This is a genomic window from Dactylosporangium sp. NPDC051484, assembly GCF_040689395.1.
Lineage (GTDB): Bacteria > Actinomycetota > Actinomycetes > Mycobacteriales > Micromonosporaceae > Dactylosporangium.
Map to the genome: position 1 here is coordinate 57672 of NZ_JBFAZX010000024.1, position 57038 is coordinate 114709.

52 protein-coding genes and 1 riboswitch (2 of these 53 cut by a window edge) are annotated in these 57038 nt (G+C 68.9%); of the genes, 20 read left to right on the plus strand and 32 right to left on the minus strand.

The window, feature by feature from the left end; translation table 11 throughout:
* The 4 genes in view from AB0367_RS29465 to AB0367_RS29480 are tightly spaced (at most 17 nt apart) and all read right to left on the minus strand, a layout consistent with a single transcriptional unit that may run on beyond the window.
* On the minus strand, positions 1-120 hold the beginning of the coding sequence (locus AB0367_RS29465; RefSeq protein WP_366229713.1) for an oligopeptide/dipeptide ABC transporter ATP-binding protein. Its footprint begins 918 nt before the window's first position; 120 of the gene's 1038 nt are visible here — the first part of the coding sequence; the start codon lies at positions 118-120; its stop codon lies beyond the left edge, outside the window.
* Positions 117-1232, minus strand: a complete 1116-nt coding sequence (locus AB0367_RS29470) for an ABC transporter ATP-binding protein (protein WP_366229714.1) — start codon at positions 1230-1232, stop codon at positions 117-119. The genes AB0367_RS29465 and AB0367_RS29470 overlap by 4 nt, the downstream gene beginning before the upstream one ends.
* Positions 1229-2143 (minus strand): ABC transporter permease, encoded by a 915-nt coding sequence (locus AB0367_RS29475; protein ID WP_366229715.1) that lies wholly within the window; start codon positions 2141-2143, stop codon positions 1229-1231. Before AB0367_RS29475 ends, AB0367_RS29470 begins: the two co-directional genes overlap by 4 nt.
* A 17-nt stretch (positions 2144-2160) precedes the next feature.
* Positions 2161-3165 carry an ABC transporter permease gene (locus AB0367_RS29480; RefSeq protein WP_366229716.1) on the minus strand — a complete coding sequence of 335 codons (1005 nt, stop codon included), beginning with the start codon at positions 3163-3165 and terminating at the stop codon, positions 2161-2163.
* 62 nt (positions 3166-3227) lie between these two features.
* On the opposite strand from AB0367_RS29480, the gene AB0367_RS29485 reads away from it, so the two are divergent.
* Positions 3228-3980: a helix-turn-helix domain-containing protein gene (locus tag AB0367_RS29485; protein WP_366229717.1), complete on the plus strand. Its 753-nt coding sequence runs from the start codon at positions 3228-3230 to the stop codon at positions 3978-3980.
* Between the two features lie 26 nt (positions 3981-4006).
* Here AB0367_RS29485 and AB0367_RS29490 read toward each other — a convergent pair whose 3' ends face one another.
* From AB0367_RS29490 to AB0367_RS29515, 6 genes are all read right to left on the minus strand, one after another.
* Positions 4007-5311 (minus strand): MFS transporter, encoded by a 1305-nt coding sequence (locus AB0367_RS29490; RefSeq protein ID WP_366229718.1) that lies wholly within the window; start codon positions 5309-5311, stop codon positions 4007-4009.
* Positions 5312-5449: 138 nt separating this feature from the next.
* On the minus strand, positions 5450-7051 hold the full coding sequence (locus AB0367_RS29495) for an ABC transporter substrate-binding protein (RefSeq protein ID WP_366229719.1): 1602 nt from the start codon (positions 7049-7051) through the stop codon (positions 5450-5452).
* Between the two features lie 147 nt (positions 7052-7198).
* The gene (locus AB0367_RS29500) at positions 7199-7972 is read right to left on the minus strand and encodes a GntR family transcriptional regulator (RefSeq protein WP_366229720.1); all 774 of its coding nucleotides are present in this window, start codon (positions 7970-7972) and stop codon (positions 7199-7201) included.
* 65 nt (positions 7973-8037) lie between these two features.
* Complete coding sequence (locus AB0367_RS29505) at positions 8038-8964, minus strand: SDR family NAD(P)-dependent oxidoreductase (RefSeq protein WP_366229721.1); 927 nt, start codon at positions 8962-8964, stop codon at positions 8038-8040.
* 92 nt (positions 8965-9056) lie between these two features.
* On the minus strand, positions 9057-9587 hold the full coding sequence (locus AB0367_RS29510) for a hypothetical protein (protein WP_366229722.1): 531 nt from the start codon (positions 9585-9587) through the stop codon (positions 9057-9059).
* A gap of 676 nt (positions 9588-10263) precedes the next feature.
* Positions 10264-10431, minus strand: a complete 168-nt coding sequence (locus tag AB0367_RS29515; protein ID WP_366229723.1) for a hypothetical protein — start codon at positions 10429-10431, stop codon at positions 10264-10266.
* Positions 10432-10712: 281 nt separating this feature from the next.
* Between AB0367_RS29515 and AB0367_RS29520 the strand changes: the two genes are divergently transcribed.
* On the plus strand, positions 10713-12560 hold the full coding sequence (locus AB0367_RS29520) for a DUF4118 domain-containing protein (protein WP_366229724.1): 1848 nt from the start codon (positions 10713-10715) through the stop codon (positions 12558-12560).
* Between the two features lie 175 nt (positions 12561-12735).
* Here AB0367_RS29520 and AB0367_RS29525 read toward each other — a convergent pair whose 3' ends face one another.
* Genes AB0367_RS29525 through AB0367_RS29560 form a run of 8 tightly spaced genes read right to left on the minus strand, consistent with a single transcriptional unit; the run spans position 12736 to position 20810 of the window.
* Positions 12736-13497 (minus strand): fumarylacetoacetate hydrolase family protein, encoded by a 762-nt coding sequence (locus AB0367_RS29525; protein ID WP_366229725.1) that lies wholly within the window; start codon positions 13495-13497, stop codon positions 12736-12738.
* On the minus strand, positions 13494-14552 hold the full coding sequence (gene dmpG / locus AB0367_RS29530) for a 4-hydroxy-2-oxovalerate aldolase (protein ID WP_366229726.1): 1059 nt from the start codon (positions 14550-14552) through the stop codon (positions 13494-13496). Before dmpG ends, AB0367_RS29525 begins: the two co-directional genes overlap by 4 nt.
* 26 nt (positions 14553-14578) lie before the next feature.
* A complete protein-coding gene (locus AB0367_RS29535) occupies positions 14579-15637 on the minus strand; it encodes an acetaldehyde dehydrogenase (acetylating) (protein WP_366229727.1) in 1059 nt (352 codons plus the stop codon).
* Between the two features lie 38 nt (positions 15638-15675).
* Entirely contained in the window at positions 15676-16665 is a 990-nt protein-coding gene (locus AB0367_RS29540) for an ABC transporter ATP-binding protein (protein WP_366229728.1), read from the minus strand.
* A complete protein-coding gene (locus tag AB0367_RS29545) occupies positions 16662-17672 on the minus strand; it encodes an ABC transporter ATP-binding protein (RefSeq protein ID WP_366229729.1) in 1011 nt (336 codons plus the stop codon). Before AB0367_RS29545 ends, AB0367_RS29540 begins: the two co-directional genes overlap by 4 nt.
* A gap of 23 nt (positions 17673-17695) precedes the next feature.
* Positions 17696-18499, minus strand: a complete 804-nt coding sequence (locus AB0367_RS29550; RefSeq protein WP_366229730.1) for an ABC transporter permease — start codon at positions 18497-18499, stop codon at positions 17696-17698.
* Positions 18496-19452, minus strand: a complete 957-nt coding sequence (locus AB0367_RS29555; protein WP_366229731.1) for an ABC transporter permease — start codon at positions 19450-19452, stop codon at positions 18496-18498. The genes AB0367_RS29550 and AB0367_RS29555 overlap by 4 nt, the downstream gene beginning before the upstream one ends.
* An 8-nt stretch (positions 19453-19460) precedes the next feature.
* Positions 19461-20810 carry an ABC transporter substrate-binding protein gene (locus AB0367_RS29560; protein ID WP_366229732.1) on the minus strand — a complete coding sequence of 450 codons (1350 nt, stop codon included), beginning with the start codon at positions 20808-20810 and terminating at the stop codon, positions 19461-19463.
* A 407-nt stretch (positions 20811-21217) separates the two neighbouring features.
* Between AB0367_RS29560 and AB0367_RS29565 the strand changes: the two genes are divergently transcribed.
* The 8 genes from AB0367_RS29565 to AB0367_RS29600 all read left to right on the plus strand — a co-directional run bounded on the left by AB0367_RS29565 (position 21218) and on the right by AB0367_RS29600 (position 29067).
* Positions 21218-21997, plus strand: a complete 780-nt coding sequence (locus AB0367_RS29565; protein WP_366229733.1) for an IclR family transcriptional regulator — start codon at positions 21218-21220, stop codon at positions 21995-21997.
* 117 nt (positions 21998-22114) lie between these two features.
* Positions 22115-23587 carry an MDR family MFS transporter gene (locus AB0367_RS29570; RefSeq protein ID WP_366229734.1) on the plus strand — a complete coding sequence of 491 codons (1473 nt, stop codon included), beginning with the start codon at positions 22115-22117 and terminating at the stop codon, positions 23585-23587.
* 157 nt (positions 23588-23744) lie between these two features.
* Positions 23745-24887 (plus strand): 3-hydroxy-9,10-secoandrosta-1,3,5(10)-triene-9,17-dione monooxygenase oxygenase subunit, encoded by a 1143-nt coding sequence (gene hsaA / locus AB0367_RS29575; protein WP_366229735.1) that lies wholly within the window; start codon positions 23745-23747, stop codon positions 24885-24887.
* Between the two features lie 37 nt (positions 24888-24924).
* Positions 24925-25782, plus strand: coding sequence for an alpha/beta fold hydrolase (locus AB0367_RS29580; protein ID WP_366229736.1), 858 nt, complete (start codon positions 24925-24927; stop codon positions 25780-25782).
* Between the two features lie 60 nt (positions 25783-25842).
* Complete coding sequence (locus AB0367_RS29585; protein ID WP_366229738.1) at positions 25843-26697, plus strand: VOC family protein; 855 nt, start codon at positions 25843-25845, stop codon at positions 26695-26697.
* On the plus strand, positions 26694-27572 hold the full coding sequence (locus AB0367_RS29590) for an aldolase/citrate lyase family protein (RefSeq protein ID WP_366229739.1): 879 nt from the start codon (positions 26694-26696) through the stop codon (positions 27570-27572). The genes AB0367_RS29585 and AB0367_RS29590 overlap by 4 nt, the downstream gene beginning before the upstream one ends.
* Positions 27569-28564: an amidohydrolase family protein gene (locus AB0367_RS29595; RefSeq protein ID WP_366229740.1), complete on the plus strand. Its 996-nt coding sequence runs from the start codon at positions 27569-27571 to the stop codon at positions 28562-28564. The genes AB0367_RS29590 and AB0367_RS29595 overlap by 4 nt, the downstream gene beginning before the upstream one ends.
* Positions 28561-29067 carry a flavin reductase family protein gene (locus tag AB0367_RS29600; RefSeq protein WP_366229741.1) on the plus strand — a complete coding sequence of 169 codons (507 nt, stop codon included), beginning with the start codon at positions 28561-28563 and terminating at the stop codon, positions 29065-29067. Before AB0367_RS29595 ends, AB0367_RS29600 begins: the two co-directional genes overlap by 4 nt.
* A gap of 156 nt (positions 29068-29223) precedes the next feature.
* On the opposite strand, the gene AB0367_RS29605 is transcribed toward AB0367_RS29600, so the two are convergent.
* The 14 genes from AB0367_RS29605 to AB0367_RS29670 all read right to left on the minus strand — a co-directional run bounded on the left by AB0367_RS29605 (position 29224) and on the right by AB0367_RS29670 (position 45923).
* Entirely contained in the window at positions 29224-30297 is a 1074-nt protein-coding gene (locus tag AB0367_RS29605; RefSeq protein WP_366229742.1) for an acyl-CoA dehydrogenase family protein, read from the minus strand.
* 2 nt (positions 30298-30299) lie between these two features.
* Entirely contained in the window at positions 30300-31250 is a 951-nt protein-coding gene (locus AB0367_RS29610; RefSeq protein WP_366229743.1) for an amidohydrolase family protein, read from the minus strand.
* Between the two features lie 10 nt (positions 31251-31260).
* Positions 31261-32289, minus strand: coding sequence for an aldo/keto reductase (locus AB0367_RS29615; protein WP_366229744.1), 1029 nt, complete (start codon positions 32287-32289; stop codon positions 31261-31263).
* Between the two features lie 11 nt (positions 32290-32300).
* Positions 32301-33464 (minus strand): acyl-CoA dehydrogenase family protein, encoded by a 1164-nt coding sequence (locus tag AB0367_RS29620; protein ID WP_366229745.1) that lies wholly within the window; start codon positions 33462-33464, stop codon positions 32301-32303.
* Positions 33461-34513: an LLM class flavin-dependent oxidoreductase gene (locus AB0367_RS29625; RefSeq protein WP_366229746.1), complete on the minus strand. Its 1053-nt coding sequence runs from the start codon at positions 34511-34513 to the stop codon at positions 33461-33463. Before AB0367_RS29625 ends, AB0367_RS29620 begins: the two co-directional genes overlap by 4 nt.
* A gap of 13 nt (positions 34514-34526) precedes the next feature.
* Positions 34527-35747 carry an acyl-CoA dehydrogenase family protein gene (locus AB0367_RS29630; protein ID WP_366229747.1) on the minus strand — a complete coding sequence of 407 codons (1221 nt, stop codon included), beginning with the start codon at positions 35745-35747 and terminating at the stop codon, positions 34527-34529.
* The gene (locus AB0367_RS29635) at positions 35744-37093 is read right to left on the minus strand and encodes an LLM class flavin-dependent oxidoreductase (protein WP_366229748.1); all 1350 of its coding nucleotides are present in this window, start codon (positions 37091-37093) and stop codon (positions 35744-35746) included. The genes AB0367_RS29630 and AB0367_RS29635 overlap by 4 nt, the downstream gene beginning before the upstream one ends.
* Complete coding sequence (locus tag AB0367_RS29640) at positions 37086-37982, minus strand: acyl-CoA dehydrogenase family protein (protein ID WP_366229749.1); 897 nt, start codon at positions 37980-37982, stop codon at positions 37086-37088. The genes AB0367_RS29635 and AB0367_RS29640 overlap by 8 nt, the downstream gene beginning before the upstream one ends.
* Complete coding sequence (locus AB0367_RS29645) at positions 37979-39616, minus strand: ABC transporter ATP-binding protein (protein WP_366229750.1); 1638 nt, start codon at positions 39614-39616, stop codon at positions 37979-37981. The genes AB0367_RS29640 and AB0367_RS29645 overlap by 4 nt, the downstream gene beginning before the upstream one ends.
* Before the next feature lie 12 nt (positions 39617-39628).
* Positions 39629-40495 carry an ABC transporter permease gene (locus AB0367_RS29650; RefSeq protein ID WP_366229751.1) on the minus strand — a complete coding sequence of 289 codons (867 nt, stop codon included), beginning with the start codon at positions 40493-40495 and terminating at the stop codon, positions 39629-39631.
* Positions 40492-41469, minus strand: a complete 978-nt coding sequence (locus tag AB0367_RS29655; RefSeq protein ID WP_366229752.1) for an ABC transporter permease — start codon at positions 41467-41469, stop codon at positions 40492-40494. Before AB0367_RS29655 ends, AB0367_RS29650 begins: the two co-directional genes overlap by 4 nt.
* Entirely contained in the window at positions 41462-43081 is a 1620-nt protein-coding gene (locus AB0367_RS29660) for an ABC transporter substrate-binding protein (protein ID WP_366229753.1), read from the minus strand. Before AB0367_RS29660 ends, AB0367_RS29655 begins: the two co-directional genes overlap by 8 nt.
* A gap of 360 nt (positions 43082-43441) precedes the next feature.
* On the minus strand, positions 43442-44782 hold the full coding sequence (locus AB0367_RS29665) for a 6-phospho-beta-glucosidase (protein ID WP_366229754.1): 1341 nt from the start codon (positions 44780-44782) through the stop codon (positions 43442-43444).
* A gap of 76 nt (positions 44783-44858) precedes the next feature.
* Positions 44859-45923: a PfkB family carbohydrate kinase gene (locus tag AB0367_RS29670; protein WP_366229755.1), complete on the minus strand. Its 1065-nt coding sequence runs from the start codon at positions 45921-45923 to the stop codon at positions 44859-44861.
* A 95-nt stretch (positions 45924-46018) separates the two neighbouring features.
* On the opposite strand from AB0367_RS29670, the gene AB0367_RS29675 reads away from it, so the two are divergent.
* The 10 genes from AB0367_RS29675 to AB0367_RS29720 form a co-directional block, all read left to right on the plus strand.
* A complete protein-coding gene (locus tag AB0367_RS29675) occupies positions 46019-46198 on the plus strand; it encodes a hypothetical protein (RefSeq protein ID WP_366229756.1) in 180 nt (59 codons plus the stop codon).
* 171 nt (positions 46199-46369) lie between these two features.
* Positions 46370-47077: an FKBP-type peptidyl-prolyl cis-trans isomerase gene (locus AB0367_RS29680; RefSeq protein WP_366229757.1), complete on the plus strand. Its 708-nt coding sequence runs from the start codon at positions 46370-46372 to the stop codon at positions 47075-47077.
* Positions 47078-47222: 145 nt separating this feature from the next.
* On the plus strand, positions 47223-47483 hold the full coding sequence (locus AB0367_RS29685) for a hypothetical protein (RefSeq protein ID WP_366229758.1): 261 nt from the start codon (positions 47223-47225) through the stop codon (positions 47481-47483).
* Positions 47484-48683: 1200 nt separating this feature from the next.
* On the plus strand, positions 48684-50810 hold the full coding sequence (locus tag AB0367_RS29690) for a glycosyltransferase (RefSeq protein WP_366229759.1): 2127 nt from the start codon (positions 48684-48686) through the stop codon (positions 50808-50810).
* Positions 50807-51838 (plus strand): chitinase, encoded by a 1032-nt coding sequence (locus tag AB0367_RS29695; RefSeq protein WP_366229760.1) that lies wholly within the window; start codon positions 50807-50809, stop codon positions 51836-51838. Before AB0367_RS29690 ends, AB0367_RS29695 begins: the two co-directional genes overlap by 4 nt.
* Positions 51839-52404: 566 nt before the next feature.
* Positions 52405-53850 carry an amino acid adenylation domain-containing protein gene (locus AB0367_RS29700; protein ID WP_366229761.1) on the plus strand — a complete coding sequence of 482 codons (1446 nt, stop codon included), beginning with the start codon at positions 52405-52407 and terminating at the stop codon, positions 53848-53850.
* Between the two features lie 13 nt (positions 53851-53863).
* On the plus strand, positions 53864-53992 hold the full coding sequence (locus tag AB0367_RS29705; protein ID WP_366229762.1) for a hypothetical protein: 129 nt from the start codon (positions 53864-53866) through the stop codon (positions 53990-53992).
* Positions 53993-54114: 122 nt separating this feature from the next.
* A riboswitch (guanidine-III (ykkC-III) riboswitch) is annotated at positions 54115-54181 on the plus strand.
* A gap of 18 nt (positions 54182-54199) precedes the next feature.
* On the plus strand, positions 54200-54514 hold the full coding sequence (locus AB0367_RS29710) for a multidrug efflux SMR transporter (protein ID WP_366229763.1): 315 nt from the start codon (positions 54200-54202) through the stop codon (positions 54512-54514).
* 321 nt (positions 54515-54835) lie between these two features.
* The gene (locus AB0367_RS29715; RefSeq protein WP_366229764.1) at positions 54836-55450 is read left to right on the plus strand and encodes a TetR/AcrR family transcriptional regulator; all 615 of its coding nucleotides are present in this window, start codon (positions 54836-54838) and stop codon (positions 55448-55450) included.
* Between the two features lie 649 nt (positions 55451-56099).
* Positions 56100-57038 carry the 5' portion of an alpha/beta hydrolase-fold protein gene (locus AB0367_RS29720; RefSeq protein ID WP_366229765.1) on the plus strand. Its footprint extends 369 nt past the window's final position, so only the first 939 of its 1308 coding nucleotides appear in the window; it begins with the start codon at positions 56100-56102; the stop codon falls past the right edge of the window.

Here is a 57038-nt window from a genome sequence, read left to right on the forward strand (position 1 = left end):
GATTCCGGAGACCGCGTGGACTTTCTTCCCGCGACCCGTGGCATATTCAACGACCAGGTCCTCGACCCGCAGCAGGACGTCCTGGTCCTGCAGATGTGCCTTGCCAGTACCAGCCATCATGCCTCCAACTTCGACATCGACGCCATGCTGGTGCCACTCGCCGTCACCCCGTTGGAGAAGTTCCGTTCCAGCGCTTCGGCTCCTTGAGCAGTGCCGACCGGATACCAGCACGCGTACTCGTGATCGGGCCGCTCGGCCGCGACCAGAGGGGGTTCCTCCACCAGGCAGCGTTCTTGTGCGTATGGGCACCGGGGACTGAACCGGCAGCCCGGGCCCGGGTTGGTGAGCACGGGTGGCCGGCCGGGGATGGTGAACAGACGCGAATGGCTCGGGGCGGTCAGGCTCGGCACGCTGAGCATCAACGCCTGCGTGTAGGGCATGCGCGTGTTGTGGAACAGCTCCCTGGTCGGTGCGTTCTCCACGATCTTTCCGCCGTACATCACGGCAATCTGATCGGTCCGGCCCGCGACTACCCCGAGGTCGTGCGTAACGAGGATCATCGTCATTCGACGCTGCTCCTGCTGGCTGTCCAGGAGGTCGAGGATCTGCGCCTGCACCGTGACATCCAGCGCCGTCGTCGGCTCGTCGGCGAGCAACAGCCGCGGATTGGCCGCCAACGCGATGGCGATCGTGACCCGTTGCCGCATCCCGCCGGAGAGCTGATGCGGGTAGTCGTGGATGCGCCGAGCCGGCTCGGGGATGCCGACGCTGCGGAGCAGTTCCACAGATCGTTCCCGGGCCGCGGAGCGACTCATCCCCAGGTGGAGTTTGAGCACTTCGGTGAGCTGCCGGCCGATCGTGACGACCGGGTTGAGCGACGTCATCGGATTCTGGAAGACCATCGCCAGGTCCTTGCCCCAGTAGTCCCGCATCTTCCGCTTGGGCAGGTTGCCGATGCTGACGCCGTCGAAGACGATCGAGCCACCCGGATTCAGCCGGTTGCGCGAGGGCAGCAGCCCGAGAATCGACCGTGACAACACCGTCTTGCCGGATCCGGACTCGCCTACCAGGCCGAGCGTTCTGCCCGCCTGCAGGCGAAGTGACACACCGTCCACGGCGCGGACCGCACCGGAAGCCGAGCTGAACCAGGTCTTCCAGTCGTCGATCACCAGGATCGGGTCGGCGTCCGTCTCCGCTGGGCGACGCCCACCAGCGTGCGTAGTCGTGGTCATATCGTGGTCTCCCGCACGTCACTCTCCTCGCGGAGCCGATCACCGATGAGATTGAACGACAGCACCGTGAGGAACATGAAGGCACTCGGGATGAATGAGACCCACGGCGCCTGCCTCAGCGAATCGCGGCCCTCGGCGATCATCATGCCCCAGCTCGCCGCGGGTGGTGGGACACCGACCCCGAGGAAGCTCAGCGAACCCTCGGCGATGATGAGGATCCCGACCACCAGGAACGCGTATGCGGCGACCGCCGGCAGGATGTTCGGCACGATTTCCCGCGCCAGAATCCGTCGATTGGACGCGCCGAGCGACCGGGCCGCCACGATGAACTCGCGCTTGGTGTGGACAAGTGTGTTCGCCCGCGTGAGACGCACGAATGCCGGGACTCCGAGGAGTCCGAGACCCACGATCAGGTTCTGCACGCTGGAGCCGAGCGTCGCCATCAGGGCCAGCAGGAGCACGAGAGCGGGAATGGCCATCATGGCGTCGGTGGCCGCCACGATCACCCGCTCCACGGTGCCGCGGAAGTAGCCCGCGAGCATGCCGAGCGTCCCGCCGACGACCAGACCGATCGTCACCGCGCCGAGCGTGATGATCAGCGAGATCCGGGCGCCGAACACCGCCCTGGCCAGCAGATCCCGACCGAGCCCATCCGTGCCCAGGAGGTGGCCCGGGCTGCCGGGGGCTACCGCGACCGCCTGGTAGTCCTGGGCCGCGGGATCCGCGATCGGCAGCAGCGGCGCGACAATCGCGCCGAGTACGACGAGTCCGAGCCAGGCCACGCTGCACCAGAAGAGCACGCCGAGACCGCGTCGGCGGGCCCGCCGGGAGCCACGGCCGGCGTTCTCCTTGGCCGTGCGCTCGGCGGAGCGTGGTGCGGGGACTTTGGAGACGTCGGGCTGGGTGGTCATGGTGGAGGCTCCCTCGTTCATGCGCCCTGATACCGAACTCGCGGGTCGATGAATCCATAGGCCAGATCAACGAGAGAGTTGATCAAGATGTAAGCCGCCGCGACGAAGATGACCGTTCCCTGCAACATGATGAAGTCCCGCTGAACGATCGACTGGACCATCAGTTGGCCGATACCCGGTGCCGCGAAAAGCACCTCCACGATGACCGATCCGCCGATCAGCCGGCCGGTGTTCATTCCGGCCAGGGTGAGCAGCGAGAACGACGACGGCCGCAGTGCGTGGCGGAACAGGATGTACGGGGTGGACAGGCCCTTCGACTGGGCCATGGTGATGAAGTCCTCCTGCAGCGTCGCGGTCATGTCGCTGCGCAGCAGACGTTGATATACGGCCATCACCGGAAGCGCCATCGTCAGGGCTGGCAACAACGCGTGGCTCAGGTTCTTGATCGGCGACTCGGTGAAGGGAACCCAGCCGGTGGGCGGGAACAGGCCGAGGCCGAGTGCCAGGTAGTAGATGAGCAGCACACCCAGCACGAACTCCGGGACCGACACCAGGCCGAACGCGGCACCGGTGGTGAGCCGGTCGAAGCGGCTCCGGGCCCGGTACGCGGCGAACGTGCCGAGCGGGATCGCCAGCGCGAGCGCGACGATCTGTGCCAGCAGCAGAAGCTCCAAGGTGATGGGCAGCCTGTTGACGATCTCTTCGACCACCGGGGCTCCGGTCCGGTAGGACCGTCCCAGGTCGAGCTGGAGCGCATCGCCGAGCCAGCTCGCGTATCGCACCAGGAAGGGATCGTCCAGCGCCAGGTCCGCGCGCACCGCGGCGATCGTCTCGGGTGTCGCCTGCTCGCCTAGGATCGCCACGGCGGGGTCGCCAGGAAGCAGCTCCTGCAACGAATACACCGCGAGCGAAACGATGAACAGCGTGATGAGGGCCGTGGCGAGTTTCGTCAATCGGGAACGCATTGAGCACTCCTGTGCGTTTGGGGTGTACGCGCCTGAGGCGTCTGCGTGATCCTCCATCTGTGTCTCACAGCAAGATGGAGCGTGTCACTGAGTGATACGATTGGTCGAGTGTAACGACGGTGTCTGACGAGGTCAAGGGCGTTTTCGCCCACGAGGAAGGGACACGGATGTCGAGTGTCAAGCGGATTCAGGCGGTACAAAACGCCTGCCAGGTCTTCGAAGCTGTCGCCGCCCTTGCGCCGGTCGGCGTCAGCGAACTCGCGCGTGAGACGGGGCTCGACAAGAGCGGCGTGCACCGTATCGCGGTGACGCTGCACGAAGCCGGTTGGCTGCAACCGACCGCTGATCGGCCGACCCGCTGGCTGCTGGGCAGCAAAATCCTCGAGATCGCGCGTTCGGCCGCGCTCACGCAGACGATCGAGCGAGCACGCGGGGCCATCCGGGCGCTCAGCGACAGCACCGGCGAAACCGTGCTCCTGGTCGCGGCGCAGGGCGGCAGACTTGTCGTCGTCGACGTCGCCGACAGCGCGGCCACGGTCGCGAGCATGGCCCGCGTCGGTGACGTCATGCCCCCGCACGGAGCGAGCACATCCGCCTGGTTCGGTGCGCTTCCCGTTGGGGCGACGGGCGCCGGCGTCGTCGCGCCCGCCGACGAACTCGATGCCGAGATGATCGCCGCGGCACGACGTCGCGGATACGCGGTCCGCAGCGCCCAAGACGTCACCAGCATCGGTGCCGCCGTGCTCGACGCTTCGGGAGCGCCGAGTGCCGTCCTGGTCATTCTCACGCCTGACTTCCGCATCTCCGCCCGCCGGACGAGCCAGTTCGGGAAGCTCGTGCGCGCCGCCGCCGAGAGCATCTCCGGCGGCTGACACGCCAGCAGGCCGGCGCTGGTGGGTCATCGGATCCGCTCCGTCCCGAACCCGGCGCCGGACGTCCGGCCCCGCAACAGCATCGCCACGCCGAACGCGGTCAGCGTCAGCGCGAACACCACCAGTGCACCGGCCAGCCCGAGGATGCCGGCGACGAATCCCAGCAGAAGCGCGCCAACGGGAACCAGACCGCCCCAGGCCACGACGTACAGGCTCATCACCCGTCCCCGGCTCCCCTCCGCTACTGCGGACTGAAGAATCACGTTCAGCCTCGTCATGATCGAGAAATTCAACGCGGCCGCGAGGACCGCCAAGGCGAGTAGAAGGACGAAATTGGTCGTGATCGCCATCGCGGCCACCGCGACCGAGGTGACGACCATCTGGACCGCTACCTGCCGCACGCGGGGAACGGTCTTTCCGGAACTCGCCGCCAGAGCGCCCACGACCGCGCCTAATCCGGTCGCGCCGACCAGCAGCGTGAACTCCGTGTCTCCCCCGCCGAGCACGTCGTAGGCGAACACGGGCAGCTGCGCGACGTAGGTGGTGCCGAATATGGACGTCATCGCGACCATGACCAGCACTTGGAGCGCCGGCGGTCGTTCCCGTACATGTGCCAGTCCCTGCCTGATGCTGCGCCACGTCCGTTCCCCACCCTTGAGCAACGGCTGCGGTGCCAGTCGAAGCCGCCGGATGATCGTGGCGGCGAGCAGACTCGTCGCGGCGTACACCGCGAACACCGGAGCGGCACCCCACACCACGAGCAGTGGGGTGGCCAGGACGGGGCCGACCACTCTGGCGACGTTCAGGCTCGCCGACTGCAAGCCGACCGCACTCGCCAGATCATCCGGTGGCACCGCACCCGCCACGATCGCCTGCGCCGACGGCGCACCGATCGCCAGGAGGGTTCCGAGGCCGAAGGCGAAGCCGTAGATCAAGGGCAGCCGCACCGCGCCACCGCTGAGTGCGAGGTAGCCGGCCAGAACCGCACACATCACGCTGATCGCGGCCTGGCTGTACGCCACGACCTTCGCCCGCCGATACCGGTCGGCCACCACGCCCGCCCAGGGCGCGATGAGGAACAGCGGGATCAGGTTGAAGAAGTACAGTAACCCCAGCTCCAGCGACCCGTTGTGAGCAATTCGCGCGGTGAGCCATTGCAACGAGACAGAGGCCATCCAGAAGCCGAGCTGCGTCACGCAGAAGCTCAACCAGAACCCGCGGAACGGCGGGTGCCGCAGGCTTCGCAGCCGCCCGTGGCTGGGTAACCGAGATCGGGTCGGAGGCGGCCGGTCGCCCGGCCGCCCGTCGCCGGACGCCTCAGCGCTTTCCATCGCGGTCAGCCGTCAGTCGGACCCGCCCGGCCGAACTGGCCCGGTATGCGCGCCGGCCGAGCGGCGACACCGCACACAGAGCAACCCTGTGCGGCGTCGCCAGGCCGGCGTGCTGTCGGCCGATACCGGCGAACTCGCCTACTTCTCGAGCCACAGGTACGCCGGCTGATAGTCGACGGGGTTGCCGTGGTCGGCTTTGAAGCCATGAGCCTTCGGCTTGGTAATCACAGAGAAGACGGCTCCCCAGTTCCACAACATCGGGAGGTCCTTCGCGAGCTCTGCTTCAAACCTGGCGTATCCGGCCTTACGCTCATCGAGATTCAGGGTCGACCGGGCATCCAACAATGCCTTGTCCGCGGCCGCGCTGCAGTAGCTGAACACGTTCTGAGTCTTTGGTCCGTTGCAGGTGAACGCCGGGTAATAGGCCACGTCAGGTTCAGACCCGCTCCTCGTCCAGCAGGCGATCTGATAGTCGCCGGCGTATACCTGGCTAACGAATTTCCCGACGTCTGGCGTGTCGAGCGTCACCGTCATCCCCGCCTGGGTGAAGAGGCTCTGCAGAGTTTCGGCGAGTCGTCGCGCCTGCGCCGCCGAATGACAGCTCAGGGTGAACGCCAGCTGGCCGCCATGCTCGGCCTTGTACTCGTTCACCAGCGCCCGGGCGCCGTCCACGTTGAACTCCGGCCACTTGGTCGTACCGGTATACCAGTACGATCCTTCGATGAAGGGACCCTTCATCGCGGGCATCTTCCCCTGGAACTGGGTCTGATTCAGCGCGTTGTAGTCGATCGCCATCGCGACGGCCTTACGCAAACGCACGTCGTCGAACGGCGGCCTGTTCATTTGAAAGCCTACGCCGACGCCACCCACTCCGCCCTTCGGCGAGTGGAGCCGCGCGATGTCGGTATTCTGAGCAGCCCAGTTGATTTCGAGCGGCTCGCCAAGCCATGCCGCTTCGAGTTGGCCTCCGGTGAAGGCGGCTCGCCGAGTTTCGGTGTCGCTCATGGGCAGCTCTTGGAACTCATCCAGATACGGCAGACCCTTCTGCCAGTAGTCTGCGTTGCGCTTGAGAACCAGTCGCTGGTCCGGCTGCCACTCCGAGAAACGGAAGGCGCCGACTCCGACAGCGCTCTTGCGGCCATAATCCGCACCGGCCGCCGCGACGGCGGCAGGAGAGGCGATCGCACCGACCGCGGTTGTCAGCGTGCTCGGGAACGATGCGATAGGCATCTTCAGCGTGAAGAGTACCGTCAACGGGTCGTTGGCGACCGCGGACTCGATGTCGCGGACATATGAAGCTGCCGCTGAGGCGTTGGCCGGATCCTGGTGGCGTTTGATGTTGAAGACCACGGCATCCGCGTCAAGTTTGGTGCCGTCGTGGAATTTGACATCGGGACGAAGCTTCAACGTCCAGGTCTTGGCGTCGGTCGACGACAGCGCTTCGGCCAGGTATGGCGCCGGGATACCTTTTTCGTCATATCGCATCAGGGTGTCGTAGATCGCGTTCATCGAAGGGTCCATGACCGTTCGCTTGAGCGGGTCGTACTTCGCCTGCGTGCCCACTGACGCATAGCGGAAGACGCCGCCGTACTGAGGCGGACCAGCATCGGCTTCCGCGCTGGACGAGACGCCACTCGGTGCGGTCGCGGAAACGCAACCCGCCGACGCCAGAGAAACAATAAGAACTGTGGCGAGCAACGAAGTTCGTTGTATCTTCACCCGCTCGCTGAATATGCGCATAGTCCGCCCCTTCTCGACGGTGAGCTAATGACGGCATGCGGGGCGAAATCGGCACATGCGGCAGCCCGCTGACGCGACACAAAGTGTCGCGTCAGACATATGAATGAGAGGGACGTATTCCAGCCGAACTGTGGCGGCTGTTCTACCTCAACATCCTGAGCCGTCCTTGGCGCCTCGATCGATCTCCATGTAAGTAGGCCGGATCCGTTCGAGGTGCGCACGCATATGAGACTCTGCCGCGCCCGCGTCGCCCGCGGCGATCGCGTTGTAAATTGCAAGGTGATCCGCCTCGACCTGGCGCCAGAAGGTAACTGGCACGTCCTCACGATCGAGACGGGCTGTCATCACTTGGAAGATCGGGATAGCGACGATCTCAAGCAGTTCGTTCCCGGTGGCTGAAAGTACCCGAGCGTGAAAGCCACGGTTCATTTCCAGCCGGTGCGCGACATCAAGGTTGTCGCTGAAAACGGCGGTCTCGTGAATCAGCTTGAGGGCTTCCTCGCTCCTGCGGACGGCCGAGAAGCCGGCCGCAGGCACCTCGAGGAGGATACGAGCCTCAAGCAGGCTCGCTATGCTGATTTCTTCAGCACCGGTAAGAAGACCGATCCCGGTCTCCAGGTGAGCGCTGATACTGTCAAAAGACGGATAAGCGACGAAGGTCCCTCCGCGGACCCCCCGCGTGGTTCGTACGAGTCCCTCGGAGGAGAGCTGGCGCAGCGCCTCCCTTATCGTGCTGCGGCTCACTCCGAAGAGCTCCGCGATTTCAGGCTCGATGGGAAGCTGGTTACCTGGTGCGAGGCGCCCGCTGATGATGTGTTCGCGAAGCTGGTGCGCCACCTGCTGGTAGGCGGGCAGGATCCGACGAGGCGTCAATCGCGAGATTGCCGCCGGTGTCTGTCGACTACCTTCGTCACGGTTCATGCCGCACGCGCCCGCAGGGTCCTACCGCAGCGTTTCACCAGTTCCTCCGAAGGACGCGTACCTACTCACTCAGCACTGACCTTCCAGTCTACGCCAAGCGTCTCGGCATAGAAATCCAGCTCGTCGTGTGCGCTGTCGAAGATCCGGAAGTCGTCGGCGGCCGTGATAGCGGGCATGTGCTCGGCGACATCTTCGACGGTCAACCGCCCCCGTTGGTTGAACCCCTGCGTCTCGGCGACGAAGATACGCGCGACGCGCCCGCCGCCGACTGCGAAGATCTGGTGGGTCGTCTTCGCCTTCTCGTGCAGCAGCCAGGCGACGACAGGCGACACCAGACCGGGCGGGAACTCTTCACGCAGCCACTTCTGGAAGTCGGTGTCCAGCATGGTCTCGGTCATTCTGGTGTACGCGACGGGAGCGATCGCGTTCACCAGGATGTTATGGTGGCGGCCGATATTCGCAAGGTTGTGCATCATGCCGGCGAGGCCCATTTTCGCCGCCCCGTAGGCGAGGCTGCTGACGGGCGTGTCGGGCTCCACGCTATAGCCGAACAATCCCGCGCTCGAGGAGGTCAGGACGACTCGGCCATACCGTTGTTCGCGCATTACCGGCCACAACGGCTCGAGCACGTGGAACGCGCCCTTCAGGTGGATCCCGAGTACGGTGTCGAGGGACCAGCCTGCGCCGGCGTTGTGAACGAGGCCATGGACACTACCAAATTGACTCAGCGCATCCGCGACGAGGGCGGCGCCGCCTTCCGGGGTGGAAATGTCATTGGTGTCGGCCACAGCTCGGCCGCCCGCATCGTTGATCTCGGCCGCGACGGCCATTGCGGGGTGTTTGGAGCGGCCGTTTCCGTCGAGCTCGACGCCAGGATCGTTCACCACGACCGTCGCCCCCCGAGCACCAAGCAGCAACGCATGCTCGCGGCCAAGCCCACGTCCTCCGCCGGTCACCACGATAACGCGGCCGTCATACCGCAATTCGTCCACTAGGTGTCCTCCAATGCGCCATGTGTATCGTCAGGGAGCCTGGTGTCGGCTGCTTGATTGAGACGGACAAAACTTGGATCTCGTGGCCGCGGCTACTCGACCTTGATGAGCTCGAAGCGCTCGTCGCCGTAGATGTCCTCACCCTTCATGAGGCCATCGGAGCTGAAGGGGATGATGACCGCCGAATGCCGGACGGTCACATAGGCCCCATGCACATCGATGTTCTGGTCCGGGTAGAGCTTGGCGAGGCGCTCGAGCAGAGCTCCGCGGACCACCACCTTGATCAGTCCATCGCCGAAAATGCCGTAGTCGTCGATGATGAACCGGTCGTAGGTCCGTTCGAGCTGGTTTGAGCCGGACTCGAAGATCTTGGTGTAGAAGTCGCGGGTCGCGGCGTTGCCCACGAAGTGCTCCTGAGGCTTGCTGCCCCAGAAGTGATACTCGGGCTCGGGCACGAGCGTCCGCATGATGCGCTCGAGGTCGCCCTCGAGTTCTGCACGGATGTGCTCTTCGAGAACGTCCAGCATGTTCAGGTGCTTGGGGTTCGTAATTTCCTTCCGCTTCCGCTCGAGTCCGAGTAGCGACTTCATCGGGTCGATCGGCAGCTGGCTCATCGTCGTCATCAGTGACTCCGTCTGGTGAGGACCATCCGAGTTCCGGCGAGACCCCTGGGTCCAGTCATTCAGACCACGGCAGCAGCCTGACAGCCGCAATGGCGTCGGCGCCGCGCCGATAAGGGATCTTGTCGGGTTTCAATCTGATGTCAGGCTAGCCCGCCGATCATGGGTCGGTCAAGACAACATCAGGTGTTTGACGGCTTGGTGTTCTGACGAAGCCAGGTGGCCATGTTCGCCTCGACCTGTCGCCCACTCCCTACCGGTTCAGTGGGTCTAACCAGGCAACACGTGCGGCTTCAACGCCCGGGTGACGCATCCGCCCATCCGGGGTGGAGGCCCGTGGAGGATGACCACTTCGACTCCATGTTAAAACAACAGATGTTTTGCTGATTTGGTCCGAGAGGTTCGGTCGCGGCGCGCGTGGAGGCCGCACCAGGCCCAGGATCGGCCGGCCGCACTCAAACAGCGGTGCCTACCGCCGACTCGCACACACCTGGTCGCCGCCCCCGCCAGGCATGGGGGTGCAGCCGGCCAGCCACGTCGGGGTCGCGCCAGATTTGCGCCGAGCCGCAGGTCGAGCGCTGCTGCCAGCCGCTCGTTGGTGACGTGGCGCATGTTGGCGTCGCCGCGATCGGCACGCCGGCCGCGAATCGACCGCATCGGCCGGCCGTACGGCCCGGACTCACCGCGTCCGGGTGAACCGTTGCGGCAGCTCCCCCTTCTCCCACAGCGCGTCCAGGCGGCGGAACAGCCCGGTCTCGCCCATCCGCAGCCGCTCGTCGCTGCTCAGATGCCGCAGCGGATCGGTGAAGGACAGCCCGTGTACCGGCGAACCGGTCGAGCCCGTCACCCGGCGACACGCCGCGCACCACGTTTGCGTGATGACCGACTGGGACCGCGGGCGGTCGAAGCGGTACAGGTACGTTCGCAGCGCGACCTTGCCGCACGCCGGGCACGGTTGCTGGCGCCTGGGCTACTCGTGGTCGGGCCGGGCGCCGAACGGGACCGGGGCGGGGACCGTCCACCGGCTGGTGACCTCGATCGCCGTGCTCGCGAACGGTGCGCCGCGGCGGCAAGCGTGCGCGTGCGGGTAGGAACATGTGGGAAGGAATTGGACTAAGCTGGTGGAAAATGCACGCCCGTTCGCTTTCCTGGCTGGTACGACCGACACGCCCGCCCTGGGGGTTGGGGATCGCGGTCGCCGCCTTGCTGATCGTGGTGGAGACCTTCCTGGTCTATCCGCTCCGGGCGATCATGACATCGTTCTCCCCCGGCATGATCTACATCGTCGGGGTGCTGGTGGTGTCGGTGGTGTGGGGACGGTGGCTCGGGGTGGCCACCGCCTTGGCGAGTGCCCTAGCGTTCGCGATCTTCCACGTCCCACCCTTCGGCGGGCTCACGGTTCCCGACCTGCAGGACGTCGCCGGGCTGGCGGTCTTCCTCATCATCGCGGTGGCCACGAGCGCATTGGCGGACCTGTCACGGCTGCGGACCGTGGAGGCCGAGGAGTCCGATCTCACCGCTGAGATGGCCCGCCTGCTACTGCACGCAGACGACCTTGCCGCGGTGTTGCCCGCGGTAGCGCGACGCATCGCGCGATCGCTCGAGCTGCCGGACGCGGCGATCCACCTCGCCGTCGTCCCTGATGATGACCGGCACTCGGCGTTCGCGCTGCAGGCCGGCGCTGTCCGGCTGGGGACCCTGCTCGTGCCCGTCGACGTGCCGGAGCGGACGGCGCAGCGGCTGCGGGAGCGGGTCGTGCCGTCATTGGCATCGCTGCTGCAGGCCGGATGCGAACGTGCGGCAACGCTCGGCTCGCTGGAAGCGGGCCGGGAACGTCTGGGCCGGCTCGCCGCTGAACAAGCCGCATTAGGACGGGTGGCGAAGCTCGTGGCATATGGTGGCCGTCCGCCCGAGGTCTTCGACGCCATCACAACAGAGCTACATGGCCTGCTGGGCGAGCCCACCGCGTGGCTGTTGCGCTATGAAACCGACGGCACGGTCAGCGTCGTCTCGACCAACCAGCCCGGCCTGCGGTCCGATGACATGCGCTGGCCGTTGCACGGTACGAGCATCCCGGCACTGGTGCGGGACACCGGTCGCCCCGTTCGGATCGACAGCTTGCAAGAGGAGGCCGCTCCCATCGCCGACCTCGCTCGCAGGCTCGGCGTCCGGTCCTCGATCGGCCTGCCGATCGTGGTTGAGGGGCGGCTGTGGGGTATGGCGGCCGTCACGTCCACCCGGCCCGATCCGATGCCACCTGACACCGAGGCGCGCGTCGCGGGCTTCGTGGGCCTTGCCGCCGCCGCCATCGCCGACGCCGACAGCCGGGCCGAGCTTGCCGCGTCCCGGGCCCGGCTGGTCGCCGCCGCGGACCAAGCCCGCCAGCGCATCGAGCGCAACCTGCACGACAGCGCATTGCAGCATTTCCTCGCCGTCGCGATGCAGCTCGGCGCCGCGCAGGCCAGCCTGCCGCCGGACCAGGAGCAGACCAAGGCGGAACTGTCGCGCATCCTGCGCAGCCTGAACACCGCCGTAGACAGCCTGCGGGAGATCGCCCGGGGCATCCACCCGACGTTGCTCGCCGCGGGCGGCCTGCCACCCGCGCTCAAGGCACTCGCCCGCAGATCACCGGTGCCGGTCGACCTCGACCTCGACCTCGACACCGGCCCGCGCATGCCCCCGGTGGTCGAGATAGCCGCGTATCACGTCGTGTCCGAAGCACTGACCAACGCGGCCAGACACGCCCGCGCCTCGGTGGTGAACGTCCAGGTGGCAACCCGGGACGGCACCCTGCACCTGTCGATCCGTGACGACGGCGTCGGAGGCGCCGATCCGCACCGCGGGACCGGCCTCACCGCCCTCCAGGACCGCGTCGAGGCACTCGGCGGAAACCTCGCCATCACCAGCCCCGCCGGCGGCGGCACCCTGCTTCTGGCCACCATCCCGACCGCAGCCGACCACCGCGCTCCTGAGTAAGCGGCGTAGAGCGGCCACGCCGCCCTACGCCGGCCGGGGCGGCCACTCCCCCCGGCCTACCTCGACTCGCCGATCACCCTCAGGCCAAACGGGGAGGGCGGACTGAGGGACCGCGGAGTGGGAACGCTCAGCAACCCCGAAGGCGCGCGGCGTTCCCACTCGCGAGGTCCGGCAATCAGCGGACGTCGAGGGTGACGTCACCGAGATCGGTAAAACTCGCGGTGACCCGGTCGCCCGGGGTGACCGGCAGGGACGCGTGCAGGGAGCCGGTCATCACCACGCTGCCGGCGGTGAGGGTCTTGCCGAAGCCGGCCAGCCGTCGAGCCAGCCAGGCGGCCGCGTCGGCCGGGTGACCCAGCGCGGCCGCACCCAGGCCACGGTCGACAACCTCACCGTTGACGGTCACCGCCACCTCCACCGCGGCGAGATCGAGCCCGGTCAGCGGCGACGCCGGACCCAGCACATAGGCTCCGGACGACGCGTTGTCGGCCACGGTGTCCACAAGGGACAACTTCCAGTTCGCGATCCGGCTGTCGATGATCTCGATCGACGGGAACACCTGTGCGGTCGCCGCGAGCACGTCGGCGGCGGTGGCGTCGGCCGGCAGGTCAGCGCCCAGCACCAGTGCGATCTCGGCCTCGATCCGCGGCTGCACGAACTCGTCGGCCGTCATCACGCCGGGCAGCAGCATGTGGTCGAGCAGCACCCCGAAGTCCGGCTCGTCCACGCCCATCTGCTGTTGCATGGCCGCCGAGGTGAGACCCACCTTGTAGCCGTTGACCACCCGGCCGTCGTGGCGGAGCAGGTCGACGTTGATGGCCTGGATCCGCCACGCGTCGTCGACGGTGAGTTCGGGATAGGTGAGCGTGAGCGGTTCGATCGGCACCCGGGTGCGGGTCGCCTCCCACAACCGAGCGGCCGCCTCGGCGAGGTTCACGACGCCACCGCACCGTTTCCGGCTCCGCCCGCCTCCTGCTCGGCGGCGATCTCGAGCGCGATGTCGAGCAGCAGGTCCTCCTGGCCACCGACCAGCCGGCGTTGACCGGCTCGCAGCAGGATCTCCGGCCCGGGGACCCCATAGCGTTCGGCGGCCCGGTTGGCGTGGCGCAGGAAGCTCGAGTAGACCCCGGCATAGCCCATCAGCAGGCTCATCCGGTCCACCACGGGCTCGGCCTCCATCACCGGCCGCACCACTTCCTCGGCCGCGTTGATGATCTTGTGCACGTCGATTCCGGTCCGGATCCCGATCCGCTCACAGACCGCGGCCAGCACCTCGGTCGGGGTGTTGCCCGCGCCGGCACCGAAAGCCCTGGTGCAGGCGTCGATCTGCTGCGCGCCGGCCCGGATCGCCAGCAGCGAGTTGGCCACCGCCAGCGATAGGTTCTGGTGTCCGTGGAACCCGACCTGGGCGTCGTCACCCAGCGCCGCCCGCAGCGCGCTGACCCGGTCGGACACGTCCTCCATCACCAGGGCACCGGCCGAGTCGACCACGTAGACACACTGGCAGCCGGCATCGGCCATGATGCGGGCCTGCTCGGCCAGCCGTTCCGGCGAGATCGAGTGGGCCATCATCAGGAACCCGACCGTCTCCAGGCCGAGATCCCGGGCGATGCCGAAGTGCTGCGGCGAGATGTTCGCCTCGGTGCAGTGGGTGGCGACCCGGATGACGCGCACGCCCATGTCGTGCACCGCCCGGATGTCGTCCACGGTGCCCACTCCGGGCAGGATGAGGCAGGCGATCTTGCTGAAGCTCGCGTTGTCGACCGCGATCCGGATCAGCTTCCTCTCGTCCACCTTGGAAAACCCGTAGTTGAACGAGGAGCCGCCCAGGCCGTCGCCGTGGGTGACCTCGAGCACCGGAACCCGTGCCTCGTCGAGCGCTACCACCATGTCGCGTACCGACTTCTCGTCGAACTGGTGCGCGACGGCGTGTGAACCGTCACGCATGCAGCTGTCCGTGACTCGGATGTCGAGCTCTGCGGAATAGGCCACGTCCGTTGTCCCTTTCTGGCGGTCGCTCAGGCGCGGGCGGCGAGCATCGAGCGGGCGATCTCCTCGCCCACCTTGGTCGCTGCCGCGGTCATGATGTCGAGGTTGCCCGCGTAGGGCGGGAAGTAGTCGCCGGCGCCCTCAACCTCGAGGAAGATGGCGACCCGGCCGTCGAAGAACTGGGGATCGGCGGTCAGCCGGTATCCGGGCACATAGGACTGCACCGCAGCCTCCATGTCGCGCACCGAGCGTGCGATCGCGTCGGTGTCGGCCTTCTCCGGAATGGACACGAAGACCGTGTCGCGCATGATGACCGACGGCTCGGCCGGGTTCAGCACGATGATCGCCTTACCGTCCGCGGCCCCGCCGAGCCGGGCCACCGCGCTGGCGGTGGTGCGGGTGAACTCGTCGATGTTGGCCCGGGTGCCCGGCCCGGCGGCGAGCGAGGCCACCGAGGCGACGATCTCGGCGTACCGCACCGGCACGACCCGGGAGACCGCGGCCACCATCGGAATGGTCGCCTGTCCGCCGCAGGTCACCATGTTCACGTTGTCGAGTCCGATGTGCTCGGTCAGGTTGACGGTCGGCACCACGTAGGGACCGATCGCGGCCGGGGTGAGGTCGATGGCCCGGATCCCGGCGGCCTGATAGCGCGGCGCGTTCACCTTGTGGGCGTAGGCCGAGGTGGCCTCGAACACCAGGTCCGGCTTCTCCTCCAGGCCGAGCAGCCAGTCAACGCCGCCGGCGGAGGTGGCCAGACCGTGGTCGGCCGCCCGGCGCAACCCGTCGCTTTCCGGATCGACACCCACCATCCACCGGGGCGTGATGACCTCCGAACGCAATAGCTTGAACATCAGGTCGGTCGCGATATTGCCCGATCCCACGATCGCGGCAGTCAGCGCTTGCACTCGCCCTCCTGCGTGTCTGGTGCCCACGGTGGCGCCGATGGGCTTCGATCCACGACAAATTCTGTCGACATTTCCGTCCGGGTCGGGCCGGTTGTGCCAGCCAGCGGGATGCTTTCTCCGACCTGAAGGTACGAGGGGCGAATCAACGGTTTCGTTGCCGTGATTGGACATCACCGTCACAACCGAACCCAATTCGTTCTGGCCGCACCCAACTCGCTCTAGCCGACGATCGGCTGGTAAAGGTGACAGGCCACACTGCGTCCGCTGCCGTCGTCGGTCAGCACCGGCGTCGTGGTCTGGCACACCGGCATCACCTGCGGGCAGCGACTCTGGAAGACGCATCCGGTCGGGCGGTTGGCCGGGTTCGCCGGCTCCCCGCTGAGTACCACGTGCTCCCGCTTGCGCTGCACCTCCGGGTCCGGATACGGGACCGCGGCGACAAGGGCCTGGGTATAGGGGTGTTTCGGCAGCGCGGTCACATTGCGGGCCGGCCCCTGCTCGACGATGGTTCCGCAGTACATCACCGCCACCTCGTCGGCCAGTTGCTGCACCGCGGCCAGGTTGTGGCTGATCAGCACGAACGAGATGCCGTGGGTTTCGCGCAGGTCGGCGAGCATCTGCAGGATCCGGTTCTGCGTCGAGACGTCCAGCGCGCTGACCGGCTCGTCACACAGCACCAGATCGGGGTGCAGGCAGATCGCCCTGGCGATCGCGACCCGCTGGCGCTGGCCGCCGGAGAGCTGCGACGGCATCAGGTCGGCCATCGACGTCGGCAGCCCGACCTGCTCGAGCATCTCGAGCACGGTGTCCCGACGACTCGCACGGACCCCGATCCGGTGCACCGCCAACGGTTCGGCGATGCACTCGGCCACCGTCATGGTCGGGTCGAGGGAGGAGTAGGGGTCCTGGAAGACCATCTGTACCCTGCGCCGTGCCTGCTTGAGTTCCTCCCCTCGCAGGCTCAACAGGTCCACGCCGTTGAGCTTCACCGAACCCGAGCGCGCCGGTGTCAGCCGTACGATCGCCTTCGCGGTGGTGGACTTTCCCGACCCTGACTCGCCGACCAGGCCGAGCGTCCGACCTTTGTGGACGGTGAGGTCGATGGAGTCGACCACGTGCGAGACCTGCCGGCGGGATGCAAGCAGACTCCTGCGGACGAAGGTGACTGAGAGGTCGCGAACCTCCAGCACCGGCTGTTGCGTGCTCACGCGCGGCTCCTTGTCTCGGCAAGGTCGAGCTCGTCGGTCCGGACGCACCGGGCCAGGTTGCCTTCGGCCAGGGAACGCAGCGGGATCTCCGCAGCGTCGCAGCGCTCCTCGTGGAACGCGCAGCGCGGCCCGAACCGGCAGCCGGTGGCATAGGTGCCCGGCCGGGGCATCGACCCGGGGATGTAGGCGAACCCGGGCGAGTCGGTCTCGTTGTGCTGCAGCATCCGGGGCGTCGCGGCCAGCAACCGTTCCGTATAGGGATGCCGGGGCCGGTGGAAGATCGGGACAATGTCGGCGGACTCGACGATCTGGCCCGCGTACATCACCACCACTCGGTCGCAGACTTCGGCCACCACACCCATGTCGTGGGTCACCAGCAGCACAGCGGCATGGTGCGCAGCGGCCTTCTCCCGGATCAGGCTGAGGATCTGCGCCTGCACCGTGACGTCGAGGGCGGTGGTCGGCTCGTCCGCGATGATGATCTCCGGATTACAGGCCAGGGCCATCGCGATGAGCACTCGCTGGCACATGCCGCCGGAGAAGTGGTGCGGATAGTCGTCGAGCCGGCTCGCCGCGGCCGGAATGCCGACCTCGTCGAGCAGGCGGACCGCCCGCCGGCGCGCCTCGGCCCGGCCGAGCTTCTCGTGCCGGCGCAGGATCTCGGTCATCTGGTCGCCGACGGTGAAGGCCGGGTTGAGACTCGCCGACGGCTCCTGCGGGATCATCGCGATGCTGCGGCCCCGCACGTCTTCGAGGTCGCGACGGCTGATCGCGGTCAGGTCCCGGTCATGGAACCAGATCGCACCCGTTCGGACCCGCACATCGGTGCGGGGCAACAACCCGAGCACCGACAGGCAGGTCACCGTCTTGCCCGATCCTGACTCGCCGACCAGGCCCATGATCTCACCGGCGCGGACCGCGAACGACACGTCGGTGACCACCGGCAGCCATTTCTGGCCGACCCGGGCGTCGACGTGCAACCGGTCGACCCGGAGCACCTCAGTCATGCCAGTCCGTCCTTCCACTGTGCTCATGCCCGCATCGCATCCCGCATCGCCTCGCCGATGAGGTTGAAACAGAACACACAAACGGCGATGGCCAGGCCGGGCCAGATCATCAGCAGCGGTTGGCGGTAGATCTGCTGCGAGGCGTCGCCCAGCATCGATCCCCAGCTCGCCGCCGGCGCCTGCACACCCAGGCCCAGGAAGCTCAGGCTGGCCTCGGCCAGCATCGCGAATCCGGCCGCCAGCGCCGCCTGCACGATGATCGGGGCGGCGATGTTGGGCACCACGTGCTTGCGGATGATCCAGGGCGTTGACGCCCCGATGACGTGCGCGGCGTCGATGTAGACCTCGCCGCGCCTGGCCACCACCGCGCCCCGGGCCACCCGGATGAACCGTGGCACGAAGATGAACGCGATGGCGCCCACGGTGTTGACCGTGCCGCGGCCCATCGCGCCCAATATGGCGATGGCCAGCAGGATCGGCGGGAACGCGAGATAGGCGTCGGTGATGAAGGAGATGAGGCTGTCGAACTTCCCGCCGAAGTAGCCGGCGAGCATGCCCAGCACGGCGCCGATCAGCAGCGCCACCAGCACGGCGCCGGCGGCCACGACGAGCGATACCCGGGTGGCGTAGATCATCCGGCTGAGCACGTCGCGGCCCAGCGTGTCGGTGCCGAGCAGGTGTTGCGCCGAGGGTCCCTCCAGGCTGCGCATCAGGTCGCCCCGCAGCGGGTCGGCCAGCGGCAGCACAGGGGCCAGGATTGCCGCCAGAGCGAGCAGGCCCAGCACGGTCAGCGATATCGCGACGGACGGTCGTCTCAGGATGGTCATCCGGGGGGATACCTCCGCGCTCTCGGGTTGAGCCAGATGTAGGAGAGGTCCACGAGCAGGTTGCAGACCACGACCACCAGCACCGCCGTCATCACGACGCCCTGGATCACGGGGATGTCGCGTTGCAACACCGCCTCGATGGCGAGCTGGCCGAGCCCCGGCAGGCCGAAGATCTGCTCGATGATGACCGCGCCACCCAGGATCGAGGCGATCTGCAGGCCGAGGATGGTGAGCGGCGTGATGGCGGCGTTCTTCATCGCGTGCTTGCCGATGACCACCCACCCCCGCAGGCCCTTCGCCCGGGCGGTACGGACGTACTGCTGGTCGAGCACGTCGACCAGAGCGGTACGCAACTGCCGGGCGATCTCGGCCGTCATGGCCAGTCCGATCGCGATCGAGGGCAACACCAGGCCGCGAGCCCAGGCGAGCGGGTCCTCTGCCGGCGGGGTGTAACCCGACGCCGGCAGCCAGCGCAGGTTCACCGCGAACAGCAGCACCAGCAACAGGGCGATCCAGTAGCTGGGCAGCGCCACCGAGACGGAGGTGAACGCGGTCACAACACGGTCCGCAATGGACCCACGCCGCACTGCCGCCAGGATGCCCAATGGCACCCCGGCGAGCAGTGCGACCAGCAGGCCACCGATTGCCAGCGAGATGTCCACCGGCAGCTTCTGCACGATCAGATCGGTGACGGTGTCCGCGCCACCGTAGATGGAGTGTCCGAAGTCGCCGGTGACCACGCCCCCCACCCAGTCGAAGTACTGGGTGATGACCGGTCGGTTGAGCCCCAGATCGGCCCGGATCTCGGCGATCCGTTCCGGCGTCGGCGCGTCCCCGGCGAGGGTGATCGCCGGGTCGCCCGGCACCAGGTAGGTGAGCGAGAACGTCGCCACCGAAACCAGGATGAGGGTCGGGACCAGCCGGACCAGCCGGCTCAGCAGCGTCTGCAGCATGGGCTATCTCACTGGGCCAGACCGAGGTTGATGAACCGGGTCGTGGTGTCCACGGGGAACTTCTCCAGACCCTTCACCTTCGGCTTGGCGATGTAGGAGCGTTGCGGGTAGAACAACGGGATCACGGCGGCCTCGTCCATGACGGACTTCACCATGGCGTGGATCGCGGCATCGCGCTGGTCACCGGGGCGCAGCGTCGCTTCGTACATTGTCTGGAATTCCGGCTTGAGCCATTTGTGGGAGCCGTTGAGGCCCCCGTCCGGGGCGAACAGCTGCTGCAGCGCCAGGGACGGGTCCGTCACGCCGGAGTAGGCGCCGAACGTGCAGTCGGTTTTGCCCTCGATGAAGTAGTTCTGGGTAACCGCCTGGTTGGTGGCCGTGGTGTAGTTCATCTTGATGCCGACCGCGGCCAACTGCTGCTGCACGGCGGCGGCGATGTCCGGGAAGGCGTTGGAGTTGGCCAGCTCGCAGGTGAACGAGACCTTGTCGGTCAGCCCGGCGCCCGCCAGCAGCTCCTTGGCCTTGTTCGGGTCGTGGGTCCAGTACGGGGACTTGATGTCCTTGTTGTTGGCGAAGTAGTTCGGCGGGAACGGCTGCTGGTAGTCCGAGGCGTAGCCGAACGAGAGACGGTCGATGATGGACTTACGGTCGATGGCGAGGTTGATCGCCTGACGCACCGCCGGGTTGCCGAGGTCGCCCTTGCTCCAGTTGACGAAGATGCCGTACCACGTGAACGTCGTCTGCGGGTCCACGGCCACGCCGGCCCGCTTCGCGCTGTCGATGGTGGCCGCGTTCATGTAGGTCGCGTCGAGCTGGCCGGACTGGAACGACGAGAGCCGGGTCGCCTCGGCCGGCTGGATCGTCATTTCCAGGGTCTTGATCTGGACGTTCTTGACGTTCCAGTAATCCTCGAAGCGTTCGTAGACGATGCGGTCGTTCTGCCGGGAGAGGGTCACCTTGAACGGGCCGGCGCCGCACGGCTGTGTCTCGAGTGAGGCGGCGGTCAGCGCACTCGGGCAGACCAGGGCGCCCGCGCGGTTGGCGAGCACCGACGGCAGATAGGCCGCCTGGCTCTTGAGGGTCAGCTTGACCGTCTTCGGGTCACTCACCGTGACGTCGCTGATGACCTTCAGCAGCGGGGCCGCGAGCATGCCCTGGCCGGAGATCGCGGTGTCGAGGTTGGCCTTGACGGAGGCGGCGTCCACCGCGCTGCCGTCGTGGAACTTGGCTCCGTCGCGCATCGTCAGGGTCAGGGTCAGACCGTCGGAGCTGAACTCCCACTTGTCCGCAAGGCCTGCGGTCACCTTGCCCTCGGGGTCTGTGTCGAGGATTCGGTCATAGACGGGAAAGATCGCCAAGTTGTTGTAATCCTGGGCAAGCTTGTGCGGATCCCACGTTGTCGGTGAAACGGAAAAGCCAAACCGCAACGTCGCGTTGCGGTCAAAGGGTGTCGTGGTTGTGTCACCGGTTGTTGAGCCTCCGCCCGAGCTGCACGCCGCGGCGAGCGCCGCGGCCACTCCGATCCCTAAGAGCGATCGAATCCGAGTTCGCATTGCAACCTCCGCGCAACAGGGCTTCCGAGACCGGTCGTAGAAGCGTCTTCTGAGACGGGCCTCCAGGGTGCCACGAGTTTCTCCGAGCTCAGCCGTGGTGCCCATGACGGATCCCGGCCAGCGGCACGGGTTCTGAGCTCGTCGACATCTTCGTGTTACGACAGCGTAACAACCTCGCAACATAAGCCAAGATGTGGTTTACGCTCGCGAAGATGCGGAGCCAACCGGATCAGAGCAACGAATCCGTGCTGCAGCGCGCCAACGCGCTCCTGGGTGCATTCGGCCCCCGGCATCGGCATCTCACTCTGTCCGCCATCGTGATGCGAACCGGTCTGCCGAAGTCCACGGTGCACCGCACCGCCAAACAGATGATGGAACTTGGCTGGCTCACCTACGAAAACGGACGCTACGCGCTGGGCACCCGCATCTTCGAACTCGCCGGGCACAGCTCCATGCGCTACGAGCTTCGTGAGACCGCTCTGCCCTACATGGAGGACCTCTACGAGAGCACCCACGTGAGCGTGCACCTGGCCGTGCACAAGGACCTTGACGTGCTCTACGTGGAGAAGATCCGGGGCCACGACCGCATCACGGACCTGTCCCAGGTGGGCGGACGGATGCCGCTCTACTGCACTGGCCTGGGCAAGGTGCTGCTCGCCTTCTCACCGGTGGAACTGCTTGACCGAGTGATCAGTCATGGCCTCGTCGGCCGCACCCAGGCCACCATCACCTCGCCGATCCGGCTCCGCCGCGAGCTGCAGACCATCGTCACCAACGGCTTCGGCTTCGACCGCGAGGAGGCCAGCGTCGGCGTCAACTGCGTCGCGGCCCCCATCTTCGGCTACGACCGCAAGGTGGTCGCCGCCATCTCGGTCACCGGCCGGGCCAGCCGCACCCGCATGGACGCCCTCGCCCCCGCCGTGACCACCGCCGCCCACGGCATCTCCCGCACGCTCGGCGCCGGCCGGATGGCGCTCGGCTTCGCCACCTGAGCGGTCCGGCTGCTGGGCGAAGTGTGCCGGTGGTCGGAACGGGGCCGGGCCGAGGGGCGCCCGGTTCGGCAGGCTGACCCCGTGACCAACACCGCTCCTCTGTCGCACCGTCAGATCATGGTGGTGCTACTCGGGTTGATGTCGGGCATGTTCGTCGCCGCGCTGGACCAGAACATCGTGACCACCGCGCTGCCGACGATTGTCTCCGACCTCGGTGGCCTGGCCCAACTGTCCTGGGTGGTCACCGCCTACCTGCTCGCGTCCACAGTGGCCACTCCGATCTACGGCAAGTTGGGTGATCTCTACGGGCGCAAGTTGTTGTTCCAGATCGCCATCGGCATCTTCCTGCTCGGCTCGGTGCTGTCAGGGCTGGCCGGCTCGATGAGCCAGATGGTGGCCTTCCGCGCCGTGCAAGGCATCGGCTCCGGTGGCGTCATCGTCGGGGCCCAGGCCATCATCGCCGACCTGGTGGCACCCTCGGTGCGGGGACGCTACCAGGGATACATCGGCGCGGTCTGGGCCTTCGCCTCGGTGGTAGGGCCGTTGGTGGGTGGCATTCTCACCGAGCACCTGTCCTGGCGCTGGGTGTTCTACCTCAACCTGCCCATCAGTATCGCCGCGCTGGTGGTGTCGTCGCTGGTCCTGAAGCTGCCCCGGCGAAGACCGTCGGCGCGCATCGACTGGCTGGGCGCGGCCCTGCTGTCGTCGGGCGCCGGCGCCATCGTGCTGCTGACCACGTGGGTCACCGGCGGCCGCTGGAACCCGGTGGGGCTGTCGGTGGCTCTGGTGGGTCTGGCTCTGGTGGTGCTGTTGTTCGTGATGGTGCAACGCCGGGCGGCCGACCCGGTGCTGCCGTTTCGGCTGTTCGAGTCGTCGGTGTTCCGGCTCGCCTGCGGCACCGCGTTCCTGGTTGGCTTCGCGACACTCGGAGCGGTCACGTTCCTGCCCTTGTTCCTCCAAATCGTCGACGGCGAGACGCCGACGGTCTCAGGGCTGAAGATGGTCCCGGTCATGACGTCCCTGGTGCTCGCCTCGGTCGTCACCGGACGGCTGCTGGTGCGGTGGGGACGGTACAAGGTGTTCCCGGTGGTGGGCACGGCGCTGATGACACTCGGCCTGCTCGTGCTGTCCACAATGGAGCCTGACACGCCCTATCCGGTGCAGGCGCTGGGTATGGCGGCGCTGGGCATGGGACTCGGCACGGTGAACCAGATTCTCATGCTGGCCGGACAGAACTCGGTCGGCGAGGCCGATCTGGGCGTCGCCACCTCCACCAACACGTTCGTCCGCCAGATCGGGGCCTCGGTCGGGGTGGCGTTCTTCGGCGCCATGTTCGCGGCCAGGCTGGAACGCACGTTGCCCGAGCCGTTCGGCGCGGACGCAGCGGACCTGACCCGCGACCAGATCGCGGCACTGCCGCCGGACCTGCGTGCTGACCTGGTTACGGGTTTCGCCGTGGCGCTGCAGGACGTCTACCTGTGGGCGACCGCGGTGATGGCGGTGGGTTTCGTGGCCACATTCTTCATCCGGGAGATTCCTTTACGCACCAAGGCGAGCGCGCAGGTGAATGGCACCGTCGCGCCCGACTGACCGACCAGTCAAATCACAATAGGCGGCCTCACGCGCCAGGTCCAGGTGTGGCGAGTGCGCAGGGGGCCGGGAATGTGCCGCTGATCGGGACCACTGCTGGACAAGATCGCAACTTCGCAGGAAGAGTGGGCGCACAGCCCTCGAGGAGGAGGTCGGGATGAACCCGGAAGACCTGCTGGACAAGACCCGCGCCATGGCCCCGGTACTTCGCGAGCGTGCCTTCGCCGCCGAGCAGGCACGGCGCGTTCCGGAGGAGACCATCGCCGAGCTGAAGTCCGCCGGCCTGTTCCGGGTGTTGCAGCCGGCCGCGTACGGCGGTCTCGAGCTCGACCCGCGGGTCTTCATGGAAGCCGCGATGATCATCGGATCGGCCTGCCCGTCGACGGGGTGGGTGTTCGCGGTCGTGGGGGTGCACAACTGGCAGGTCGGGCTCATGCCGCGCCAGGCCCAGGAAGAGGTCTGGGGCACCGACCAGGACGTGCTGATCAGCTCCTCCTACACCCCGCGCGGCCAGGTGGAGATCGTCGACGGTGGCTACCGGCTGTCGGGCCGGTGGTCGTTCTCGTCCGGATCCGACCACTGCACCTGGGTCATCGTCGGCGGCGCCGCGACCGAGCCTGACGGGACGGTGCGCCGGCTGTGCTTCCTGTTGCCCCGCACCGACTACACGGTCGAGGACGTCTGGCACGTCGCGGGCCTGCGCGGTACCGGCAGCAACGACGTGGTGGTGAACAACGCGTTCGTGCCCGAGCACCGCACCCACGCCTTCACCTCGGGCAGCGAGACCAGCACCTCGCCCATCTTCGCGCTGCCGTTCGGCGCGGTGTTCAGCTGGGGCATCACCGCGCCGCTGCTGGGCGCGGCCCAGGGCGCGCTGGACGAGCACATCGCCTGGACGGCCGAACGCACCCGCATCTCGAAGGGTTCACGGGTGGCCGAGGAGCCATTCTCCCAGGCCCGGGTCGCCGAGGCGGCAGCCGAGCTCGACGGCGCCCGGCTGCAGATGATGCGCGACCTCGGCGAGATGCTCGACCTCGCCCGGGACGGCAAGGAGATCCCGGTCGAACTGCGGGTGCGCTGCCGCCTGGACCAGGTGCGGGCGACCCAGCTCGCCGCCTCGGCCGTGGACCGGGTGTTCACCAACTCCGGCGGCCGGGCCCTGCACGAGCGCAATCCGATCCAGCGGGCCTGGCGCGACATCCACGCCGGCAGCCTGCACAACAGCAACGTCGCCGAGCCGATCCTGATGGCCTACGGCGCGATGAAGTTCGGCCTTTCCGTGGCCGACCAGGGCTTCTGATCAACCACCCACCGTCCCATCGCCAGCAGGAGGAACGTTGCCTGACGCGCTGTATGACAAGACCACCCGTACCACTACGTTCAACGGGCACCCGCTGCACTACCACGAGCTCGGCTCGGGAACGCCACTCATCCTGCTCCACGGCGCGGGCCCCGGCGTCTCGTCGTGGAGCAACTTCTCGGGCAACATCTCCGGATACGCCGAGCATTTCCGCACCATCCTGGTCGACATGCCGGGGTTCGGGAAGTCGGGCCACCCGGCCGAGTACGACCGCAGCTACCTGCAGTACGCGGCTGACGCCGTGGCGTCCCTGATGGACGAACTCGGCTTGGAGTCCGCACACCTGCTGGGCAACTCGCTCGGCGCCTCGGTGGCGGTGCGGTTCGTGCTGGCCCACCCGACTCGCACCAAGCGGCTGGCGCTGATGGGGCCCGGCTCGGCACTGTCGATCGGCCTGTTCGCGCCGCGGCCCAGCGAGGGCATCCGCCGGCTGATGGAGTTCAGCCTCGCCGCGGACAAGACTCCCGAGAAGATGGAGGCGTTCCTGCGCTCCATGGTCTACGACCAGAGCCTGGTGACGCCGGAGCTAATCGCCGACCGCTTCCAGACCGCCACCGACCCGGCGGCCGGAGCCGGGCTGAAGGCCATGCAGGTCGCGAACCAGAAGTTCCACACCGAGGGCGAGCTCTGGCGCGAGGCCCACCTGATCAAGCACGAGGTGCTCATCACCTGGGGCCGCGAGGACCGGGTGCAGCCTCTCGACGGCGCATTCGTGGGCTTCCGCCTGCTGGAGAACGCCCGCCTGCACGTGTTCCCGAAGTGCGGCCACTGGGCGATGATCGAGCAGCGCGAGGAGTTCGAGCGCCTCACCAAGGACTTCTTCGCGGCCGGCTGAGCCGCTCTCCACTTGAACCGGAACGGAGCTCTAGCTTTGGACATTCATAGTCTTGGATATATGCGCCTCGAGTCCACTGTGGTCGACGAGTGGCGGACATTCGCGCACGACGTGCTTGGTGCCGTCGTCACCGACACCCCGGGCGGCGGTCTGCACATCCGCCTCGACGAGCGGCCGATGCGCATCGCCATCGTCCCGGGCAGCCGCGACCGGCTGATCGGGTCGGGCTTCGAGGTCCGCGACGGTGCCACCCTGGCCGCGGCCGTGGCTGAGCTGCAGGCCGCCGGAGTCGCGCTCAAGGAAGGCTCCAGCGAGGAGGCCGACGACCGGAAGGTGGAGCGGTTCGTCGCGTTCGACGACCCCAACGGCAACCCGGTCGAGATCTTCTTCAGCCCGGTCGTCGACGGCGACGACGCCCAGCTGCCCTTCGGTGGCGGCTTCCTCACCGGAGCCCTCGGCATGGGCCACGTGGTGCTGCCAAGCGCCGACATCGAGGCCGCGTTCGACTTCTACACCCGGGTGATGGGCTTCCGCCACCGCGACTCGATGGCGGTGAAGTTCCCGAACGGGATGACCGTGCGGCTGCGGTTCCTGGGCTGCAACCCGCGCCACCACACCATCGCGCTCACCCAGACCCCGTCGGAGCAGGGCATGCGGCATTTCATGCTGGAGGCCGACAGCATCAAGACGTTCGGGCGCACCTTCGCCCGGGCCCGGGAGGCCGGCGTGCTCAAGACCGAGCTGGGCCAGCACTCCAACGACGAGGTGCTGTCGTTCTACCTGTTCTGCCCGGGCGGGTTCGAGCTGGAGTACGGCGTGCAAGGCCGCCACGTCGATGACTCGACCTGGCTGACCCGGGACCTGACCGCGTTGAGCTACTGGGGCTACTGGCCCGTCACGAAGCCGGCGGCATGATGATGGACGGTCACCTCAACGGCGCGATCCGGGCCCTGGAGGAGGGCCGGCCGGTGCTGGCCTCCTTCTCCCCCGCCGACCCGGGCAACGCGCAGGCGTTCGCCAACGGACCCTACGACGTGGTCGTGTTCGAGATGGAACACAACCCCTATTCCACCGCGGGGCTGCGTAACAGCCTGCAGTACCTGCTGGACCGCAAGGCCATCCTCGAGCGCGGCGACCCGTCACCCACGGTCACCCCGTTCGTCCGGGTGCCGGCCAACGGCTGCGAGATGAACCAGTTCCTGGCCAAGCAGGCCCTCGACGCGGGCGTCTACGGCATCATCTTCCCGCACGTGAGCACCGTCGAGGAGGCCCGCAACGCCGTCGCCTCCTGCCGCTACCCACGACCGCCGTCGGCACCGCGCTACGAGCCGGCCGGCGTGCGTGGCGACGGCCCGTTCGGCGCCGCCCGCTACTGGGGCATCGACGTGATGGACTACTACCGGCGGGCCGACACCTGGCCACTGGCCCCGGACGGCGACATCTTCGTGGTCATCATGTGTGAAGAGGTCAAGGCCATCCGTAACCTGCCGGCGATGCTGGCCGAGGTCCAGGGCATCGGCGCGGTGCTGATCGGCGAGGGGGACCTGAGCCAGGACCTCGGGCACCCGCGGGCCTACCAGCATCCCGAGGTGGAGGCCGCGATCGCCGACGTGCTGGCGATCTGCGCTGACGCCGGGGTGCCGGCCGGCATCCCGCACGTCACCCCGGCCAACGTGGAGAAGCGGCTCGAGCAGGGCTTCCAGTGGCTCATGCCCAACCCGGTGCGTACCAACCAAGCGGTCGATATCGCCAAGGCGTGGTTGGCGAAGAGGAAGGAGGACACACCATGATCGTCGACGTGCATGGCCACTTCACCCAGGTGCCGGTCCAGCTCGACGCCTACCGCGGCCGGCAGATCGGGCAGCTGGCCCGCCCGCCCCGGGGCAAGGGCGACCCGGGCATCTCCGACGACTTGCTGCGCGAACACCTGCAGCCGCACGTCCGGGAGAACCGGGAACGCGGCATCGACAAACTCATCTTCGGCCCGCGCGCGGGCCTGATGGGGCACGAGTTCGGTCCAGAGTGGATCAGCCGGCACTGGACCGAGATAAACAACGACCTCATCGCCCGCGCCTGCGCCATGTACCCCGACATGTTCATCCCGGCGTTCCAACTCCCCCAGAGCCCCGGCGTGGAACCGGCCGCCAGCATCCCCGAGCTGGAACGCTGCGTCGCCATGGGTTTCGTCAGCCTGCAGCTCAACCCGGACCCGTCCGGCGGCATCGCGCCGCTGAGCCCGTCGCTGTCGGACCGCTCCTGGTATCCGCTCTACGAGAAGATGTGCGAGTACGACCTGGTGGGGCTGATCCATGCGGCCAACACCCGCAACCCTCACCTGCACATGAACGGCGCCCACTACGTCAACACCGACGTGGCCGCCGTCGTCGAGTTGACGACGTCCCGGGTCTTCCAGGACTTCCCCCAGCTGAAACTTGTCATCCCGCACGGCGGAGGCGGCATCCCGTTCCACTGGAACCGGATGCGGGCCATCCACGTCGGGGCTCGGCTGGCGCCGTTCGAGGAGGCCGTCCGCAACATCTATTTCGACCTGTCCACCTACGACGCTGAGTCGATCGAGCTCACCATCAAGAAGATGGGCGCCGACAACGTCCTGTACGCGAGCGAGATGTGGGGCTCGGCCCAGTTCATCGACCCGGAGACCGGCCGGAAGTTCGACGACACCGTCGACATGGTCACCGCCATCGACTGGCTCAGCGACGAGGACCGGTACAAGATATTCGAAGGGAACGCCCGGCGGCTGTACACCAGGGCGAAGCTGTGAGTGCCCCGGTCGTGGACACTAGCGCGATCGCCGATCCTGCGGTCTTCCGTCGCATCCTCGGACACTTCTGTACCGGCGTCGTCATCATCACCGGATATGACGTCGGCCCCGTCGGCATGACCTGCCAGTCCTTCTCGTCCCTGTCCCTGGACCCGCCGCTGGTCATGTTCAGCCCGGCGCGGACATCCACCACGTGGCCACGGCTGCGGGAGACCGGCACGTTCGCGGTGAACATCCTCTCGGCCGGACAGCAGCGCCTCAGCCGGGCCTTCGCCGTCACGGGCGCGGACAAGTTCACCGGTGTCGACTGGCACCGCGGTCACACCGGCTCGCCCATCATCGAGGGCTCGATGGCCCACATCGAGTGCGAGCTGGCCGCCATCTACCCGGGCGGTGACCACGACATCGTGGTCGGTCGGCCGCTGGCGGCGGGCGAGGACCCCTCCCTCACCCCGCTGCTGTTCTTCCGCAGCAGCTACGGCGCGTTCGAGCCCGCCGCCTGAGGCGCACCGGATCTCGGCGGCCATCGCGACCGGGCGGTGCACCGCGCCCTTGACGTGGACATCACCTTTCGCGACACGGCCAACTCCTGCGGGGCCGGCAGCGGCGAGGAGCGGCTCAACGCCGCCCTCGCCGCCCGCCGGTAGCTCCGCCCCGTCTCACCGAGGGGCACCACCGGCCAGTTCGTGCAGGTGCGCCGCCCGCAGCGGGTCGGACAGCCCGCGTACCTGCAGGAACAGCGCGGCGCGGGCCCAGACCTGTACCACGTCGTCGGCCAGCAGCGCCGCGCCGCCGCGGGCGACGATGGCCGCGTTCGTCGCCCGGACGGCGAGGTTCACCGAGCGGGCCCGCCGGGAGAACGGATCCCCGGCGGACGGCGCGCCACGGAGGTGAGCGACCTCGTGCGCGAGGGCATGCAGGTCGGGATTGTCCGGCTGGCGGGTCAGGGCAAACTCGATCGCGGCACGGGCCAGCCCGAGCGCGCCGGGTGCCACGCCGGGGCCGTCCAGGCCGTCACCCGCCTTCCACTCATCGACGTCGACCAGCTGCGCCACGTCATGGTCGGGTACGAACAGGTCATCGATGTGGAGGGCGGCCGTGCGCGAGCCGGCGATCGCCGCCAGGTCGAGCGGCACCGCTTTGACGCGACCGGGCTGCGGCAGCCGCACCACGGCGAACACGATCGAGTGCTCCTCCTCGGCGACGGCCGCGAGCAGCACCACATCGACCAGGCCCGCACCGGAGAACCACGGCACGACACCGTCGAAGCGCCAGCCGTTCACCACACGCCGGGCCGTGGCGGTGCGGCGGCCGGGCCAGGTGCGCACATGCCCGAACGCCGCACCACCGAGCAGCTTTCCGCCGGCCAGCGCCGGCAGCAGTTCGTGCAGAGCCGGACCACCACCGTCGAGGATCCACCGGACCGGGGTCGAGTGCTGCGAGGCGATGAGGTACGTCGACGGGCAGGCACCCGCGAGCAACTCGTACGCCTCCGCGACCACCTCCGGCGGCGCCCCCAGTCCGCCGTAACGCGGTGGGACCGCCAGGCCGAACAGACCGGTCCCGGCCAGCGCCGCGAGATGCGAGGCGGGAACCGCGCCGCGATCGGTTGCCGTCGCCGCCGGGGCGATCGTCTGCTCGATGACGTCACGCAACCGGTCGAGCACCGGATGGGCGGGCAGCGGGCCGAACCGGCTCGGCACGCTACCCGCGGTGACCTGGTCGATGGTCATGGTCAGGCCGGCTGCGCCGCCGGCCGGCGGGTCAGGAGGTCCGCGGCGTTGCCACCGCGGATCAGCTCCTGGTCTGCCGGCGAGATGCCGGCCCCGGTCAGCGCGGCGGCGACCCGCTCCTCGGTCGCGTCGACCTGATGCGGGAAGTCGCTGCCGAGCAGCACCCGGCGGGCTCCCAGGACGGAGACTAGATACGCGATGTTCTGGGCGTCGAAGCCCATGGTGTCGAAGTAGACCTGCCAGCGGCCGTCCTCCGCGGCAAGGCCGCCGCGGGCCCGCCAGGTGCCGGCGATGCCGAGCGAGCCGATGCCCAGCGTGGTGAAGACCACCCGCAGGTTGGGGATCTCGTCGAGCAGGCCGCGGTGGATCAGCGACAGCAGCGCGACGCCGTTGGCCAGGCCGCGGCCGTACGAGGAGCCGAGCTGGCCGGCCTGCTCGATCAGCGTGGGGGTGAGGCTCGTGCCCGTGGGGTGCACGAACACCGGGATGCCCAGGTGTGCGGCCTCCTGCAGGGTCGGCACCGTCTGCGGCGCGCCGAGGAAGACGTCGGCCTTGCCCGAGTCGACGACGATGCCGGACAGGCCCAGCTCATCGGCGGCGCGGCGCACCTCGGCGGCACTGTCCTCACCGGCGAACGCGTCGATGGTGGCGAGACCGAGCAGGCGCCCGGGATGGCTGCGCACCCCATCGGCGAGGTACTCGTTGAGCGTCGCGATCTCGTCCAGGTGCGGCGGCGTGGTGTCGAAGTCGTCGAACCGCGACGCGGCCGGCAGGCTCAGCACCCTGGTGTCCACCTTGGCCTCGTCAGCGACCTCGATGAGGCGGTCGAAGTCCTTGAGTACGGCGATGCTGCGGGCGTGCTCCGCACGCCGCTCCTCCGGCCACCAGCCCGGTGCCGGAGCGACCTGCTGGATGGGCTCGTAGTAGTGGGCGTGGATATCAATGGCTGGCATGCTGAGCCTTTCAGGAACGGCGCTGGGCCGGATCGGTCAACGTCGCCGGCTGGTATCCGGCGTCGGCGGGGTTGATGGTGACGCCTGGCGGCACGATCTCGTCGATGCGGTCGAGCACGTCATCTGTGAGCGTGACCTCGACCGCGCCGAGCTGGCTGGTGAGGTGCTCGAGGGTGCGCGGTCCGATGATCGCGGAGCTGACCGCTGGATGCCGCAGGACGAACGCGAGCGACAGGTGGATCAGCGAGAGACCGGCCTCGTCCGCCAGGTCGGTGAGCGCCTCGACCGCCTCCCGCTTGCGCTGGTTCGCCGGCAGGGCCGGGTCGTGCCGGCCGGGCGACCGGTCCAGGCGGATCGACGGTGCGGGCTCGGCCTCGCCCTTGCGGTACCGGCCGGAGAGCCACCCGCCGGCGAGCGGGCTCCACGGCAGGACGCCGAGGCCGTACTTCCGGGCGAGCGGCAGCACCGCCCGCTCGGCACCGCGGGCCAGGATCGAGTACGGCGGCTGCTCGGTGACCGGCCGTTCCCGGCCGCGCCGCTCGGCTGTCCACTGTGCCTCGACAATCTCGTGCGGCTCGAAGGTCGAGGTACCGAAATAGCGGATCTTGCCCTGGTGGACCAGGTCCGAGAGGGCGGCGAGGGTCTCGTCCACGTCGGTTTCCGGCTCGGGACGGTGTACCTGATACAGGTCGATGTGGTCGGTGCCGAGCCGGCGCAGGCTGTCCTCGACCGCCCGGTAGATCCAGCGCCGCGAGTTCCCCTTGTGGTTGACCTCGTCGCCGATGGACCCGTGGAACTTCGTGGCGAGGACGACATTGTCGCGCCGCCCGCCGGCGAGCGCCTTACCGACGATCACCTCGGACTCGCCCTGGGAGTAGACGTCAGCGGTGTCGATGACGTTGATCCCGGCGTCCAGCGCGGCGTGAATGATCCTGATGCCGTCGGCGTGGTCGGCGTTGGCGTTGGCGCCGAAGTTCATCGCGCCGAGGGTGAGCGGGCTGACGTGGACTCCGGTCCGGCCCAATAGGCGATATGGCATGCGTGCCCTTTCTAGAAGAGTCCGGTGGTCGGCGGTTCGGTACCGTTGAGCAGGAAGGCACCGACGACGGCGGCCTTCCAGTAGCGCGGGTTGTGGTTGGCGACGGTGCGAGCGTTGCGCCAGTGCCGGTCGAGGTTGTGTTCCCGGGCGGTGGCCGAGCCGCCACCGACATCGAAGATCAGCTCTGCGCTGCGCAGCGCCGACTCGGTGGCCAGGAACTGGGCCTGCGCCACCTCGACGGCGGCAGCCGTGCGCGGCGCCGGGTCGTCGCCGGCCAGCCAGGCGCGGTCGATCGCCTCGGCGGCCCGCAGCACGGCCGCTTCCGCGGCGTATGCCCGCGCCGCGATCTCACCCACGGCGTGCTGGATGTACGGGTCGTCGACCGAACGCGTCGCCGAACTGTGCTTGATCGGCCTGGACCGCTGCTGGGCGAACCACACCGCATCGGCGAGGCTGTTGCGCGCGATGCCGGCCTGGATCCCGCCCAGCAACAGTTGCTGAAACGCCGTGGTGAGGCTGCGCAGACCCGGCGCCGGCTGCCGTTCGACGATGTCCTGCGGTGTCACCACCACGTCGGTGAACTCGGTGGTGCCACTGGCGGTGAGCCGCTGGCCCATGCCGTCCCAGTCGTCCAGCAGCGACACCCCGGGCCGGTCGGTCGGCACCACGAAGCTGACCCGCTGCTCGTCGTCGTCGACAGCGCTGACCGAGACCCAGTCGGAGAAGAGGGTACCGGTGCTGTAGTACTTGCTGCCGTTGGCGCGCAGCTCGTCGCCGTCGCGGGTGACGCGGGTGCGGATGACCCCGTTCGGTGCCCCGATCTCGCCGTTGGCCAGCCCGAACAGATCGCCCGCGAGCACCCGGGGGAACCACCGGACCCGCTCCTGCTCGACCGGCGAGGCGATGAGGCTCTCCACGAAGCCGAAGTGCGGGCGGACGGACTGGGCGATGTTCGAGTCGGCGGCGCCGAGCGCGATGATGAATTCGAACACCTGCCGGACGCTGGCGCCCGGACCGCCGTACTCCTTGGGCACTCGGAAGGAGCCCAGACCTGCGGTTGCCAGTTCGCGCACGAGCGCGTGCGGCAGTTCGCGGTCGCGTTCCCGGTCAGCGGCGCCGACGCGGGCCTTGCGCAGGTACTCCTCGGCCCGCTGGTTCAGTTCGTCAATGGTCATAAGAGTGGGATCACCCCTTCGCCGAAGCTGTAGGCCTCCTCCAGCAGCGGTGCTCCGGAGACGATGAAATGCCGGATGCCGACCTCGGTGTACTCCTGGATCCGCTCGGCGACCTCGGCGTGGCTGCCGACCAGTGCCGTGCTGCCGCCGCCTCCACCGATGAGGCCCAGGCCGGACCAGATCGTCGGGTACGGCCGCAGCCGGTCCGGATCGATGACGCCCGGGTTGAGCGACTGGACCCGTTGCTGGCCGATCGACTGGCGTTCGGCCAGTTCCCGCTGCCGCCGGGCGACCTGTTGCGGGGTCAGTTTGGCCAGGATGCGATCCGTCTCCGCCCAGGCGTCCTCACTGCGGTCGCGGGAGATGACCTGGATGCGGATGCCGAACTCGATGCTGCGCCCGTGCGCGGCGGCCAGCTTCGAGATCCGCTCGACGTGCTCGGCCGCCATCGGCGGTGTTTCGCCGTACATGAGCTGCACGTCGGCGTGGGCCGCGCCGACGTCGGCGGACTCCTCGGAGAGCCCGCCGAAGAAGATGGTCGGCCGGCGGGAGATCGGGGCGGGCCGGCCGCCGCCGCTCACCCGGTAGTGGTCACCGGCGAAGTCGTAGCGCCCGCCGGCCAGTTCGGCGTCGAGGATCTCCAGGAACTCCTTGGTCCGCCGGTACCGGTCGGCCTTGGCGATCTCGTCGCCGTATGCCGTCTGCTCCTCGACGTCGCTGCCGGTGACGATGTTGATGTCCAGCCGGTCGGGGAAGAGGTACTGGAACGTCTCGATCATCTGCGCGGTCAGCGTGGGCAGCGTGTAGCCGGCGCGGAACGCGACGATGAACCGGATCGTCTCGGTGTGCTGCGCGACCGCGGCCGCGGTGAGCCAGGTGTCCTTGGTGTCGTGCCCGGTGGCCAGCAGCATCGACTCGAAGCCGTTGGCCTCCGCCGCGCGGGCCACGTCGCGCAGGTACTTCGGGGTGGCCTCGCGGGCGCCCGGGTCGCCGCCGTAGCTGCGGTTGTCCCGGTACATCGGCAGGAACCAGTGGAAGCTGGGCTTCATTCGCCTCCTCCATTCATAGCGGCGCGTCGCCGGCGGACTCGAGCAGCCATTTCATGAACGGCGGCGGGGTCCCGTTGAGGTGGAAGTCGCCGACGTAGTGCCGTCGCCACCGGATCGGGTCGTGCAGAGAATGCGTGCGGGCGTTGCGCCAGTGCCGGTCGAAGCCGGGTTCGGCGTCGACGTATCCGGCGTCGAGGAACTCGACGAACCCGTCGGTGGCCACCGGGCCGAGGTCGTAGGCGAGGCACTTGGCCTCGTCGACCGCGATGCCGACGCCGAGCGCGGAGTCGGCGGTCGCCTGGCCCGCGGCGACGACCTCGTCGATCAGTGCCGCGGCCCGGGCGATCAGCGCCGCGGTGGCGGCGGTCTCCAGTTCGAGGTCGTCCCGCCAGGCCCGGAACCGGCCGGCGACCGTGGGTGCCAGGGTGGCGGTGTCCAGCCGGTCGGCCCGGGCCAGGACCTCCTCGGCGATGCCGAGCTGGATCGCGGCGTGGGTGAGCTGGCTGCGGGTGTACCGGAACGCGGTGTCCGGCTTGCGCCGGCCGGACTGGTTGAAGACGTACCGCGACGGCACCCGGACATCCGTCAACTTGGCGCTGCCGCTGACGGTCGCGCGCTGGCCGAACGCGTCCCAGTCCTCGAGGATGACCAGCCCGGGTGTCCCCTGCGGCACGATGGCGGTGGCCAGCCAGCCGTCCGGGTGGGCGGCGCTCACCGGCACCCACTGCGCGGTCAGGGCGCCGGTGCAGAAGGACTTGGAGCCGTTGATCCGGTAGTCGTCGCCGTCCTCGACGATCGTGGTCTTCGGCATGGTCCGTCCGCCCTTGCCGCGTTCGTGCCCCGCGTTGCCGAAGCGGGCACCATGGAGCGCCTCGGCGAGGAAGAACGCCTTGCGCTCGTCGTCGTCATCCTCGAGGTCGAGGCCGTACAGCGCGCCGAAGTGGTTCTGCGGTACCTGTGCCAGCGCCGCGTCGGCCGCGGCGAGGATCGCGAAGACCCGGGTGAGTGTGCCGGTGCGCAGGCCCGGTCCGCCGAACCGCTTCGGCACGGTCATCGCCAGCAGGCCCGATCGTGCCAGCAGGGCCAGTTCCGTGCGGGGCACAGTGCGATCCTGGTCGCGCAGCGGTCCCAGCTCGCGCCAGACCGCGGCCAGCTCGTGCGCTGCCGCGACCGCCTCGTCGTCGCTGTGCAGGAAGCGAATCGCCGGTCGCAGCGAACTGTCCACAGTGGTCATTGCCGTACTCCGCCGGCGAGTGCTGGTGCCGCCGCGTAGCGGCTCGCCGGCCGGGCCAGGCCGTAGTGCGACCGCAGGGTGGTCCCCTCGTACTCGGTGCGGAAGATGCCTCGGCGCTGCAGCTCGGGGATGACCTGGTCGACGAAGTCGGTCAGTCCGCCCGGGTAGATGTCGCACTGGATGTTGAACCCGTCCGCGCCACGCTGGACGAACCACTCCTCGATCGTGTCCGCGATCTGCTCGGGTGCGCCGACGACGACCCGGTGCGCGGCGATCCCGCGGGCGATGAGCTCCCGCACGGTCAGTTCACCGGAGCCGATCAGGGATCGGGCGGCGTCGTCGAACCCGGTGGAGCCGTACGTGTCTCCGGTCGGTGGCAGCAGGTGCGCCGGGAACGGCTTGTCCAGGTGCAGCTCGCCGGGGTCGACGCCGAACCGGCCGGCGAACCCGGCGAGCAGGCCCTCGTCGCCGATGCGCTCGTCGAACTCGCGCTGCCGGCGGCGGGCCTCGGCCTCGGTGCCGCCGATGACCGGGTTCAGCCCGGGCAGGATGCTGATGGCGTCGGGGTCGCGCCCGTATGCCCGGGCGCGTGACTTGACGTCGGCGTAGAACGCCTGCGCGGAGCCCAGCAGGTGCTGGGCGGTGAACACCGCGTCGGCGTAGCGGGCGGCGAGGTCCCGGCCCGCCGCCGAGCCACCGGCCTGCAGCAGCGGCGGCCGGCCCTGCGGCGAGCGGGGCAGCTGCAGCGGTCCGCGTACCGAGAAGTGCTCCCCCTCATGGTCGATGCGGTGGATCCGGCCGGTGTCGGCCCACACCCGGCTCGACGGGTCGGCGATCAGCGCCTCGTCCTCCCAGCTGTCCCAGAGCTTGGTGACGATGTCGATGGACTCGGCCGCCCGCGCGTAGCGGTCGTTGCGGGACGGCAGTTCGGCCAGGCCGTAGTTGCGTCCGCCGTCGACGTCGCGGGTGGTCACCACGTTCCAGCCGACCCGGCCGCCGCTGACGTGGTCGAGCGACGAGAAGATCCGGGCGATGTGGTACGGGTTGTCGAACGTGGTCGACACCGAGGGGACGAAGCCGACCCGTTCGGTGGCCAGCGCCATGGCGGTGACCAGGATGGTCGGGTCGATGCCGTGGATCGGCGGTCCGGAGCGGACGTTGCCCTTCAGCAGCACCCCGTCGGAGAGGAAGATCGCGTCGAGCAGGCCGCGTTCGGCCTCACGGGCGATGGCCCGGTAGTAGTCGATGTCGGTCAGGGCCCGCGGGCGACCGCCGGGTGAGCGCCATGCGGCCGGGTGCGCCCCGGACCCGATGATGTTCACGTTGATGTGCAGCTGCCTAGCCATCGTGGCGCGCTCCTGTGGCGTCGGTGTGAATCGCGTCGCTGAGTGTCCAGTGCGGCGGGTGGCGCAGCGCGTGGGTCCGCGCGTCACGCCAGTACCGGTCCAGGCCGTAGCGCTCGGACGTGCCGCTCCCCCCGACCACGCCGATCACGGCCGTGATGATCGGCCCGACGTGCCGGTGCGCGTACCAGCGGGCCAGCGTGACCGAGCGCCGGCGGAAGCCGTCAGCGGCGTTCCCGAAGAGCAGGGCCAGCGCCCGCGACCGGGCGTAGGCGTCGCCGAACGTGCCGATCGTGTGTGGGTCGTGGGCGGCACGTTCCGCGCCGGATTCGTGCCACGGGCTGGCGTGGTCGACCACGAAGCCGCGTGCCGCGGTGAGGAAGCCCTCGAGGATGCCGACCGCGATGGCCGCCTGCAATGTCTCGTCGAAGAGCCGCCAGGCCGTGGGTACCGGCGCGGCGGTGGGGATCGGCGCGGTGACGTCGCGCAGGCTGATCCGCCCGGGTGTCGCCGAGCGCAGTCCGAAGCCGGGTTCGCCGGGGACGACGGTGACACCCGGATACTCGACGTCCACCACGGCCTGCACCCGGCCGTCGTCGGCGAGCACCACCCGGTGCGCGTCGGCGCCACCGGCGGAGACCGTCGCGTCGCCGAGCAGGCGCCGGCCGCCGGGCACCGGCGTGGCGGCGACGGTACCGGCGTGGGCGTACCAGCCGACCGCTCCCCCGTCTCCCCCGTCGAGCCGTCCGGCCAGCAGTCGAGCGCTGTGATGGGCGGCGACCCGCGCGGCGAGTCCCGCGTCGGACCGGGCGAGCACCCGCACGTGTTGCGCTGCCTCTTCGCCACCGGCCGTGAGCTGCGCCGGGTCGAGGATCGTGGGCTCGGCGCTCATGCCGCCACGCTCCCTTCCACGAGCGTCCGCCCGGGAATCGCGGCGAGCAGCAGCTTGGTGTACTCGTGCTCGGGTCGCAGGAACACCTGGTCCGCGTCGCCGAACTCGACCACGCGGCCGGACTTCATCACGGCGACCCGGTCCGCGACGGCCCGGATCACCGCGAGGTCGTGCGAGATGAACAGCAGGCTGAGGCCGAGCTGCTCGCGCAGGTCGGCGAGCAGCCGCAGGATCTGTGCCTGAATCGACACGTCCAGTGCCGACACCGGTTCGTCGCAGACGAGCAGGTCCGGAGCCGGGGCGAGGGCGCGGGCGATCGCCACCCGCTGCCGCTGCCCGCCGGACAGCTCGGCCGGCCGGCGGGTCTCGAAGTCGCCGGCGAGACCGACCTGGTCGAGCAGTTCGTGTACCCGCTCGCGGCGCGATGCCCGGTCGCCGATGCCGAAGCCGTCCAGCGGTTCGGCGACGATCTCCCGCACCGTCAGCCGGGGGTTCAGCGATGCGTACGGGTTCTGGTAGATCAGCTGCGCCCGGCGGTGCAGGACCCGAAGGTCCGCCCGGCCGAACCGGCCGATGTCGGCGCCGTCGAAGCTGACCTGCCCGGCATCCGGCTGGGTCAGCCCGAGGACCAGCCGGGCCAGCGTGGATTTGCCGGAGCCGGATTCACCGACGAGCCCTACCGTCTCGCCCTTGGCGATGGTGAGCGACACGTCGTCGACTGCCTGGAATCGGTCGCGGTTGGGCAGCCGGAACTCCTTGCTGACCGCCTCGACGCGCACCAGCGGGACGGCCGGCCGGCCCTCGCCCGTGCCCGCCGCGACGCGCACGGCTGCCGGCCGCGCCGGCGCGGAGAGGCTCGGCACGCTACTGATCAGGGCCTGCGTGTACGGGTGTTCCGGGCGGCCGAGCACCGTGTCCGGTGTGCCGTACTCGACCAGTTGCCCGTCCTTGAGTACCGCGATGTGGTGTGCCCGGTCCGCCGCGACGGCGAGGTCGTGCGTGATAAGCACGACGGCGATCCCGCTGGAGCGGGCCAGCTCGGCCAGGTCGTCGAGGATGACCTTCTGCACGGTGACGTCCAGCGCGGTGGTCGGCTCGTCGGCCACGAGCAGCTTGGGTTGCCCGGCGAGGGCGGCGGCGATGAGCACCCGTTGCCGCATGCCACCGGACAGCTCGTGCGGGAACTGCCGGGCGCGGGTGGCCGGGTCCGGCAGCCCGACCCGCTCCAGCAGTTCCACGGCCCGGCGCTCCGCTTCCCGCCGTGGTGTGCCGGTGTGGATACGGATCGACTCGCTCACCTGGCGGCCGACCCGGTGCAGCGGGTTGAGGCTGACCATCGGGTCCTGCGGGATGAATCCGAGGGATCGCCCGCGGATGCCGTTGAACCGCCGCTGGGACAGCCGCGCCAGATCCAGCCCGTCGAACCGGATCCGCCCGGCGGGGATCGTCGCGGACTGCGGCAGGGCGCCCATGATGGCGTGCGCGATGGTGCTCTTGCCGGAGCCGGATTCGCCGACGAGGGCAAGCGTCTCGCCGGGTTTGACGGACAGGTTCAGGTCCGTCACGGCGCGCACCCGCCGACGAGCCAGCCGGTACTCGACGGTCAGGTTCTCGATCGTGAGCAGGTCGGTCATGGTTGCCTCCGTTCAGACGCTCACGTACTGCTGCCGGTTGATGGACCGGGCGATCCGGTTCGCCGACAGCACGGTGACGGCGATGACCGCGCCCGGCAGGCTGGCCATCCACCAGGCGGCGGACAGATAGTCCCGGCCGCCGGCGACGAGGCTGCCCCACTCGGGCGCCGGTGGCGGCGCGCCGAAGCCGAGGAAGCTCAGCGCCGAGATGCTCAGCAGGGCCAGCCCGAGTTCGAGCGTGGCGAGCACGAGCACCGGCCCGGCCGCGTTGGGCAGCACGTGGCGGGTGAGCAGCCGCAGCCGGCCGATGCCGGCGAACGTCGTGGCCTCGATGTAGGCCATGCCACGGATGCGCAGCACCTCGGCTCGCATCACCCGGGCGAACGCGGCGACGTTGCCGATGCCGACCGCGATCGCGATGTTGACGGTGCCGAAACCCAGGGCCGTGATGAAGGCCAGCGAGATCAGCAGCGCCGGCACGGCGAGCAGAACGTCGACGACACGCATCAGGATGTCGTCGACCCACCGGCCGAAGTAGCCGGCGAGCAGACCCATCAGCGATCCGATCAGCAGTCCTAGCAGTACCGCGACGGCGACCGCCTGGACCGATGCCGAGGTGCCGTGCACGACCCGGGAGAACACGTCACGGCCGAGGTTGTCGGTGCCGAACAGGTGCTGGGCGTTCGGCGCCGTCAGCCGCGGGCCGGTCGCCCGCAGTGGATCGGCGTCGGTGAACAGGGACGGCACGGCGGCGGCGAGCAGGACGGCGACCAGGACCGCCCAGGAAAGGATCAGCCCGGGCTGCCGCAGGATCGTCCACAGCCAGGCGAACCGGGCGGTGTCCGCTGGGCGCGTTCCGGCGGCGGTGGCCGTGCTCATGTCGCCGTCCTGGCGGGCAGCAGACGGAACCGGCGTGAGGCTCGCACCCGGATCCGTGGGTCGATGACGGGATAGAGGATGTCCACCAGAAAGTTGATCGTGACGAAGGTCGCCGCGGCGAAGACCACCGCCACCAGCACCACGGGCGTGTCCTGGTAGTTGACCGCTCGCACCGTGACGGCGCCGACTCCGGAACGGGAGAAGACGGTTTCCATGACGACGGAGCCGCCGATGAGGTGTCCGGTCGTCATGGCCAGCGCGGTGATGACCGGGATGATGGAGTTCTGCAGCGCGTGCCGGAGCAGCACCCGGGCCCGGGAGGCTCCGCGGGCGCGGGCGGCCTCGATGTAGGGGGCGTTGAGCGTGGACTCGAGGCTGCGTAACAGGATCTGCGCGGACATCGCGGCGCTGGGGATCGACAGCACCACCGCCGGCATGACGAGGCTTTCGATGCCCTCGTTGCCGATCGCCGGCAGCAGCTGCCATTTGAACGACACGAACTGGATCAGGACCAGGCCGATCCAGAAGGTCGGCACCGACACGCCGGCGGCGGGCAGCGCGACCAGTGCCTGCCGGAGCAGGGGCACTCGGGTGTACGAGGCCAGCAGGGCCCAGGCGATACCGAGGATCATGGCCAGTACCAGGGCGGCGCCGGCCAGTTTGAGTGTCTCCGGGATCGCCTCGACGTACATGGCGGCGGCCGAGTTTCCGGTCTGCACGGACGTACCGAAGTCGCCGTGCAGCGCACCGAGCAGCGCCTTGCCGTATTGCAGCGGCAGTGGCTGGTCCAGGCCCAGCTGGGTGCGGATCTGCGCCAGCTGGGCCGGGTCCAGTACCGACCCGTCGCTCCCGACGCCGGCTTTGTTCAGCGCGGCGTCGCCCGGAAGGGCGTAGAGCAACAGGAAGGTGGCGGTGAAGGCGGCCCAGAGCACGAGCAGCGCGTGCAGGATCCGCCGGGCCGCGTAGCTAGCCATTGACCTGCGCCTCGTAGAGGATGATGGCACTGTCGTCGAACCGCACGCCGGTGACCTTCTTGCTGGCCCCCCACAGGTTGACCATGTCGAAGACGGGGATCTGGTATCCGCGGGTCACCAGGAGCCGCTGAATGTCGTCGATGACCTTGCGCCGCTCGGCCGGGTCGGCGAGCCCGACCTGCTTCTGCAACAGCGGTTCGAGGTCGTTGTCCGGCGGCAGTTGCGCCTTGTTCAAGGTCTTGGTGGAGAACAGGATCCGCAGGGCGTCGGCGTCCACCAGCGCCCCGCTCCAGCGGTGCACATCGTAGTCGCCGGCGACGAGCGCCTTGTTGAAGTCGGTGGTCGGCAGCGGTCGCAGCTTGAATTCGATGCCGACCTCCCGGACCTGCTGCTGGATGACCTCAAGGAACGTCTGGTTGTCCGGGTTGGCGGCGAACGAGGCCGTGATCACCAGACGCTGGCCGTTCTTGGTCCGGATGCCGTCGCCGCCCACCGTCCAGCCCGCCTTCTCCAGCAGGTCCTTGGAGAGCGCGGGGTCGTACCGCAGCGCGTCGGACTGGTCGATGTGGAACGGCGATGCCGCGGTCAGCGAGCCGGTTGCCGGCACGGTGAACCCGTTGTGGGCGGTCTCGGTGAGCCCCTTGCGGTCGATGGCATGGGTCAGCGCAACCCGTACCGCTTCCTCGCTCAGGATCGGCCGGGAGGTGTTGACCTCCAGCGAGACGGCGGGAACCCGGTTGACCGCACGCAGCAGCTGGGTGTTGGCGCCCTTCTCGAGGACCGCACCGTCCTGCCACGAGACAGTTTGGGCTACATCGATCTGCTGGCTGCTCACGCCGCCGGTGCGGACACTCGCCTCGGGCACGATCCGGAAGACCAGCGTCTTGATGCCGGCCGGTCCGGTCCGCTTGTACACCTTGGCCGGCCAGGCGTAGTCCTCGCGCCGTTCGAGCGTTGCCCGCTGGTTACGGACGGCCTCCTTCACCACGAACGGGCCGGAGCCGATCACGCCCTGGCTGCACCGCTCTTCGGGCGTCTTGGCCAGGGTCGCCGGCGATACGAGGCCCAGCTGGAAGTTGGACGTGGCCTGGAGGAACGCGGCGTTGGGCTGGGCGAACCGGATGCTCACGGTCAGCGGGTCGGGGGTGGTGATCTCCTTGAGGCCCGCCACGAAGGCGGCACCGTTGGCCCCCTTGATCTTCGCCAAGGTCTCGAAGTTCGACTTGACGACGCTCGCGTCCAGCTTCGCGCCGTCGCTGAACGTCACGCCGTCACGCAACTTGAAGGTGTAGGTGGTCGCGTCCGGGCTGACCTCCCAGGACGTCGCGAGCCACGGCTCGATCTTCGTGAGGTCGTTGCCGTCGCGTGCGGTCAGCGAGTCGACGATCTGGCGGCCGATGGTGAGGCCGTATCCAAAGTTGTCCTGCTGCGGATCCCAGCACTCCGCCTCGGTGGCCAGGCCGATGGTGAGGGTGGTGTCGCCACCACCGCCCGGCGCGCTCGAAGTGCCGGAGGAGCAGGCGGATGCGCCGATCGCGACGGCACCGAGCGCGGCGGCCAGGGCCAGCCCTCTGGGTCTACGGGGGTTTGCGGTAGGGGTGGTCCACGTCATGGCGATTCCTTGTTCTTGGAGCGTTCAGTGCTGCTCGCAGCTCCCGGTCGGCGGGCGTGGCCATGCGGCATCGATGCCGCGCACCGGGGATGCGGGCAGGGAGAGAGAGCACGTCGTCATGACCGGCGGTGATGCCGCCGGGAACAGTCGTGTGTCAGGTGCGGTGGGGACTGGCGCCGACTACGAACAGAGACCACTCGCCACGCGCACCAGGTCGACGGTGCGTCGTGTGGTCAGCAGGACCGTGAGTGGCATATGCCGATACTCCTACAGGAGAAATAGGAATTGCAAGAGCCATCCAGCCTTTGAGATCTCCGTCGCACATCATGATCACAAATCGGGCCCGCCCCGTTCGGGGCCCTACCGCAGGTAGGCCAGTTCCGGGAAGTGCGACCGGTAGGTTTCGAGCAGCCGCCGGGCCACCGCCACCGAGTCGACGAGCGGGTGGATGGCCATGGCGCGCAGCGCCGAGGTCCACGAGCCGCCGGCCGCCGCATCGAGGACGGCGCGCTCGCTGGCCTTGACCGAGCAGACCAGGCCGGCCGCATGAGCTGGCAGCTGCCCGACCGGGGCGGGCCGCGCCCCCCGCGCATCCACCGTGCAGGGCACCTCGACGACCGCGTCGTCGTCCAGCATCCTGAGGGCGCCCCGGTTGCGCACGTTGAGGATGAGCGTCGCCGGCTCGTCGCTCGCGATGGCTCGCATCACGGCGAGGGCCACGTCCTCGTAGCCGCCGCCTGTCCCGGCATCGTGCGCCGCCGCGGCGAGGCCCGCCGCCGCACGATTCTCGGCCATGTAGGTGGCGTCCCGCTCGGTGCGGACACCATCCCATGTGGACAGTGCGTCGGCGGCCGGGTCAGCGAGCGACGCATAGCACCGTCGCTGCTGGTCGAGCAGGAACGCGCCGCGTGTCTGCGCCGCGTCCCGTGCCGCGGCGCGGGTCTCCCGGTTGCTGTAGTAGTAGTGCAGATACTCGTTCGGAACCGCGCCGAGTGCACGCAGCCAATCGGCGCCGAAGAGCCTGCCCTCCTCGAACGAGTGGAGTGCCACCTCGTCGGCGAGCAGGTCCGGCAGCACGTCCCGCGCGCCGACGTGGACGGCGAGCAGCCAGCCGAGGTGGTTCAGCCCCGCGTAGTCCAGCCGCACCTGGTGCGGGTCGGCGCCGAGCGCCGTGACGACCCGGCGGCCGAGCCCGGCGGGGGTGTCGCAGATGCCGACCACCCGGTCACCGAGATACCGCGTCATGGCCTCGGTGACCAGGCCCGCCGGGTTGGTGAAGTTTATGACCCAGGCGTCCGGCGCGGCCACGGCGATCCGCTCGGCGATCGCGGTGGCGACCGGGACGGTGCGCAGTCCGTACGAGATTCCGCCGGCCCCGACGGTCTCCTGGCCCAGGACATCTGCGGCCAGGGCGACCCGTTCGTCGATGACGCGGCCCTCGAGACCGCCCACCCGGATCGCGACGAAGACGAAGTCGGCACCGGTCACCGCCGCGGCGAGGTCGGTGGTCGCGGTGGCCCGCGGCGCGCCGGGCACGCCGCGGGCCTGCGCGGTCAGGACCCGGCCGATCGCGGCCAGCCGGGTGGCGTCCGTGTCGTGGAGAGTGACCTCGGTGATCCGGTCCTCGGCGACGTCGGCGAGGAGCGCTCGATGGATCAGCGGCACCCGGAATCCGCCGCCGCCAAGGATCGTCAGTCGCATTCCACCATCCCTTGATGGCCCTGCTCGCCGCGTCCTGGGCCTTCCTCAACCCTTCGCCGACACACAGCGATGTCCATCAGGCGGCTTCCGGCAGCCATGCGATCGTCGCCGTCGCCCGCTTCGGCGACCGGCACTCACCCTGGGGAATCATGTCGTCGAGGAAGCCATACTGCGCGGCCAGTTCGGCCTCGCTGGACGCGCTGTGGTGACGGGCCGCCCGTCGCCGCGTCGCGCGCCACCAATCGGCGATGTCGCCCCAGCCGGGCGCGGACAGCGAGCCGCCGAAGTGCTGGACCGACAGCGCCGCGACGAGGTTGGCGAACGCGAGCCGCTGCCGCAGCGGCAGGCCCCACAGCGTCGCGGCGATGAAACTCGCGGTGAAGACGTCCCCGGCGCCGGTGGGGTCCAGGGCGTCCACCTCGATCGCGGGTGCGCTGACCACCAGGCCGGTGTCCGAGTCGATGGCCAGCGCGCCGTTGGATCCGCAGGTCACCACGGCCACCGGCACCCGGTCGGCGAGCCCGCGCAGGGCAGCCTGCGGGGTCTCGGTGCGCGTGTAGTGCATGGCTTCGGCCGCATTGGGCAGGAATGCGTGACAGTCGTCGAGCACATCCAGCGCGGCGACCGACCATGCCGCACTGGCATCCCAGCCGACGTCGGCGAAGACCAGTGCACCCGCGTCCGCGGCCCGGCGCACCCATGGCGCGCGCTCGTCGCCGAGGCTGACGAAGGCGCTGCGCGCAGTAGGCAGGTCACCGACGAGCCCGTCGGCGTTCACCGGCAACGGATGGCCGTGGGTGACCATGCTGCGGTCCCGGTCGTAGACGAGCGAGACGGTCACCGGGGAGTGCCAGTCGTCGAGCCGCCGCGAGGGAGACAAGTCGAGGCCCTCCTGGCCGCTGAGGACCTGCCAGCAGAACTCACCATATACATCGGTGCTGAGCGCTGTGCCCAGGCCGGTGCGCAGGCCGAGCCGCCCGGCCGCGACCGCGAGGTTGGCGATCCCACCCGGGCTCGAGCCCATCCCGGGGGCCCACGCCTCGGTGCCCCGCGCCGGAAGCTCCCGCAGTCCGGTGAAGATGATGTCGAGGAAGACAACCCCGGAGACGAATAGGTCGAGCTGCCCGTCACTGCCCTGCACACAACAGATCATAATCCCACTAACATGATCGGTATAGTGGTTAGTCACCTATCGTCACCCCGCCGGTACGGCGCCCGCACCGCCGGTGATGCACAGTGCAGGCCGAGCGGCCCGCTCTCGAATGCCGGCCCGCGACCGCGCAGCGCCTCCGCTACGCCGCCGGGCAGCTACGACCGTGGCGGCGTCAGATCGACCGGGTCCCCCAGTTCGCGGAGTTCCGGTCGGCCACGACCCGCGAGATCCCCGTCGTCGCCCTGCAGCCGGTCGGCGATTGAACCGGCGCCGCCCGGCCGGCCCACCTCCGGGCCGGCCGGACGGCGTTCAGCCTGCATCCTCGCCAGTGGAGTGACCGTGCTCGCGCACCTCCGGGCCGGTCACCATCTTCGATGTTAGCCATGCCGGCAGCCCTGCATAATCGCGCGGCGGCGGTGTCGTACGGTGTTCCGGTGAACGATCGCGCCTCCCAGCAGCGTCCTGCTGCCCCCAATCGTCCCGGCACCGGCCCGGACCTTCCGTCCAAGGCCGAGAAGCGCACCGCCGCCAAGGCCGCCAAGGCGCGGGCCGCCGCCGCGGCCAAGCGTCGGCAGGTGCTGACCGTAGCGGCCGCGGCCGCGGCCGTCGTCGCCGTGATCACCGTCGTGGTGGTGCTGGCCGTCCGGCGCGACGACCCGGCGGCGACGGCTCAGAGCGGTGCCGGCGCCGTGCCGTCCGGGGCCGCCGCGAGCGTGGACGTCACCGCTGAGGCCACGCGGCCGGCGTTCCCGCCGGTGCCGGCGGACGCCGATCCGGCCCTGTCCACCAAGCCGGCCGCCAAGGCCGGCAGCGGGAGCGTGTCCCAGCTCGCGGTGACCACGCTGATCGAGGGCAAGGGCGCGGCCACGCAGGCGGGCCAGACGATCACGGTGAACTACGTGGGTGTCACGTTCGCCGACGGCAAGGAGTTCGACTCGTCCTGGAGACGTTCGCAGCCGTTCAGCTTCCCCCTCGGTGGCGGCAGGGTCATCCGGGGGTGGGACCAGGGCCTCCTCGGGGTCAAGGTAGGCAGCCGGGTGCAGCTGGACATCCCACCCGCCCTGGCCTATGGCGAGCACCCGGCCGGCGGGGCGCCGGGTGGCACGCTGCGGTTCATCGTGGACGTCCTGTCCGCCGCGTAGCCGGCCGCGGCCGGACAGGTCGCGGTCGCCATCATCCCGGGGGCCGCCGCGGGGCAGCGCGGCCGGCCATGTCGGCAGTACGATGCGGTTCCTGTCGCTCGGCGGGCCCTTCTGCCGCGACTGCGGACTGTCCACGTTCCGCCAGATGACCGCGCGAACGCTCGTGCAGGGTTGGTACGGCTACGCCTCGTTCGTGATCACGCCGATCACCGTGCTGATGAACATCGTTCGGCGGAGTAGGGTGGCGAACCTCGCGCCACCGCAGGCGCCACCGGCCGGGGCAAGCCGGCAGCCGATGGACCCGGGCCCGCCGCTGTTGGCGCGGCCGATGGCGATCATCGGGCTGCTCATCCCGGTCACGCTCGCCGTCATCCTCATCGCACTGGCCGCTACGTCGAACGGCTGACGCACAGCCGACGTCGTGGCCGCATCCTGACTGATTGTCCCTGTTCGAACCCGTTCTGCGGAGTCAGGGCCGCCCAGTGCGCGGGCGGGTTCCGGGGTTCCGATCGGCGTAGAGCGCCGACAGGGGTGGACTTGCCGATGCCCGGCGGGCCGTTCCGATGAATGAGTCGCGCCATCCCGCCACCTTCTATCAAAGGCGATACCGGCGAGGCCATCTGGGCAGCAGCCACGTCAGCGCGGCCAGCACCAAACGGGCAGAACCGAAGGTACCGGGACCTGAATGCGCCGCGTCCGACTACGGGTTGCCCGCAAGATCCGCGGGGCAAGGCCGCAGCAGAATCGCCGGGACGTCGGATGCCGGATGGGCCATCGCTCCGTTCTACTCAGGGGGTCCAGGGTCACGTGGTCGGCGTGACGGCGGGTGGGCGTCGGATGGGATCACCGCCTCCGGAGCCCGGCGGCCACCACACCGAAGACCGCCTCCGCCTGTACACCACCCTCGCCGCGGGCGCTGGGTGCCATCCAGCACGACGTTCGACGAGAGCCGATGAGTGACAAGCCGATAGTTGGGCACGATCGCACCGCCTGCAACCGATGGATCGCGCCGGCGGGGTCGACGAAACACAGCGAAACCATCGACGCCGACCACGTGCTGTCAGCTGATTGAGCTGTCCGTGCCTACCAACGCGGATCTCGCCGAGTCGTCCGTATCCGATACGCAGGTGCTGCTCCGGGCGCCGGATCCCGGCGGCCCGGCCGGCAGCGTGCAGGAGCCGGCCGCCGCGGTGTTCGTCGACGAGTCGGGACGCCGACGCAGGCTCCTGCGTTGGTGTGGCGCGGTTGTGGCCATCGCATGCGTCGGCTTCGCGACGCTGTTGGGGCTGAGCGTCGTGGGTGGGAAGCTGAACGCGCCCGATACATCCATTCCGAGTGGTACCTCCGGGGCGCCGACGGCCCTGGCGGCGCCTGGCCACCACGTTGCGACCCACCGGCCTCAGCCGTCCCCCAAACACACCGGCGCACAGCCGACTCCCGAGTCCGGCAGCCCCACCGCGACGCGTTCACCGAAACGCACACCGACCCCGAACCGGTCACCGGCGCACACCCCGTCCAGGGCGGCCTGATGCGAAGCGCACGCGGGGCCGCAGCTGACGGCCACCCGGCGGCGAGTGGCCCGCCTCCGGTTGCCCCGGGATCGCCGATGGCGTCGCGTTTCGTGCGCGGCACACTGGCCACCGTTCTCGGTGTCGCGTTCACGCTGACCCTGCTGGTCAACGGGTACTCAAGCTCGGTCATCGGCCGGGACGGCCGCATCCACCCGCCCGCGCCGACGGACGCGGTGCCTGACTCGGTGCTGGAGGGCGGCTGCGTGGTGGACGCCCGCGGCGCGGCGGTGCGGACCTATCACGCTCCGCCGAAGACGATCGTGCTGAGTTTCGACGATGGTCCGGATCCGACGTGGACGCCTCAGATCCTTGCCGTACTGCAGCGTCATCATGTGCCCGCCACCTTCTTCGTGGTCGGCGAGATGACCGCTCGATACCCGGAGATCGTCCGGCAGGAGCTCGCTCAGGGCGACGAAGTGGGCATCCACACGTTCACCCATCCGGATCTGGAGAACCAGCCCGCCTGGCGGATCGACCTGGAGCTGTCGCAGAGCCAGTTGGCGCTCGCCGGTGCCGCCGGGATCAACAGCTCGCTGGTTCGCATGCCGTACTCGTCCGAGGTCTCGGCGCTGGACAACCTGTCGTGGCCGGTGGTGCAGCGGCTGGGCAAGCAGGACTACCTCGTCGCTTTCGTCGACACCGATTCGGAGGACTGGGCCCGGCCCGGCGTGGCCCGGACCGTGGCCAACGCCGTCCCGCCGAACGGGCAGGGCTCGGTGGTCCTCATGCACGATGCGGGCGGTGACCGGTCGCAGACCGTCGCCGCGCTCGACCTGTTCATCACGACCATGCAGCGGCGTGGCTACCGGTTCGACACGCTCACCGGTGCGCTCGGGGCAGCCTCCGCCGATCATCGGGCCGACGCCAACGAGCTCCGGCTCGGCCGGCTGTTCATATGGTCGATCCAAGGGGCTGGCACGGGGGTCCTCGTGCTCGTCAACCTGTTGGCCCTCGTCGGGGTGCTGACGCTGGCGCGTACGCTGCTGATGCTGATCCTCGCCGGCCGTCAGCGCCGCGCCGCGCGAAAGGCACGACGTCGGCTGCCGGCGGTGACCGATCCGGTGACGGTACTCGTACCGGCGTACAACGAGCATCGGTGCATTGAAGCGACGCTGCGGTCGCTGCGCGGCAGCGACCACCCGATCGAGATCATCGTGATCGACGACGGCTCCACCGACGGCACCGCCGCGACGGCCGAGGCGCTCGGTCTGCCCGGCGTCCGGGTGGTACGTCAACAAAACGCCGGAAAGGCGGCGGCGCTCAACCGCGGGATCGCACTGGCGCGGCACGAACTGATCGCGATGGTCGACGCGGACACCGTCTTCGAGCCGGGTTCGATCCGGCGGCTCGTGCAGCCCTTCGCCGACCCCGCGGTGGGTGCGGTGGCCGGCAACGCGAAGGTGGGCAACCGCCGCAACGTGATCGCATTGTGGCAGCACATCGAGTACGTCATCGGGTTCAACCTGGACCGGCGCATGTACGAGGTGCTGCGGTGCATGCCGACCGTCCCCGGCGCGATCGGCGCGTTTCGCCGGTCGGCGCTCGTCGATGTGGGCGGGATGAGTTCGGACACCCTCGCCGAGGACACCGACGTCACCATGGCACTGCAACGGTCGGGGTGGCGGGTGGTGTACGCGGAGGATGCACGCGCGTTCACCGAGGCGCCCTCGTCTTTGGGACAGCTGTACCGGCAGCGGTACCGGTGGAGTTACGGCACCATGCAGTCCATCTGGAAGCATCGCCGCGCGGTTGTCGAGTCCGGCCCCTCCGGCCGGTTCGGGCGTTTCGGACTGCCGATGGCGGCGCTGTTCCAGATCCTGCTCCCACTGCTGGCACCATTGATCGACGTCTTCACCATCTACGGCATCGCGTTCATCAGCCCGCTGCGGACCGCGGTCGCCTGGCTGGCGCTGCTGGCCGTCCAGGCCTTGTGCGCCCTGTACGCCTTCTGGCTGGACCGCGAGCGGCCGTGGCCGCTGCTCCTCCTGCCGATCCAGCAGATCCTCTACCGCCAGTTGATGTACCTGGTGCTCATGCAGGCCGTGGTGTCGGCGCTCAGCGGGCGCCGGCTGCGATGGCACAAGCTCCAGCGCGTCGGAGGGCTGGGTCTGCCGGACCAACCGTCAGGAACCGGTGCGCTACGGGCAGGGCAGCTCCGGTGACCGTTCGACGCCGTCACACGACGCCGGTCGTGGCGGCGCTCGGCACGCTGCTCGCCGCAAGCGCGTGCGGAGTCGCCGACGGCGTCCGAACGGCAACTCCTGCCCCCAGTACCGCCGGCCCCGCCACCGCACGCGTCTCCCCGCCCGCCGACCCGGCCATGGCCTCCGCGCCGTACCTCTACCTGGGAGGCGACAACCCGCCCGACCCCACGGCCGTCATGAGGGCCACCGGCGTCCGGTGGTTCACGCTGGCGTTCGTGCTCAGCCGAGGCCGGTGCGATCCGCAGTGGGACGGGACGCGGCCGCTGGTCGGGGGCGCGGACCAGGGTGCCATCACCGCCATACGCGACGCCGGCGGCGACGTCATCGCGTCCTTCGGCGGCAAGGACGGCCCTTGGCTGGAAGAGTCGTGCGGCACGCCCGGCCAACTGGCCGCCGCCTACCAGCGCGTGATCGACGCCTACCGCCTCAAGGCCATCGACATCGACGTCGAAGGCACGGTGTACGACAGTCCGGTCCTGCAGCAGCGAATCATCGACGCGCTGAAAATCGTCAAAGCGGCCGACCCGGGTTTGACGGTCGACGTGACCTTTCCCATCGCCGCATCCGGACCGGACTCCACCATGGTCAATCGCGCGGCGGCCGCCGGGCTGCCGGTGGACGGCTGGACAGCCATGCCGTTCGACATGGACGCGGCCGGCCAGAACATGGGGAACCTGACCCAACAGCTGATCGACCGGCTGGCGACGGTCGTCGCAGCCGCTTACCGGTACTCCCAGGAGCAGGCATTCCGGCACGTCGGCATATCGTCGATGAACGGCATCACCGACGCGCACGAGACCGTGACCGAAGCCGACTTCCGGGCGATGCTCGCCTACGCCCGGCGCCGCCACCTGGCCCGGTTGACGTTCTGGTCGATCAACCGCGACCGGTCGTGCGCCGCAGGCGTGAGCGCCGGTGACACCTGCAGCGGGATACGCCAATCCGACTGGGCCTTCACCCGGATCATGGCCGGATACCGAGCATGAGCGTCCACCGCTGCTCGCGCCGGTGCGGGTTACATCGGTGACATGACTTCATAGAGATTGCGGGCGTCATCCGTGAAATAGAAGGCCGCGGGCGCACAACGGATGGTCGGTGCGGCCGTTGTCAGGTTCGTCGGGTTCGCTGCCATAGGGCACGCCGCCGGCATGCAGCCGGGCCAGGATCTGATCGAAGGTTGCCGGGTTTGCTGCGCATCGATCTTGCACTTGTGGTGCCCGACAAACCCGGCATTCGTGGAGTGTCTCGGCACCAGAACTGCAAGATCGACAACGGTGACCCCGGTCAACGTTGGTGGACATCGCACTAGCAGCAGCGCGGCAAGGCGTCCCTGCGGCCAGCACCCATCATCATTTTTGAATACAATGTCCTGCGCGACGAGGTGAGCAGGACGCGGACGCGCTGGCCGATGCGGGCGGGACGGGCACCGCCCTGCACTACGCCGGAATGGTCCATGGCGTCTTCCGCCGGCTTGCCGTATGTGACGCGGCAGGGACGGCCGCCGATCAGGTCGCGGCGTTCTTGGCGCACACCTGGCCGATATGGAGGCGATGTGAAATACGCGAAGTTGGTGCCGCAGCTGATCGAAGGTTGGGCGACTACCCGCCCCGACGCCCCAGCGCTGGTCGGTCCTCATGGTGTGACCACCTACGCCGAACTGTGGGAGCAGGCGACGGCCTGGGCGGGCGCGATCGGCGAGTTGGCCGGCCCCGACCCGGTGGTGGGTGTCATGCGGTCCCGCGATGCGTTGATCCCAGTAGTTCAACTGGCTGCTTGGATGGCGGGTGCCGCGTACCTGCCATTGGATCCCAGTCTCCCGCGAGGACGACTCGAGACGATCTTGCGCGAGGCTGGCTGTCGGGCCGTATTCACCACCGACGAGCTGCGGCACCTGTTGCCGGATCACATCGTAACGATCACCCGACCCGCTGCGGCGATTGCCCCGATGCCATGGGACCCCGAGCGGCTCGCGTACGTCATCTACACCTCCGGATCGACCGGCACGCCGAAAGGCGTCGAGATCGAACACCGAAATCTAGCCGCGTTGATGCATTGGTACCGGGACTTCTATACGCTCGGGCAGGACTCCCGTACGTCGATGTTCTCCAACGTCGCCTTCGACTGCCTCGTCGTCGACGTATGGGCTGCGCTCCACGCGGGTGGCGCCGTCGCAGTCCCAGAGCAGTCCGTGTTGAGCGACCCGCACGAGATGGCACGCTTCCTGGACGAGTTCGGGGTCCAGCACTCGAACATGCCGACAGCGATGTTCGAGCGCCTCCTGGCGGCCGGCGTCCAGTCGACGACGGTCCGGACGATCGAGACCGGTTCCGAGCAACTTCGCAGCTGGCCAGCCCCCGACTATCCGGCTGCCGTGTACAACGCCTACGGGCCGACTGAGGCCACCGTTCAGGTGACGATCACCGGCGACCTACGCACGTACCGCCAGCGCAACAGCCTGCCGCCGCTGGGGCGGCCGTTGCCCGGTGTGGAAATCGCGCTGGTCGACTCGTCCGGTACCACTATTACCGAACCAGGACGCAGTGGCGAGCTGGTCATCAGTGGAGACCTGGTCGGTCGCGGTTACCGCAACCGGCCTGAGCTGACCCTTGTGGTGTTCACAGCAGGACCGCCCCGCGCTTATCGTACGGGCGACTTGTGCCGATGGAATGCCGACGGTGAGCTGGAGTACCTGGGCCGTATCGACGACCAGGTGCAGCTCACGGGTTACCGGGTTGAGCCTGGCGAGATCGAGCAGCAGATGATGCGGGTGCCGGGGGTCCGGCTCGCCGTCGTCGCGCCGGTCGGCGAGGGCACGTCCGTGTCGCTGCATGCATGGGTTGAGGGCGAGATCGAACCAGAGAAGTTGACGGCAGCCCTGCGAGAGAACCTGCCGGAGTACATGGTCCCAGTCACGCTCAAAGTACTCGACCAGCTGCCGATGACGGTGAACGGAAAGATCGACCGGCGCGAACTCGTCGCCGCGCTCGGCACCGTATGACATCGGGTTCGTCGTGTTCGACGGCGACGCGTCCGCCGCGCAGGCCCGGGTGGCGGCGCTGGCCGACGCGCACGCCAGCGTCGTCTCCGCCGCCTGGTCCACGCTGCCCACCGTCGTGGCGCTCGTCGACGACCGCGGCTGATCGGCACGGCCGCGGTGCCATGCACGCCAGCGCACTGTCGGTCGCGGACGGCGGGGCAGCACCGAGCCGGTGAGCTAGGTAACAAGTCGGGCGTTTCGGCGCCTCTTCGCCGATACTGGGAGCTGAAGCCGCTGAAGCGGCATTCCCGGACGAGGGCGAGTCGTACCCGGCCTGCAAAGACGACCGTTCATGAAGGTAGTGGTCGTCATGCCTTGGCTCGTTCTGATCATTTCCGGACTCCTGGAGTCCGTGTGGGCGATTGCGCTGTCGAAGTCGGCAGGCTTCACTCGTGCCACCCCGTCGGTGGTCTTCGTGGTCGGCCTGATCGGCAGCATGATCGGACTCGGCTACGCGCTGCGCACCATCCCGATCGGCACCGGTTATGCGGTGTGGGTGGGCATCGGCGTGGCGGGCACCGCGCTCGCGGGGATGTCCTTCCTGGGCGAGCCGGCCAACGCCCTGCGCATCCTGTCGCTCCTGCTGGTGATCGCCGGGGTCGTCGGACTGAAGCTGTTCCACTGATCGCGGCGGGCCTCGGATGCTGGAAGCCGCATCCGAGGCCCGCAGATCTGGACGAGTGAGAGCGACCGTCAAGCTCGGCATCGCGAGCCGAGTTCGGGCGGCGCTGGCCTCGTCCTGCGATCCGCATCGACCAGCCATCATGTTCGCCGTGATCACGGAGTGAACATGCACCAGAAGCAGCACGTTCACTCCGTGATCACGGCGAACCCCGCGCATCGTGGACGCCAGGCGCATGATCACGAAACGTTGCCCGCGGGCCCAGCCGGCTTCGTGCCCGAGTACCGTAGTTCGTACACATACTGTTTGACTTCAGGAAGTTGCATGGCTCCCTCCGCTGCCGGGTCGGCTCGCCGGGCGGACGCGCGACAGAACGCCGAGAAGATCGTGCGGGCGGCGATCACCTGCCTCGGGCGCAGTCCGGAGGCGAGCATGAACGACATCGCGAAGGAGGCCGGGGTCGGCAGGGTGACCCTGTACGGGCACTTCCCATCCCGAGAGGCTCTGGTCGAAGCGGCGTTGGTGCGCCTGCTGACCGAGGGCGACAAGGTGTTGGAGGCCGTCGATCTCACCGGCGATCCCCGCGACGGACTGTGGGCGCTCATGGAATCCAGCTGGCTGCTGATCGCCCAGGCAGCCTCCGTCCAGCAGGCGGCGCAGACGGTTCCGCCCCCTGGCCAGGTGCGGCAACCGCATGCCAAACCGGAGCAGCGGGTTCATGATCTGATCCGCCGCGGACAGGCCGAAGGCGTTTTCCGGACCGACATCCCGGCGGACCTGCTGGCCCGCGTCTTGCACCACATCCTGCTCGGCGCGGCGACCGACGTCGCGGCCGGGCGGCTCGATACGACAGATGCGCCACATCTCGTTGCCGAGATGGCTTTGGCTGTATGCGCGGTGCCAGCGCCGACGCAGCACCGCGCCGCGCGCCCTCGCTGATGCCGGATCAGCTGGGCGCAGGTCGTCGGGAGCTTCAAGATGCCGTGCTAGGCACATGGCGAACGTTCAGCGCGGTCGATCGGCGAAATGATCACCGTATGTATCGGCATACTGAACGACGTGTCTGGGCCGGCAGGATCCCACCGTGAACCGCGCGCCGATGGCCGGCGTCGGCACATCGCCGCAAAAGGGCGGAGACTCGCCGTTCGCACGCCGAGGGGAACCGATCCGCACCACTCATTCGTCTATCAACGGGATACGCCGGTGGGGGTTGAGGAGAAGGCATGCGAACACGTACCGTAGCGGCGATGTTAGGCGTCGTCGTCACGCTGGGCGTGGGGGTGGACCTGGCCGGCGACGTGGGCGGATGGCACGGCCCGGCAATGGTGTTCACCGATCACACGACGGCCGTCTGCGCCGGTCCGTCGGTCACAACCGCCTCGCCCCGGCCGTCCTGCCGCCGGTCGGCCTGCACGCACGCATCACCCGCGGCAGGCCGGCCGGGCGAGCCGCACCACGCGGGCCCGGCACCCGACCGGCGGCTGAGATGGCACTGCCCGAGGCGGCACCCGTCGTACAAGCGCCAACCCTCGCCGGACGCGACCAGGGTGCCGCCGCTCGCCGCCCGATCCACGCAGGGATACGCCCGATGACGTCGCCGCTGGATTGGTCACTGCTGCACGGCGGGCTGCCGATCGCCGTTGGGGTAACCGCCGCGGCCGGGATGGGGCTGCTGCTGTACCGCGCGGCGCGCGGGCGGATCCGCCGGGGACTGATCGCCTGCGGGTCGGCCGTGGCGCTCAGCGCCGCCGGCGGATGGTACGTCGACCGCGTGTGGCGGCCGTTCCCCGACCGCCTCCCGGCCGAGGTCCTCGGCTGGGTCGCGTTCGGGCTCGCCGGTGCCGGGCTGGCAGTGGTGTGCTGGCCGGGCACGGGATGGCGGCGGCGCTGCGTGGCGGTGCTGGCCGCGGCGGCGACCGTGCTGGGCAGCGGGCTGGCGATCAACGGCCTGTACGGCGAGTACAGCACGGTGCGCGCCGCGCTCGGCCTGCGACCGGCCAACAAGATCCGGCTGGAGGACGTGGAGCCGCACGCCCGCCGCAGCGTCGAGCCGGTGCCGGACCGGCCGCTGGCCGCGGTTTGGCACCGGCCGGCCTACCTGCCCGCCGCCGGGCGGCTGCTGAGCGCGCCCGTCCCCGGCGAGAAGTCGGGCTTCGCCGCGCGGCCGGCCTGGGTGTACCTCCCGCCGGCCTACCTCGCGACCGAGCGCGCCGTGCTGCCGGTGCTGGTGCTGCTCGCCGGTCAGCCGGGCAGCTCGCGCGACTGGCTCGACGGTGGCCGGGTCGACGAGGTGATGGACCGTTTCGCCCGCGAACACGACGGCCTGGCACCGCTGGTGGTGATGCCCGACGCCCTGGGCTCCACGATGGCGAATCCGCTCTGCCTCGACTCCCGCCTCGGCAACGTCGAGACGTACCTCAGCGACGACGTGCCCGCCTGGATCCGGTCGCACTTCGACGTCGACCCGGACGTCCGGCACTGGGCCATCGGCGGTTTCTCCTACGGCGGCACCTGCGCGCTCCAGCTG

What these genes read in the sequence shown, in the direction of transcription:
- AB0367_RS29545 (WP_366229729.1), bottom strand. Translation starts at nt 17,672, where the DNA reads ATGACTGAGGTGCTCCGGGTCGACCGGTTGCACGTCGACGCCCGGGTC.
- AB0367_RS29475 (WP_366229715.1), bottom strand. Translation starts at nt 2,143, where the DNA reads ATGACCACCCAGCCCGACGTCTCCAAAGTCCCCGCACCACGCTCCGCC.
- AB0367_RS29650 (WP_366229751.1), bottom strand. Translation starts at nt 40,495, where the DNA reads ATGAGCACGGCCACCGCCGCCGGAACGCGCCCAGCGGACACCGCCCGG.
- AB0367_RS29470 (WP_366229714.1), bottom strand. Translation starts at nt 1,232, where the DNA reads ATGACCACGACTACGCACGCTGGTGGGCGTCGCCCAGCGGAGACGGAC.
- AB0367_RS29570 (WP_366229734.1), top strand. Translation starts at nt 22,115, where the DNA reads ATGGTGGTGCTACTCGGGTTGATGTCGGGCATGTTCGTCGCCGCGCTG.
- AB0367_RS29615 (WP_366229744.1), bottom strand. Translation starts at nt 32,289, where the DNA reads ATGCCATATCGCCTATTGGGCCGGACCGGAGTCCACGTCAGCCCGCTC.
- AB0367_RS29635 (WP_366229748.1), bottom strand. Translation starts at nt 37,093, where the DNA reads ATGGCTAGGCAGCTGCACATCAACGTGAACATCATCGGGTCCGGGGCG.
- AB0367_RS29655 (WP_366229752.1), bottom strand. Translation starts at nt 41,469, where the DNA reads ATGGCTAGCTACGCGGCCCGGCGGATCCTGCACGCGCTGCTCGTGCTC.
- AB0367_RS29585 (WP_366229738.1), top strand. Translation starts at nt 25,843, where the DNA reads ATGCGCCTCGAGTCCACTGTGGTCGACGAGTGGCGGACATTCGCGCAC.
- AB0367_RS29520 (WP_366229724.1), top strand. Translation starts at nt 10,713, where the DNA reads ATGCACGCCCGTTCGCTTTCCTGGCTGGTACGACCGACACGCCCGCCC.
- AB0367_RS29595 (WP_366229740.1), top strand. Translation starts at nt 27,569, where the DNA reads ATGATCGTCGACGTGCATGGCCACTTCACCCAGGTGCCGGTCCAGCTC.
- AB0367_RS29690 (WP_366229759.1), top strand. Translation starts at nt 48,684, where the DNA reads ATGGCGTCGCGTTTCGTGCGCGGCACACTGGCCACCGTTCTCGGTGTC.
- AB0367_RS29500 (WP_366229720.1), bottom strand. Translation starts at nt 7,972, where the DNA reads ATGAACCGTGACGAAGGTAGTCGACAGACACCGGCGGCAATCTCGCGA.
- AB0367_RS29590 (WP_366229739.1), top strand. Translation starts at nt 26,694, where the DNA reads ATGATGATGGACGGTCACCTCAACGGCGCGATCCGGGCCCTGGAGGAG.
- AB0367_RS29550 (WP_366229730.1), bottom strand. Translation starts at nt 18,499, where the DNA reads ATGACCATCCTGAGACGACCGTCCGTCGCGATATCGCTGACCGTGCTG.
- AB0367_RS29630 (WP_366229747.1), bottom strand. Translation starts at nt 35,747, where the DNA reads ATGACCACTGTGGACAGTTCGCTGCGACCGGCGATTCGCTTCCTGCAC.
- AB0367_RS29665 (WP_366229754.1), bottom strand. Translation starts at nt 44,782, where the DNA reads ATGCGACTGACGATCCTTGGCGGCGGCGGATTCCGGGTGCCGCTGATC.
- AB0367_RS29710 (WP_366229763.1), top strand. Translation starts at nt 54,200, where the DNA reads ATGCCTTGGCTCGTTCTGATCATTTCCGGACTCCTGGAGTCCGTGTGG.
- AB0367_RS29610 (WP_366229743.1), bottom strand. Translation starts at nt 31,250, where the DNA reads ATGCCAGCCATTGATATCCACGCCCACTACTACGAGCCCATCCAGCAG.
- AB0367_RS29645 (WP_366229750.1), bottom strand. Translation starts at nt 39,616, where the DNA reads ATGACCGACCTGCTCACGATCGAGAACCTGACCGTCGAGTACCGGCTG.
- AB0367_RS29495 (WP_366229719.1), bottom strand. Translation starts at nt 7,051, where the DNA reads ATGCGCATATTCAGCGAGCGGGTGAAGATACAACGAACTTCGTTGCTC.
- hsaA (WP_366229735.1), top strand. Translation starts at nt 23,745, where the DNA reads ATGAACCCGGAAGACCTGCTGGACAAGACCCGCGCCATGGCCCCGGTA.
- AB0367_RS29605 (WP_366229742.1), bottom strand. Translation starts at nt 30,297, where the DNA reads ATGACCATCGACCAGGTCACCGCGGGTAGCGTGCCGAGCCGGTTCGGC.
- AB0367_RS29620 (WP_366229745.1), bottom strand. Translation starts at nt 33,464, where the DNA reads ATGACCATTGACGAACTGAACCAGCGGGCCGAGGAGTACCTGCGCAAG.
- AB0367_RS29555 (WP_366229731.1), bottom strand. Translation starts at nt 19,452, where the DNA reads ATGCTGCAGACGCTGCTGAGCCGGCTGGTCCGGCTGGTCCCGACCCTC.
- AB0367_RS29565 (WP_366229733.1), top strand. Translation starts at nt 21,218, where the DNA reads ATGCGGAGCCAACCGGATCAGAGCAACGAATCCGTGCTGCAGCGCGCC.
- AB0367_RS29480 (WP_366229716.1), bottom strand. Translation starts at nt 3,165, where the DNA reads ATGGAGGATCACGCAGACGCCTCAGGCGCGTACACCCCAAACGCACAG.
- AB0367_RS29490 (WP_366229718.1), bottom strand. Translation starts at nt 5,311, where the DNA reads ATGGAAAGCGCTGAGGCGTCCGGCGACGGGCGGCCGGGCGACCGGCCG.
- AB0367_RS29715 (WP_366229764.1), top strand. Translation starts at nt 54,836, where the DNA reads ATGGCTCCCTCCGCTGCCGGGTCGGCTCGCCGGGCGGACGCGCGACAG.
- AB0367_RS29660 (WP_366229753.1), bottom strand. Translation starts at nt 43,081, where the DNA reads ATGACGTGGACCACCCCTACCGCAAACCCCCGTAGACCCAGAGGGCTG.
- AB0367_RS29640 (WP_366229749.1), bottom strand. Translation starts at nt 37,982, where the DNA reads ATGAGCGCCGAGCCCACGATCCTCGACCCGGCGCAGCTCACGGCCGGT.
- AB0367_RS29625 (WP_366229746.1), bottom strand. Translation starts at nt 34,513, where the DNA reads ATGAAGCCCAGCTTCCACTGGTTCCTGCCGATGTACCGGGACAACCGC.
- AB0367_RS29685 (WP_366229758.1), top strand. Translation starts at nt 47,223, where the DNA reads ATGACCGCGCGAACGCTCGTGCAGGGTTGGTACGGCTACGCCTCGTTC.
- AB0367_RS29510 (WP_366229722.1), bottom strand. Translation starts at nt 9,587, where the DNA reads ATGACGACGATGAGCCAGCTGCCGATCGACCCGATGAAGTCGCTACTC.